The organism is Metabacillus rhizolycopersici, from assembly GCF_020075705.1.
Window position 1 is genome coordinate 115,343 of sequence record NZ_JAIQUM010000003.1, and the last position, 43,204, is coordinate 158,546.

The 43,204-nt window shown below is 39.5% G+C and carries 37 protein-coding genes (1 of these 37 only partly in view); 5 read left to right on the forward strand and 32 right to left on the reverse strand.

What is annotated here, in order from left to right; all coding sequences use genetic code 11:
- From K9V48_RS02465 to prfA, 5 genes are all read right to left on the reverse strand, one after another.
- Nucleotides 1-673: the 5' portion of an L-threonylcarbamoyladenylate synthase gene (locus K9V48_RS02465; protein WP_224136611.1), read on the reverse strand. The gene continues 377 nt to the left of window position 1, outside the view; 673 of the gene's 1,050 nt are visible here — the first part of the coding sequence; its start codon is at nt 671-673; the stop codon falls past the left edge of the window.
- 164 nt (nt 674-837) lie between these two features.
- Nucleotides 838-1,281, reverse strand: coding sequence for a GNAT family N-acetyltransferase (locus K9V48_RS02470; RefSeq protein WP_224136613.1), 444 nt, complete (start codon nt 1,279-1,281; stop codon nt 838-840).
- Between the two features lie 85 nt (nt 1,282-1,366).
- Nucleotides 1,367-2,026, reverse strand: coding sequence for a stage II sporulation protein R (gene spoIIR / locus K9V48_RS02475; protein ID WP_224136615.1), 660 nt, complete (start codon nt 2,024-2,026; stop codon nt 1,367-1,369).
- Nucleotides 2,027-2,122: 96 nt separating this feature from the next.
- Nucleotides 2,123-2,998, reverse strand: a complete 876-nt coding sequence (gene prmC / locus K9V48_RS02480; RefSeq protein WP_224136617.1) for a peptide chain release factor N(5)-glutamine methyltransferase — start codon at nt 2,996-2,998, stop codon at nt 2,123-2,125.
- Between the two features lie 5 nt (nt 2,999-3,003).
- A complete protein-coding gene (gene prfA / locus K9V48_RS02485) occupies nt 3,004-4,074 on the reverse strand; it encodes a peptide chain release factor 1 (protein WP_224136619.1) in 1,071 nt (356 codons plus the stop codon).
- Between the two features lie 380 nt (nt 4,075-4,454).
- On the opposite strand from prfA, the gene K9V48_RS02490 reads away from it, so the two are divergent.
- Nucleotides 4,455-4,982 (forward strand): MerR family transcriptional regulator, encoded by a 528-nt coding sequence (locus K9V48_RS02490; RefSeq protein ID WP_224136620.1) that lies wholly within the window; start codon nt 4,455-4,457, stop codon nt 4,980-4,982.
- Between the two features lie 27 nt (nt 4,983-5,009).
- Here K9V48_RS02490 and K9V48_RS02495 read toward each other — a convergent pair whose 3' ends face one another.
- The 9 genes from K9V48_RS02495 to K9V48_RS02535 all read right to left on the reverse strand — a co-directional run bounded on the left by K9V48_RS02495 (nt 5,010) and on the right by K9V48_RS02535 (nt 14,210).
- A complete protein-coding gene (locus K9V48_RS02495; protein WP_224136622.1) occupies nt 5,010-5,192 on the reverse strand; it encodes a hypothetical protein in 183 nt (60 codons plus the stop codon).
- Between the two features lie 189 nt (nt 5,193-5,381).
- Complete coding sequence (locus K9V48_RS02500) at nt 5,382-5,558, reverse strand: hypothetical protein (RefSeq protein ID WP_224136624.1); 177 nt, start codon at nt 5,556-5,558, stop codon at nt 5,382-5,384.
- 57 nt (nt 5,559-5,615) lie between these two features.
- On the reverse strand, nt 5,616-6,236 hold the full coding sequence (locus K9V48_RS02505) for a thymidine kinase (protein ID WP_224136669.1): 621 nt from the start codon (nt 6,234-6,236) through the stop codon (nt 5,616-5,618).
- Between the two features lie 420 nt (nt 6,237-6,656).
- A complete protein-coding gene (gene rpmE / locus K9V48_RS02510; protein WP_224136626.1) occupies nt 6,657-6,869 on the reverse strand; it encodes a 50S ribosomal protein L31 in 213 nt (70 codons plus the stop codon).
- 791 nt (nt 6,870-7,660) lie between these two features.
- On the reverse strand, nt 7,661-8,932 hold the full coding sequence (gene rho / locus K9V48_RS02515; protein ID WP_224136628.1) for a transcription termination factor Rho: 1,272 nt from the start codon (nt 8,930-8,932) through the stop codon (nt 7,661-7,663).
- Nucleotides 8,933-9,567: 635 nt separating this feature from the next.
- On the reverse strand, nt 9,568-10,530 hold the full coding sequence (gene glpX / locus K9V48_RS02520) for a class II fructose-bisphosphatase (protein ID WP_224136629.1): 963 nt from the start codon (nt 10,528-10,530) through the stop codon (nt 9,568-9,570).
- Between the two features lie 164 nt (nt 10,531-10,694).
- Entirely contained in the window at nt 10,695-11,984 is a 1,290-nt protein-coding gene (gene murA / locus K9V48_RS02525; protein ID WP_224136631.1) for a UDP-N-acetylglucosamine 1-carboxyvinyltransferase, read from the reverse strand.
- Nucleotides 11,985-12,797: 813 nt separating this feature from the next.
- Nucleotides 12,798-13,655: a class II fructose-bisphosphate aldolase gene (locus K9V48_RS02530; protein ID WP_224136633.1), complete on the reverse strand. Its 858-nt coding sequence runs from the start codon at nt 13,653-13,655 to the stop codon at nt 12,798-12,800.
- Nucleotides 13,656-13,835: 180 nt separating this feature from the next.
- Nucleotides 13,836-14,210 (reverse strand): response regulator, encoded by a 375-nt coding sequence (locus K9V48_RS02535; protein ID WP_224136634.1) that lies wholly within the window; start codon nt 14,208-14,210, stop codon nt 13,836-13,838.
- A 509-nt stretch (nt 14,211-14,719) separates the two neighbouring features.
- Here K9V48_RS02535 and K9V48_RS02540 point away from each other — a divergent pair.
- Entirely contained in the window at nt 14,720-15,262 is a 543-nt protein-coding gene (locus K9V48_RS02540) for a DUF2529 family protein (protein WP_224136635.1), read from the forward strand.
- Between the two features lie 401 nt (nt 15,263-15,663).
- Here the strand turns inward: K9V48_RS02540 and pyrG are convergent, their stop codons facing one another.
- The 8 genes from pyrG to K9V48_RS02580 form a co-directional block, all read right to left on the reverse strand.
- Complete coding sequence (pyrG, locus tag K9V48_RS02545; RefSeq protein WP_224136636.1) at nt 15,664-17,271, reverse strand: CTP synthase; 1,608 nt, start codon at nt 17,269-17,271, stop codon at nt 15,664-15,666.
- A 464-nt stretch (nt 17,272-17,735) separates the two neighbouring features.
- Nucleotides 17,736-18,275, reverse strand: coding sequence for a DNA-directed RNA polymerase subunit delta (gene rpoE / locus K9V48_RS02550; RefSeq protein WP_224136637.1), 540 nt, complete (start codon nt 18,273-18,275; stop codon nt 17,736-17,738).
- Nucleotides 18,276-18,803: 528 nt separating this feature from the next.
- Nucleotides 18,804-19,427, reverse strand: coding sequence for a TetR/AcrR family transcriptional regulator (locus K9V48_RS02555; protein ID WP_224136638.1), 624 nt, complete (start codon nt 19,425-19,427; stop codon nt 18,804-18,806).
- 268 nt (nt 19,428-19,695) lie between these two features.
- Complete coding sequence (locus K9V48_RS02560) at nt 19,696-20,835, reverse strand: acyl-CoA dehydrogenase (protein WP_224136639.1); 1,140 nt, start codon at nt 20,833-20,835, stop codon at nt 19,696-19,698.
- An 18-nt stretch (nt 20,836-20,853) separates the two neighbouring features.
- Nucleotides 20,854-21,984 (reverse strand): acyl-CoA dehydrogenase, encoded by a 1,131-nt coding sequence (locus K9V48_RS02565; RefSeq protein ID WP_224136640.1) that lies wholly within the window; start codon nt 21,982-21,984, stop codon nt 20,854-20,856.
- A 451-nt stretch (nt 21,985-22,435) separates the two neighbouring features.
- Nucleotides 22,436-23,284 (reverse strand): 3-hydroxybutyryl-CoA dehydrogenase, encoded by an 849-nt coding sequence (locus K9V48_RS02570; protein WP_224136642.1) that lies wholly within the window; start codon nt 23,282-23,284, stop codon nt 22,436-22,438.
- Between the two features lie 27 nt (nt 23,285-23,311).
- On the reverse strand, nt 23,312-24,490 hold the full coding sequence (locus K9V48_RS02575) for an acetyl-CoA C-acetyltransferase (protein WP_224136643.1): 1,179 nt from the start codon (nt 24,488-24,490) through the stop codon (nt 23,312-23,314).
- A gap of 438 nt (nt 24,491-24,928) precedes the next feature.
- Entirely contained in the window at nt 24,929-27,037 is a 2,109-nt protein-coding gene (locus K9V48_RS02580; protein ID WP_224136645.1) for a (Fe-S)-binding protein, read from the reverse strand.
- A 407-nt stretch (nt 27,038-27,444) separates the two neighbouring features.
- Between K9V48_RS02580 and cls the strand changes: the two genes are divergently transcribed.
- Nucleotides 27,445-28,647: a cardiolipin synthase gene (cls, locus tag K9V48_RS02585; RefSeq protein WP_224136647.1), complete on the forward strand. Its 1,203-nt coding sequence runs from the start codon at nt 27,445-27,447 to the stop codon at nt 28,645-28,647.
- Between the two features lie 223 nt (nt 28,648-28,870).
- Here cls and K9V48_RS02590 read toward each other — a convergent pair whose 3' ends face one another.
- Nucleotides 28,871-29,074 (reverse strand): ATPase, encoded by a 204-nt coding sequence (locus K9V48_RS02590; protein WP_224136649.1) that lies wholly within the window; start codon nt 29,072-29,074, stop codon nt 28,871-28,873.
- A 699-nt stretch (nt 29,075-29,773) separates the two neighbouring features.
- Nucleotides 29,774-30,898, reverse strand: coding sequence for a 5-methyltetrahydropteroyltriglutamate--homocysteine S-methyltransferase (locus K9V48_RS02595; protein ID WP_224136650.1), 1,125 nt, complete (start codon nt 30,896-30,898; stop codon nt 29,774-29,776).
- Between the two features lie 253 nt (nt 30,899-31,151).
- Here K9V48_RS02595 and K9V48_RS02600 point away from each other — a divergent pair, with 253 nt between their 5' ends.
- Nucleotides 31,152-32,495 carry an MFS transporter gene (locus tag K9V48_RS02600; RefSeq protein ID WP_224136651.1) on the forward strand — a complete coding sequence of 448 codons (1,344 nt, stop codon included), beginning with the start codon at nt 31,152-31,154 and terminating at the stop codon, nt 32,493-32,495.
- 299 nt (nt 32,496-32,794) lie between these two features.
- On the opposite strand, the gene argS is transcribed toward K9V48_RS02600, so the two are convergent.
- From argS to speE, 7 genes are all read right to left on the reverse strand, one after another.
- On the reverse strand, nt 32,795-34,465 hold the full coding sequence (gene argS, locus K9V48_RS02605) for an arginine--tRNA ligase (RefSeq protein WP_224136652.1): 1,671 nt from the start codon (nt 34,463-34,465) through the stop codon (nt 32,795-32,797).
- Nucleotides 34,462-34,893 carry a YwiB family protein gene (locus K9V48_RS02610; RefSeq protein ID WP_224136653.1) on the reverse strand — a complete coding sequence of 144 codons (432 nt, stop codon included), beginning with the start codon at nt 34,891-34,893 and terminating at the stop codon, nt 34,462-34,464. Before K9V48_RS02610 ends, argS begins: the two co-directional genes overlap by 4 nt.
- Nucleotides 34,894-35,269: 376 nt before the next feature.
- Nucleotides 35,270-35,674, reverse strand: coding sequence for a hypothetical protein (locus K9V48_RS02615; protein ID WP_224136654.1), 405 nt, complete (start codon nt 35,672-35,674; stop codon nt 35,270-35,272).
- A complete protein-coding gene (locus tag K9V48_RS02620; protein ID WP_224136655.1) occupies nt 35,644-36,651 on the reverse strand; it encodes a hypothetical protein in 1,008 nt (335 codons plus the stop codon). Before K9V48_RS02620 ends, K9V48_RS02615 begins: the two co-directional genes overlap by 31 nt.
- A 413-nt stretch (nt 36,652-37,064) precedes the next feature.
- Nucleotides 37,065-37,826 carry a CAP domain-containing protein gene (locus K9V48_RS02625; protein WP_224136656.1) on the reverse strand — a complete coding sequence of 254 codons (762 nt, stop codon included), beginning with the start codon at nt 37,824-37,826 and terminating at the stop codon, nt 37,065-37,067.
- Between the two features lie 562 nt (nt 37,827-38,388).
- Complete coding sequence (gene speB, locus K9V48_RS02630) at nt 38,389-39,270, reverse strand: agmatinase (RefSeq protein ID WP_224136657.1); 882 nt, start codon at nt 39,268-39,270, stop codon at nt 38,389-38,391.
- A 472-nt stretch (nt 39,271-39,742) separates the two neighbouring features.
- A complete protein-coding gene (speE, locus tag K9V48_RS02635; RefSeq protein ID WP_224136658.1) occupies nt 39,743-40,573 on the reverse strand; it encodes a spermidine synthase in 831 nt (276 codons plus the stop codon).
- A gap of 369 nt (nt 40,574-40,942) precedes the next feature.
- On the opposite strand from speE, the gene K9V48_RS02640 reads away from it, so the two are divergent.
- Nucleotides 40,943-43,006 (forward strand): transglycosylase domain-containing protein, encoded by a 2,064-nt coding sequence (locus tag K9V48_RS02640; RefSeq protein ID WP_224136659.1) that lies wholly within the window; start codon nt 40,943-40,945, stop codon nt 43,004-43,006.
- A 102-nt stretch (nt 43,007-43,108) separates the two neighbouring features.
- On the opposite strand, the gene K9V48_RS02645 is transcribed toward K9V48_RS02640, so the two are convergent.
- On the reverse strand, nt 43,109-43,204 hold a 96-nt coding region (locus tag K9V48_RS02645), incomplete at its 5' end, for an IS3 family transposase (RefSeq protein WP_224136671.1).

A 43,204-nucleotide genomic window follows, 5' to 3' on the forward strand; every position in this document is an offset into this window, starting at 1 on the left:
CGATCAACGCTTGGTCGATCGTCACTTCTCCGATTACAGCTTCTAACTGTCCTTTCGTTACACCACCAGGACGCAGAATCGTTGGAACAGCTGATGTGCAATCTAGTACGGTTGATTCTACACCGACACCGGTAGCGCCACCATCTAAAATACCACTAATTTTCCCGTGCAAATCATGGTATACATGTGAGGCATGAGTAGGACTAGGCTTCCCCGACTTATTCGCACTCGGTGCAGCAACTGGTACATCTGCTTCTCGTATCAGAGCGAGTGCGAGTGGGTGATCCGGCATCCTAACACCAACGGTATCAAGCCCTGCTGTCACAAGTGTGGATAACTCATCGCCTTTTTTCGGTAAAATAAGTGTCAAAGGACCTGGCCAAAATTCGCTTATTAATTTGTAGGCATACTCCGGAACATCCTTCACAATCTTATCCAGCGTGCTAACTGAAGCGATGTGGACAATGAGTGGATTATCACTCGGTCTTCCTTTTGCCTCATATATTTTTTGAACCGCCTCATCTGAACAAGCATTCGCTCCAAGGCCGTAAACTGTTTCTGTAGGAAAAGCAACGACTTCGTTTTCCCTTAATAAATTCGCTGCCTGTGTAAAGTGTGAATAACTAGTGGATAAATCAGTTAAATCATCCACAGTCCAAAGCTTTGTGTCCATTTGTCTTAACTCCCTTGTTTACCGTTCATTTCTACTGTAATTCTTACCTTAAGTAGATGTTTACTTAAGAAAATATATAAGATTGCGCCCAATTAAACAAGTCTTATCCACAATTTGTGGATAAGACTGTGGTTTTTGTGGATAACATTATGTACATATCCACATTATGAAGACTTTGCCATGATCTTTGCATCTGTCTTTTCTAGAGAGACCCGCATATGCTCCAACGTTAACAAATGTTCGGGAATCGAGGCCCGAGCAATCTCTTTAAAGCCCATTAATGTGAGGAACTGCACAGACGCTTCTTTATTTGTAACCAAAAATAGCTGTTTCATTCCTTTTTGCTCTGCTACTGTTTGAATACTTTGAAAAAGCGTTAAAATATGTGCCTGTTTTAGCTTGTCCGACACGACGAGTGACCGCAATAAACCATGCTCATCCATCGGCTCGATACCTATACAAGCGACAACCTCATGCTCACCATTTTCCATGATGACAAAATAATCTATAAGATCTTCAAAGCCTTCTGAATTGACCCCAGCTTTTTCAACAAAGGCGGTTAGTTTACTGAGATCTTTACTTTCCGCTACTTTTAATTGATAAAACATGCTCTCACCCCATTTATTTTTCCTACTTCAACACTATGAGGTGAAAACTAGTTTTATGCGTCATTGTTGTGGGACTGTCCCCACTTTACGAAAACAACCCTTGGAACCAGTCTACTAAAAAGAATTTTACTTCTACTTCTTCTTTTTCTTCCTCTTCATCAATCACAAGTGAGGAAAGCTTTTCATTTGTTTTCTCACTGTCATTCATTGTTCCATCTTCAGGATTTTCCTCTGCCTGTACAGCAACACTATTTGAGAAATCGAGGAAACACAGCGGTGGGAATAAGACGCACCACCAATTGGCACCCTTTGCTTCACCAAGACTGATTAAAATCGCCTCATAATTACCAGCTGGGTAAATGAAATCACCGTAAAGCTTTGTTGGAAAGCTTACATTCCCAAAATTAACGGAGTAGGTTTGCGGTTTATTTTCTCTCTCTAAAACCGTTTCAACAATTTTTTCGATGTCAGCAAGTCTTGATTGAATTAATTGTCTTGCCTCCTCAACTGAAGTTAACTCTGCAACCCATTCGGTAATTTCTTTGTTTACTTCATCCCGAACCATTCTTTTCAGCTCTTGATCTTCCTCAGAATCACTATTAGCCAAAATTCGTAATCGAATAGCTTCATCTGGAATCATCACTTGCTCCTGTGCACTCGCATCCACCGGTTCCTTATAAACACTAGCAATAGCTCCTACCAATAATAAGAATATATATATAATTGCGATTAATTGTTTTTTCATTATCTCACGCCTCCCTTGGTAGACATTATGGTCAGCGTGAGAGATTCTTAAACTATCTTTTTAAAAAATAGTTTAGTATTTTTTGTGGTGCTTGTTTTAGCGAGGACTATCCCCTACCAACGCATACACCATTCGATCTTTCCCGTTTATATCAAATACAATTTCAACCTTTGCGAGGGGTAGTGCCTGTTCAAGTAAGCTTTTCACATCTTGACCTTGACCTGCACCAATTTCAAAAGCAATCAATGCAGTCGGGTTTAATAAAGCCTGCATATCATGAATGAGCCTTCTATAGAAATCTAACCCGTCTTTTCCTCCCGCTAACGCTCGCATCGGCTCATGATCTTTTACGACCGGCGAGAGTGTTTCAATTTCCTCATCAGGGATATAGGGTGGGTTCGAGACTAAAATATCAATTTTCTTCATTTCGGAATCCATTGCAATTGGCGCAAGGAGATCACCGTGTAGCCACCTAACTCGTGCTCCTAATTCTTCGCCATTCTGTTTGGCAATTCGGAGAGATTCCTCTGCAATATCAATTGCTGCGACATCGAACCTTGAGTTTTCCAATGCGAGTGTAATCGCAATTGCGCCACTCCCTGTTCCAACGTCTACTACTTGTAGCTTTTCACTTCCATGAAAGTGATGAACAGTTCGCTGTAAGATTCCTTCGACTAATTCTTCCGTTTCAGGGCGTGGAATGAGTACTTCTTCATTCACGTTGAATTTTCTACCATAAAACTCTTCATAGCCAATTAGGTATTGAACAGGAATCCCTTCCGCATGTTTTAAGACATGAGACTTAAATGCTTGCTGTTGCTCATCTGAGAGGACCAATCTCAAATTTGAAAGCAATGTTGCTCTTCCCATCTTTAGGTGGTGACGCAACAAAAGCTCTCCAGCATTTTCATCCCTACCTGCTTCTCTTAAAAAAGAAGAAGCCCAGTTGAGGGCTTCGTAGACATGTTTCATTTGTTTTATTCTTCCGCTGCTTGAAGTCGGCTTGATTGATCTTCAACGATTAGTGTTTCAATCACTTCATCAAGCTTTCCTTCGAGAATTTGATCGAGCTTTTGAATTGTTAATCCAATTCTATGGTCCGTTACTCGGTTTTGCGGGAAGTTATATGTTCGGATACGCTCTGAACGGTCACCTGTACCAACTGCAAGCTTACGGTTTTGATCATACTCAGCCTGTACTTCGCGTTGGAACTTATCATATACACGTGCACGTAATACTTTCATCGCTTTGTCTTTGTTTTTTATTTGAGATTTTTCATCCTGACAAGAAACAACTGTTCCTGTAGGTAAATGCGTTAACCGTACAGCTGACATTGTCGTGTTAACACTTTGTCCTCCTGGACCACTTGATGCAAAGGTATCTACACGGATATCCTTGTCATGAATTTCTACCTCTACCTCTTCAGCCTCAGGTAAAACAGCGACTGTTGCAGTAGACGTATGAATACGACCACCTGATTCTGTTTCAGGAACACGTTGTACACGATGTGCACCATTTTCAAATTTTAATTTTGAATATGCCCCTCTACCATTGATCATAAAGATGATTTCTTTATAACCACCAGAACCTGTAACGTTCGCTTCCATCACTTCTGTTTTCCAACCTTGCGCCTCGGCAAAACGGCTATACATACGGTATAAATCAGATGCGAATAAAGCAGCCTCATCTCCACCAGCAGCTCCACGGATTTCCACAATAACGTTTTTATCATCGTTCGGGTCTTTTGGTACAAGGAGAATTTTAAGACGTCCAGTTAATTCTTCTTCACGGTCCTCTAATTCAGAAAGCTCTTCCTTAGCCATTTCACGCATATCAGCATCAAGCTTCTCGTCAAGCAATGACTTTGTATCAGAAATTTGCCCGCGAACTTCTTTATATTCACGATATACTTCAACTGTTTCTTGTAAATCAGATTGTTCTTTTGAATATTCACGCAGCTTTTTCGTATCACTAATAATATCAGGATCCATCAAAAGCTGATTTAATTTTTCATAACGGTCTTCTACCGATTGTAGACGATCTAACACACTCGTTCACCTCAATTTTCCTGCATAACAGTATAATTATAGTATAGGTCACGGAAGCCGTCAAAAGCAAATTGACAAAGTTTAGCTTATTATTCCGCTATGTTGGTTATTTTAGACTTCCGATTAATGGAGGAGCTTATTTTCTTGACGTTTAACTGCCTGGATGAAGGCGGATTATGATTTTTCACTCTATGAGTCCGAATCAAGTATCGACAAAGCAATTTTGTAATATGTAAAACCCCCACTTTCTTTGCCGAATCAAAACTTGTTTTGTCTAACGTGAAGGTATCTAGAATCCAGTGGTCGAAAAGGTACAAATGAAGTCTACAAGTCGGTCTGCTTCTGGAATTTTCTAAATCACGAATAGGAGGAGATAAGATATGAATGCAGCAGCTGTTGCAAAGCTACTTGGGGTTTCGAGAAGAACAGTGATGAGATGGGTTACTCAATTGGACCTGCAGTTGGATAAAAATGAACTCGGTCATTATCAATTTTCTGACGTTGACGTGGATCGCTTAAAACAATTACAAAACGAAACAAACCAGCAGTTACTCAAACAGGATATACAAACAGAGAATAACAGTCGAAAAGGTGTGATCAAAAATAACGCGTCACTAGATGCTAACATAATTGAAACTCTAAATGAACGGATAAATGAGCTTGAGCGGACTATTCGCAGCAAAGCGGATGATGTTGTATCCTACCAGCTTTTACAGCATCGTCAAGAAACAGAAGAATTAATTAACAGGATTACTACTTTGGAGGCCAGAGTAGTAGAATTAGAGAACGCTCAGCCGAAACGCGAAGCAAGGAAGGAAAAGGCTTTAGTCTTTGATCAAGCTGAACCGTCTGCGACTTCGAAAAGGTCACGGAGAAAAAATTTAATCAGCTCAATTTTTAGTTTGTAGTGGGTATAGAGGGGATTGTCCCCTCTATTATATTCCATCTAAATCTACGTCAATTTGATAGGTTGGCAGTGCACTTATCATTTTCTGGTGGATTTCTCTCAATCTTTCTTGCCTTTCATTTTCAGTTAACTCCTCCGTTGTGTATACTGTGACATTAATGTGATGCCCATTAATGGTCATCGGCCCCAAGGATAACCCTTCATTATTCATGATTGCTTACCTCCACAAATCAAGTTGCCCAAATTTCTTTCGTAAAGTGAGATTTATTAAGATTTTACTGGCAGTTTACCCTATATTTGCCTCTTTGATTCATTAAAAGAGCGGCGGGGGGGTTTAGCTGTCTTTGTGGGATAACGTTTTTTGTTAGGGGGAGTTGTTTTTGATTGTAGATTTCTCTTTTTAGGTTGCTTGCGGATTGGAATTTTTGATTAACTTTGGATTTATTGGTCCTACAGGTGAGCTTTTTTCGCGGTTCTTACTGATTGTTACCATTGATGGGGATTTATCCTCCATTGGGTGAATTTTATCGACCATTATTGGGATTTTTCCAACCATTATCGAACTTTTATCCGCCATTTCATTTTTCTCAAACCAAAAACACCATGCCAACATTAGTTAGCACGGTGTTTCACTTTAATGATTCGTCTTGCTGTTTTCTTTTACAAAATCCTTCACAGGAAAACCTGGTACCTCGTGATGATGGCGACATCTTGACTCATATGATTCTGCTGCTCCGACGAGAATAATCGGATCGTGATATGATGCTGGGTTGCCATTAATTAGTCTTTGTGTTCGACTGGCAGGTGATCCGCATACAGAGCATACCGCTTGTAGCTTTGTGACTAATTCAGCAATTGCCATTATTTTTGGAACGACACTAAATGGCTCGCCTCTAAAGTCTTGATCCAGGCCTGCTACAATCACTCGATATCCTTGATTTGCTAAAAGTGTTAACACATCACAGATGTCATCGTCAAAGAACTGTACTTCGTCAATTGCGATGACATCGGTTTTCTCTGAAATATGCTCTAGTATTTCAACTGAAGATGCAATTGGTTTACAGATAATTGATGTACCATTATGTGACACAACTTCTTCTTCACTATAGCGGTTATCAATTACTGGTTTAAAAACCTTTACTTCCTGTTTTGCAAATTGTGCACGGCGAACTCTACGAATGAGTTCTTCTGATTTGCCCGAAAACATGCTGCCACAGATCATTTCGAGCCATCCACTTTGCTTCATTACATACATTAAAACGGTCCCCTTCCCTTCGTCGTCAATGCTCCCAGAGTCGATTGACCGTACCCGTTTCATTGGTACCTTTTCATCCTAAATATCTATATAAACATGTGTCTTCATGGTGATGACAATAAGAAAAGCGCAAGCGCCTTGTTCAGCTCCGACAAGCATAAGACGAGCAGGAATAGAAGGTGTTCTTTACCTTCAATTCCTGCTTGGCTTATGACTCGAGGAGCTAGGCGCTGCAGCTAGACAATCAGAAAAGCGCAAGCGCCTTGTTCAGCCTCAGGCAAATAAGACGCTTTTGAATAGAAGGCGTAATTTGCTTTCAATTCAAAAGTGACTTAGACCCAAGAGAGGCCGATAAAAGTCAAAAGTTGGCGTGAAAAAACAGGCAAGATCAGTTTCGTCCTGCCTGTTGTAAATTCTTTATTACTGTTGCTGTTGCTTAATGCCGTATTTTTTGTTGAATTTATCTACACGTCCACCTGCATCTGCAAATTTTTGACGTCCTGTGTAGAATGGATGGCACTCAGAACAAACCTCAACTTTGATCTCTTTTACTACAGAGCCAGTTTCGAATTCGTTACCACAAGCGCATTTCACCATAACCTTATTAAAGTTTGGATGAATTCCTGTTTTCATTCGTTTCATCTCCTTCCGCCCTGAATCATATCCGAAACAGAGTTAAATATCTAGATTCAATTCGTCCGATTGACGAAATTACACTAGAAAAGCACATGAGGAAATTATAACAAGTGCTAGGTTCAAAAGCAAGCTGAAGTTAAATATTACTAATACCGAAAAGCGGAAGCGCCTTGCTCAGCCCCGACAGTCATAAGACGAGGCAGAATAGAAGGCGTTCTTTGCCTTCAATTCTGCCTCGTCTTATGACTCGAAGGGCTAGGCGCTGCAGCTAGACACCAAAACTAAATCAAAAAATTTATACTTTCTTATCCTACTAGAAATGCGGAAGCGCCTTGGTCAGCTCCGACAAGCATAAGACGAGCCATAATAGAAGGCGTTCTTTGCCTTCAATTATGGCTTGGCTTATGACTCGAGGAGCTAGGCGCTGCAGCTGGACACCAAAACTAAGTCAAAAAATTTATACTTTCTTATCCTACTAGAAAAGCGGAAGCGCCTTGTCCAGCCCCGACAAGCATAAGACGAGCCGGAATAGAAGGTGTTCTTTGCCTTCAATTCCGGATTGGCTTATGACTCGAGGGGCTAGGCGCTGCAGCTAGACAATCAGAAAAGCGGAAGCGCCTTGGTCAGCTCCGACAAGCATAAGGCGAGCCATAATAGAAGGCGTTCTTTGCCTTTAATTATGGCTTGGCTTATGACTCGAGGAGCTAGGACGCTTGCGCTAGAAACGGAATCTTGTTCTAAAACTTCATTTCCATGCCTTAGTTAGCCACAATATCTACGCACTTACCTTATCTATTTCTAGCAGTTTTCATTTCAGCATCGAGCATGCTAAAGAATTCTTCATTTGATTTGGTTTGACGTAGTTTTTTCAAGAACCTTTCGACGAAGTCTGGAGAATCGGTCATTGATTTGCGAATTGCCCATAGTTTATCGAGATGATCTTTTGGAATAAGTAGCTCTTCTTTTCTTGTTCCTGATCTGCGAATGTCGATCGCTGGGAAGATACGTTTTTCTGCGAGTGAGCGGTCGAGGTGTAACTCCAAGTTACCCGTACCTTTGAACTCCTCATAAATGACGTCATCCATTCGGGAGCCTGTATCAACTAATGCTGTCGCAAGAATCGTTAAGCTTCCACCTTCCTCAATGTTACGCGCAGCACCAAAGAAGCGTTTCGGGCGATGGAAGGCCGCTGGATCGATACCACCAGATAATGTACGTCCGCTTGGTGGAATAACTAAGTTATAGGCACGCGCTAGACGGGTAATGCTATCCATTAAAATAATGACATCTTTTTTATGTTCAACGAGACGCATCGCACGCTCAAGGACAAGCTCTGCAACTTTGATATGATTTTCAGGAACCTCATCAAACGTTGAGCTGACAACGTCTCCAGCTACCGAACGTTCGATATCCGTTACTTCCTCTGGGCGCTCATCTATTAATAAGACGATGAGTTCTGCATCGGGATTGTTTGCTGTTACGCTATTAGCAATTTCCTTTAAAAGCATTGTTTTCCCTGCTTTAGGAGGAGCAACAATTAATCCACGTTGGCCAAAACCAACAGGTGCAATGAGATCCATTATTCTCGTCGATAAATAATTTGGCTTAGTTTCTAGAAAAATTTGTCTATCTGGATAGAGAGGAGTTAATGCAGGAAAGTGAACACGTTCCTTAGCCGTTTCAGGATCTTCACCATTTACGGCTTCTACATGAAGCAAGCCATAATAGCGTTCATTTTCTTTTGGTGGACGTACTTTACCAGATACTTTGTCCCCATTTCGTAAATCAAAACGTCTAATTTGGGATGCAGAAATATAAATATCCTCTGAGCTCGGTGAATAGTTTATCGGTCTTAAAAAGCCGAAGCCTTCAGACTGAATGATTTCTAGGACACCTTCCATGAATAGTAAATCTTCTTGTTCTGCATTTGCTTTTAATATGGCAAAAATTAATTCTTTTTTCGTTAACTTGCTGTAATAAGATACTTTATAATGACGGGCAAGCTCGTACAATTCTTTTAGTTTCATATGTTCTAAAGAAGAGATTGAAACTTGATTCATAAAAAACACCACTCTTTTTATTTTCAATTTTATATTATTACTTTTCCATCTATCGATTTTCAAATTCATTTTTACTGGTAATGAAAACTAGTTTTGGTAGCAATATTTTCATTAGAAGATTTCGTGTCAATTGCACTTATGAAGAAAAAACTAGTACATTAAGGATAAAGAAGAAAAATGAAGGTGAGCTTGAAGTAGATTTTGCAGTAATTTATTCAACACAGCACTCTTTATTTTTACCCTATTTTATAAATTTAATCAATCACTTTTGGAAAACTTGCAGGAAATTGAGGGTATTAAAAGAAAGCGTAAGCATCTTTGCCAGCTCCAGACGTCACATATTTACTCATAAATAGAAGTTATTTCCTGCGAGGAGCTCGGCAAAGATGAAGCAGGATGTTGACCTGTCTTCTCTCTATTGTAGTTTACCTATTCTATCATGCATTAACAGGCAGTACTACCCCCACTTTTCGGCATTTGGTGAAGAAAAGCGCAAGCGCCTTGATCAGCCTCAGGCTTAGACCCAAGAGGGGCTAGGCCGCTTGCGCTAGACACCAAACTACGTACAAAAAACTTATACTTTCTTATCTTTCAAGTAAAGATGCATAGGGTGGGGATAATAACTAACTCTTACTTTATTTGATGACTAAATTTGGTTTTTTCTTCAAGCTATGGGTACCATCAATAAAGCGGACAGTTCCGGACTTTGCACGCATGACGATTGAATAGGTCTTGGCTGTCGTACCTTTAAATTGGACTCCTCTTAAAAGCTCACCATCTGTTACACCTGTCGCCGCAAAGATCGCGTCATCTCCTTTTACTAGGTCATCCATTAAGAGGATTTTATCAACATCAAGGCCCATTTTGATGCAACGCGCAAGCTCTTGTTCGTTTTGCGGAAGTAATTTCCCTTGGATTTCCCCACCTAAACATTTTAACGCCACTGCGGCTAAAACGCCTTCAGGTGCACCACCAGAACCGAATAAGATGTCAACGCCGGTATGATCGAAAGCTGTATTAATGGCTCCAGCTACATCACCGTCATTAATCACTTTAATTCTTGCTCCAGCTTCACGAAGTTGCTGGATAATATGCTCATGTTTTTTTCGATTTAATATCGTCGCAACAACATCTTCAATATCTTTGTTTTTTGCCTTTGCAACTGCCTTTAAATTATCAATTATCGGGGCTTCAATATCGATACACCCTACTGCTTCAGGCCCTACGGCAATTTTGTCCATATACATATCTGGAGCATGAAGCATATTTCCATGATCTCCGATGGCAATAACAGAAAGTGCATTCCAACCACCAGAAGCAACAATATTTGTCCCCTCTAATGGATCAACCGCTACATCAACCCGAGGTCCATACCCTGTGCCAAGCTTTTCGCCAATATAAAGCATTGGCGCTTCATCCATTTCCCCTTCTCCAATGACGACCGTGCCTTTCATTGGAATTGTATCAAACACATCACGCATTGCAGATGTTGCTGCCCCATCAGCCTCATCCTTCTTCCCTCTCCCCATCCAACGAGCTGAAGCTAACGCAGCGGCTTCGGTTACCCTTACCAATTCCATTGACAAACTTCTTTCCATGTCGCTTCTCCCCTTTGCATTTGCTCTCCCTTTGAAAAATGGTGGGTTACATTATCCTACTGAATTCATCATATATATATGAAAAATAATCATGCACTTTATCTTATCTTTTCTTCAAAAATGAGTGATTGAAGGTTAGAGGAAAGAGCATGATTATTTTCTATCTAAGAATTTTGCATTTGTTCAATTTCTTTTTCTGATAATTTTTCACGCCAAATCGTAGCACCAAGACCTGTTAGTTTTTCGACTAGTTGACTATATCCTCTGTCGATGTGCTCTAGACCAGTTATCTCAGTTATCCCATCTGCCATAAGGCCCGCACACACAAGTGCTGCTCCTGCTCGTAAATCACTCGCTTTCACTTTCGCCCCTTGGAGTTTTGTTGGACCAGACACAATTGCTGAACGACCTTCAACCTTTATGTTAGCGCCCATTCTTCTCAATTCATCTATATGCTTAAATCTAGCAGAATAAATGGTATCCGTGACTACACTTGTACCAGAAGCTTTTGTTAATAATGAGGTAAACGGCTGTTGAAGATCTGTTGGAAATCCTGGGTAAACTAACGTTTTAATATCAACTGACTTTAGTTCCTTTTGACCACCAACAATTAAGATTTGATCGTTGCTCGATTCAATATGAAGCCCCATCTCTCTTAATTTCGCGATGAGCGATTCCAGATGAAGTGGAATGACGTTATTAATCATCACTTCTTTTCCCATCGCTGCTCCGATAATGATATATGTTCCAGCTTCGATTCGGTCAGGAATGATTGAATGACGGCAGCCATGAAGTTTTTCAACACCATCAATTTTAATGACGTCTGTACCTGCCCCTTTAATTTTTGCTCCCATACTCGAAAGCAACGTTGCGACATCAATAATCTCTGGTTCCTTTGCAGCATTTTCAATGATTGTTCTACCCTCTGCTAATACAGCGGCAAGCATGATATTTATTGTTGCACCTACACTGACAACATCTAGGTAAATACGCGCGCCCTTCAATTTATCTGCACGCAAATAGATAGCACCTTGTTCATTCGTGACTTGAGCACCTAATGCTTCGAACCCTTTAATATGCTGATCAATCGGTCGAGGTCCTAGATAGCAACCACCTGGTAGTCCAATTACAGCTTTTTTAAATCTGCCTAACATTGCACCCATTAAATAATATGATGCACGCAGCTTTTTAACCTTTCCATTCGGTAAAGGCATTGAAATCATCGCTGAGGGGTCAACAATCATTTCGTTATTTTTCAATTCTACCTTACCACCAATTTCCTCCAATAAATCCCCAAGTATATTGACATCGGAAATGTTAGGTAATCCTTCGATTGTGACTGGTGATTCAGCTAATATTGTCGCAGGTATCAGTGCGACTGCACTATTTTTCGCACCGCTAATATTAACTGTACCTTTAAGTAAATCTCCACCAGCAACTTTTAATTTGTCCATGATAGTCTCCCTTCTTTGGAAGTTGACATTGCGGAAAGTAGATGGAGGATGAGCTTTTTAGCACATGTATGTATCTATCCCGATCCTAAAGTGCAAGCCCTCGGCAAATACGACGCTCATGAAATGAATAGAAGGCATTTACACCTTTCATTCATATGCCCCAGCGACGTCAATCACCACAAAACTGCACTTACACGGCCTATGCGAACTAAGGCAAAGACACTTGCGCTTAAGTGCTTATCCACATTTTTTACCATCATGTTTTCCGAAAAATAATATCTATGTCAACAAATCACTCCAATTACAAAATGAGAATACAAGCTGTTTATATCTTTTATTTCCTTATATGCTCTAGTAAATACATCAATACAATAAGTTACTTTTTCATTTTCCACTATACTAAGTGAAGCGCAAGAACCTTGGTTTGCCTCAGGTAACACTTAAAACGCACATGAATAGAAGATGTGGCTGTCTAACTACATTAGGTGAGGTCCCCCGCTGTCTTGTAGCTTTAAAAATAATCTCCCCTATTATTAAACCATCTATTAAACAGGACAACAATGTTTTACTACAAAAATTAATTGTTTCAGGGTGGAAGTATTGGGAAAAGTTATTCAAATCAGAGTAACAGTTTCTTTGTCATCATTCAGACCTGAATTTTTTTGTGGTAAGTCGAAACAGGCTAGCAAAATGCTGGCCCGTTTTCTATTATTTTATTACATGCAGTCAGCTAGGTTAGGAGGGAATGATAACGCTTTCTGTTTTAGTTGAAATATAACCGCCCGTAAAAAGGCGGCTAGATTTTAGCTTAAATTAAGCTTTGTTTGAAGAACCGAATTCGCGCATTTTGCCGATAACAGTTGCTTTAATAGCGTCACGAGCAGGTCCCATGTATTTACGTGGATCATATTCTTCTGGTTTTGCAGCTAACACTTCACGAACTGTTTTTGCAGATGCAATTTGGTTCTCAGTGTTAACGTTGATTTTCGCAGTTCCGAAAGAGATTGCTTTTTGGATATCTTTTGTAGGGATACCAGTACCACCGTGAAGTACTAATGGCATGTTTGTTAGGTTAGCGATTTCTTCCATTTCTTTGTATCCTAAGTTTGGCTCACCTTTGTATGGTCCGTGTACAGATCCAAGTGCTGGTGCTAAACAGTCGATACCAGTGCGATCTACAAGTACTTTACACTCTTGAGGATCTGCATAGATAACGCCTTCTGCAACTACATCATCTTCTTGTCCGCCAACAGTTCCTAGCTCAGCTTCAACAGAAACACCTTTTGAATGAGCATATTCAACAACTTTAGTTGTTTCTTCAATGTTCTCTTCAAATGGGTGGTGTGAAGCATCGATCATAACAGATGTAAATCCAGCATCGATCGCTTCTTTACATTTGTCATAGCTTGAACCATGGTCAAGGTGAATTGCTACTGGTACAGAAATTTTGTAGTCTTCGATTAGACCTTCAGTAATTTTCACTACAGTTTTGAATCCACCAACGTAGCGTGCAGCACCTTCAGAAACACCAAGAATTACTGGTGATTTTTCTTCTTCAGCAGCTTGTAGGATTGCTTGGAAAAACTCAAGGTTATTGATATTGAATTGACCTACTGCATATCCTTCGTCTTTTGCTTTTTTCAACATTTCTGTCATTGAAACTAATGCCATCGCAAAATTCCTCCTAAATAAACCTAATTTTCTGATACAGAAAAGTATATCATTCCTAGCTTGACCGGAATATTCAGAAATATGTAAAGTCCACATGATCACTTTTCACATTTTATAGCATACCAATATATGCGGGAAACGGCAACAATTCGACAAAAATTTGGACAATTCCTTGTCAATTTAATTTGCCTTAAGAGGTAAGTACTTTTTTACAGCTTCACGAATTTCATCGATATCAAAAGGTTTTGCAAAATGAATAAGCGCACCTAAATCCTTTGCTTCTTGGATCATATCTAATTCACCATATGCAGTCATGATGATCACACGGATATCTTGATCAATCACTTTCATTCTTTTTAAAATTTCGATTCCATCCATACCAGGAATTTTCATATCTAATAAGACTAAATCAGGAGAATGATTTTCAACAATTTCCAACGCTTGAAATCCACTAGCAGCTTGAAATGTTTGGTATCCCTCTTTTTGAAAAACTTCATTTAATAAAATGCGAATTCCGTACTGATCGTCCACTATTAATATTTTTTCCTTTAACATGACTACACCTCAGATTTATTTTTGTATTTAGGTAAGGAGACGCAATCCACTTACCCAATTTATCCTTACTTAGAAAAGCGCAAGCTCCTTGTTTAGCCTCAGGCAAATAAGACAATCAGGAATAGAAGGTGTTTTTTACCTTCAATTCCTGATTGGCTGTAGACCCTAGAGGGGCTAGGCACTGGAGCTAGACATCAAAACTAAGTACAAAAACTTATACTTTCTTATCTTTAAAAAAAGACTAGTTAAATGAAATGGATTGATTGTGCATGAAGGACATTTATACTATATATTCTATGTTATTCTGTCCTAAACCACAATTCCCTGCATCCATTTGCCAACAATTTTTTCTTTATTTTTACATATTTCTATCTATTATACAGTAAAACGCTTACTTATTTAATTAGATTTTGAAAATTAAGTGCAGAGACAGTGTTTCTTTCAGATTGTATTACTTTTCGTTATAATACCTTATAAATGTTAAATGTGGAAGGAGATCTATCTATTCAATGATGAAAATATTTACAACCCAATTAACCGGGCACTTTAATCGAATTTTAGATCAGGAAGAAATGAATATAGAGGACAGTGCAAGACTTCTAGCTCAGGCGTTAATTGGCGAAGGGTCCATTTACATATATGGCTTCAATGAGCTTAACGGTGTCGTTTTAGAGGCTTTATCAAGTTCTGAACCTTTAATGCGTGCTGTGCCGCTCCTCGATAGCGATGGACAAGTCAAAAAACTATCATCACGGGATCGCGCCCTACTTTTTACCTATCGTTCGACAGACGAGGAAGCAATTTCAATTGCCAAAGGTCTTTCAGAGCAAGGTATTCAAACCGTCGGCGTCTCAGCCTTGATTAAAAATACAGATGAAGGATTGGAAACAATAACAGATCTACACGTTGATGCCAAACTTCGTCAACCATTGATTCCAGATGATAAAGGTGAACGATACGGCTATCCAGCATTAATGACATCCCTCTACGTGTATTATGCGATTAGCTTCACAATTAAGGAAATTATGAATGAATATGAGGATGAAGATTAAGAAAAGCGCAAGCGCCTTGTTCAGCCTCAGGCATGGCATAAGACGCACATGAATAGAAGGCGTTCTTTGCCTTCAATTCATGTGTGGCTTATGACCCCGAGGGGCTAGTCCGCTTGCGCTAGACACCAAAACTACGATTAAAAAACTTATACTTTCTTATCTTGAAACTATGAGCAATTAGCGCTGACTAATTGCTTTTTTATTATGTCTTTTTAAGGGAAGCCCATCAATTTTTCGGATAATCTATCAACTTTCAGCAAAAATCTATCAACTTTCGGGAATAATCTATCAACTTTTCAACACAATCTATCATTCGACAAAATACAACTCCACCACAACTTCCTAAAAAGCACAAAAAAAGCTAACTTACCTTTTATCCAAAGATAAGCTAGCTTGTATGATTAATTATTTTCTGATGCTGTTAACGAAGCGCGCACAAAGTCACGGAATAATGGTTGTGGTCTAGTTGGTCTAGACGTGAATTCTGGGTGGAATTGTGATGCCACAAACCAAGGGTGCTCTTTAATTTCAATGATTTCAACTAGGCGTCCGTCAGGTGTAGTTCCAGAGAAGACAAAGCCTGCTTGTTCCATTGCTTGACGGTATTCATTGTTGAATTCATAACGATGACGGTGACGCTCATAAATTACTTCTTCCTTGTATGCTTCATATGCAAGTGATTCGTGTTGAAGCTTACTTGGAGACAAGCCTAAGCGTAATGTTCCACCTAGATCCTCAATGTCTTTTTGCTCAGGAAGTAAATCAATAATAGGATATTGCGTGCTTGGATCAATTTCAGAAGAATTAGCGCCTTTTAATCCTAACACATTTCGCGCAAACTCAATTGACGCAACTTGCATACCTAAACAAATTCCTAGGAATGGAACTTTGTTTTCACGAGCATATTGTGTCGCAAGGATTTTTCCTTCTACACCACGGTCACCGAAGCCTCCAGGTACAAGAATTCCATCAACACTTCCAAGCTCTTCCGTCAAGTTTTCAGCTGTTAATGTTTCTGCATTTACCCATTTGATGTCGATGTCTGAGTCGACAGCATAGCCTGCATGACGAAGTGCTTCAACAACAGAAATATATGCATCTTGTAGCTCAACATATTTACCAACAAGGGCGATTTTTGTTGTTTTTGAGAGATTTGTTACTCGTTCCACAAGCTGTTTCCACTCTGTCATATCTGCTGGATTGCAATCAAGTTTTAAATGCTTACATACAATTGAATCTAAGTTTTGATCTTGTAATGCTAAAGGAATAGAGTAAAGTGTATCAGCATCACGGCACTCGATGACAGAGTTGGTATCGATGTCACAGAACAACGCAATTTTATCTTTCATATCTTGAGAAATTGGCATTTCTGTACGAACAACGATTACGTTTGGTTGAATTCCTAAGCTACGAAGTTCCTTCACACTATGCTGTGTCGGCTTTGTTTTCATTTCACCAGCAGCTTTAATATAAGGAACAAGTGTACAGTGAATATACATGACATTATCACGGCCGATATCACTTTTGATTTGACGAATTGCTTCTAAGAATGGTAATGATTCGATATCCCCAACCGTTCCGCCAATCTCCGTAATCACGACGTCAGCACCTGTTTCTTTTCCTGCACGGTACACACGATCTTTAATTTCATTTGTGATATGAGGAATAACTTGTACAGTTCCTCCAAGATAATCACCGCGACGCTCTTTCTTTAAGACTGTTGAGTAAATTTTACCAGTCGTCACGTTGTTATATTTTGTTAGGTTGATGTCGATAAAACGCTCATAGTGACCTAAGTCTAGATCTGTCTCTGCGCCATCACCAGTTACATATACTTCACCATGTTGATATGGACTCATCGTTCCTGGATCCACGTTGATATACGGATCAAACTTTTGAATTGTCACACTCATGCCACGGTTTTTTAATAATCTACCGAGCGAAGCAGCTGTAATTCCCTTTCCTAATGAAGAAACAACTCCACCTGTTACGAATATATACTTTGTCATTGTCTGTCTTCCCCCTCAAGAAGCTTGTTTGTTTTTATTGTGTACAAAAGACGTATAGCGTATTACAACCACTATCTAAAATGAAGAAAAAGTGGAATAAAGAAAAGCGCAAGCGCCTTGCCAAAGCTAGACACTCAAACTCAGTCAGTCATTACCACTTTCTACACTAAGAAAAGCGCAAGCGCCTTGTTCAGCCTCAGGCATGGCATAAGACGCACATGAATAGAAGGCGTTCTTTGCCTTCAATTCATGTGTGACTTATGACCCCGAGGGGCTAGTCCGCTTGCGCTAGACACCAAAACTACGATCAAAAAACTTATCTTATCTTTTTTTAAAAAAAGAAAGCTCCCTTCCAAATAAGTTGAAAGGGAGCAGGAAATGTATAATATATACAAACGATTGCTTTTTTAGAGCCCAAAATAGATTCTACCTAGTTAAAAAAAGAAAGTCAAGACGATTTAATCTTATTTTTCTTCCTCTTCATCATCTAGATCGTCATCTTCATCGTCTTCCTCATCTAAATCGAATTCTTCATCGTCTTCGAGGAGATCATCATCATCGTCGTCATCAAAGTCGTCGTCTTCTAACTCATCGTCCACATCATCGAAGTCATCTTCTTCTAAATCGTCTTCTTCCTCAGCCTCATCGAAATCATCAAATTCATCGATTTCATCGAAATCATCATCTTTCGCTTTTTTCGCCTTTTTCTTCTTCGGCTTAACTGCTGGGACAATTTCTTCTTCGATTTGCTCATATGGGTACCAAGTACGTAACCCCCACATGTTTTCGCCAACACAAATGAAGCGGCCATCAATATTAATATCTGTATAAAATTGAGCAATTTTATCTTCTACTTGTTGTTTCGATAAACCAAGTAGAGTTGCTATTTCTTCTACTAATTCACTAAAAACATACGGCTTTTTGCCCTCTACGAAAAGTTCATAGGCAACTTCTACCATTGCCATTTCTTTGATTTGTTCTTCTGTTAATTGCTTTAAACTCAAGTTAAGGCACTTCCTTTCAAGGTCAATCATCTATTTAATCAAGTAACTAATTATAATCTTTCATGCTATGTATAAAAGCGTAAGTGCATTGGCCAATAAAGTGTTCTTTCCTCACAATTTTAGAAGGACTAAGCACTCGGCTTTCTGTCAAGCGCTCATCTACATGACAAGAATTTAATCATATAAAAACGATTCTAAATATGCTTGCAAATCATACCATTCATTATAAACAAATTCTAGCAGTTTATGCCACATATATTACATAAAATATACACAAAAGTACATTTGCACTTTTGCGGATGATATTCACAACTCTTTTCGTCTTGATTATACAGGTTGCTAGTGCTTCTAAAAGGTTGATTAATCGCTTGCTTTAAGTAAGTTCTTTGCATTCTCTTATTTCTCGAGGAATGAGATATCAATCGACTTGATGCCGTTACAAAACGAATGGAATGCTTTGGTTTATAATGACATCAAGCCACATTTCTAGATTTAGTGAATCACTAGCCTAAGGTTCTCAAGGTGCTTCTATTTTTTGTAGATGCCTTGTAAGATAATTTTGGTTTGAAGTTCAATATATTGATCATGCGTATAGATTTTTTGAAGTTCCCACCTCCTGAACGCCCACATTTGTCCTTGAACAACGATGTTATGGGCAATTAACTCACACTCTTGCTCTGATAATGTTAATTCTCCACTTTCAACACAGCTTTCAATAATCTCCTTAAAAATAGTTGCCAAATTTGTCTCTTTTTTCAGCACATACGGAAGGGCTTCTTTTGATAAGGATTTCGTTTCTTGATACATGATTAGGACTTCATCTTGCATATCGCACATGACTTTGAAATAGCTTTTGATCGCTTGCTTTAAGCTTTCGATTGTCCCTAGCTTTATATCGATATCTTGTTCGAGCCTCATATGAACTTGGTCATAAATTGTATCGCAGACCAAGTACAGCACATCCTCCTTTTGACGAATGTATTCATATAATGTCCCGATGCTAAAGCCTGCTGCGCGGGCAATTTCCCTTGTCGTTGTCTGATGAAAACCTTTCTCTTTAAAAAGGGTTACCGCTCCTTTTACCATCTGACCTCTTCGCTTTTCGATTAATCTCTCATCTTTTACAGATGCAAGCACCTTACTCTTTTTCATCTACTCCCCACCTATCTTGTAGGTAAGGGGACAGAACCCGCTTCCCCTTTATTCAAAACTAGATTCGTTGCATTACCTACGTATATAGTTTGCTAATTCCCTCCCTAACTTGAAGTGAGGCTTGTAGGCATACACTCTATTTCGTCCCTCTTTCAAAGGATAGGTATAAATTTTTGACTTAGTTTTCATGTCCAACGCAAGCGTCTTATTTGCCCGAGGCTGATCAAGGTGCTTGCGCTTTTCTTAACGTGATCTGAATTCGCCATCTTCATTTTGTGAGCATCCGCGCTAGTACCAGGCGTTGAATTTCCTGTGTACCTTCATAGATTTGCGTGATTTTTGCATCTCTCATATAACGTTCTACTGGATAATCCTTTGTGTAGCCATAACCGCCAAATACTTGAACAGCTTCCGTCGTCACTTTCATCGCAGTATCACCAGCGAATAACTTAGACATAGCTGATGCCTTCCCGTATGGTAGGCCTTCAGATTCGAGCCATGCCGCTTGATAGGTTAACAGGCGGGCTGCTTCGATGCTTGTTGCCATATTAGCAAGTTTAAAACTAATCCCTTGTTGGGCGGCAATTGGTTTCCCGAACTGTTCACGCGCTTTCGCATAAGCAACTGCCGCATCTAGTGCTCCTTGCGCAATACCGACAGCTTGTGCGGCAATACCATTTCTCCCACCATCTAATGTCATCATTGCAATTTTAAAGCCTTCACCAATTTTACCTAGGACATTTTCTTGTGGCACTTTACAATCTTGAAACACGATCTCTGTTGTAGGCGAAGAACGTATGCCTAGTTTCCTTTCCTTTTTCCCAATTGAAAATCCCTCGAAATCTTTTTCGATAATAAAAGCGGTTGTTCCTAAATGCTTACTTGATGGATCAGTCTTCGCAAAGACAATGTAAATATCAGCTATTCCACCGTTTGTGATAAATAGTTTCGATCCATTAAGGTGATAGTTTTCCCCTACTAATGTAGCCGTTGTTTTCATCGCTGCTGCATCAGATCCAGAGCCTGACTCGGTTAATCCATATGCACCGATCTTCTCTCCTAATGCCATTGGTTTTAAGTATTTTTGCTTTTGTTCTTCTGTTCCGAACTTGTGTAATGGCCATCCCGCTAAAGATGTATGAGCAGAAAGGGTAACACCTGTTGCTGCACATACTCTTGAAAGTTCTTCAATCGCTAAACAATAGGATAGATAATCGCTGCCGATCCCACCATATTCTTCGCCCCAAGGGATGCCCGTTAATCCTAAATCGGCCATTTTTTCAAAGATACTAAGGTCAAATCGTTCTTGATCATCGCGCTCAGCTGCTGTTGGTTCTACCTCCTTTTTAGCAAAGTCGCGTACGGTCTTTCTGATCATTTCATGCTCCTCAGATAGCTTGAAGTCCATGTTGTCGTCCCCCGATTTTTACTTTTCTTTTAGTAAGTGCTTGCTGATGACAATTCGCTGTATTTCACTTGTGCCTTCGTAAATTTCACAAACCTTTGCATCGCGAAAATATCTTTCTACGGGGAAATCCTTTGTAAACCCTAAGCCTCCGAATATTTGAACAGCTTCTGTCGTTACCTCCATCGCTATTTTTGATGCAAATAGCTTTGCCATTGCCGCTTGCTTGCCACAAGGAAGATTATGTTCTTTTCGGTAAGCTGCTTGATAGACTAATAGTTCTGCTACGTTCACATTTGTCGCCATATCTGCAAGCTTTAACTGCATGACTTGCCCGCTCGCTGTCGGCTTTTCAACCTGACGCTCCGCTTTTATAAAGGATGTCGCCTGTTCTAATGCTGCTTCTGCAATTCCTAACGCCTGGGCCGCGATCCCGATTCTCCCACCATCGAGATTTGCCATTGCAATTTTAAAGCCTTTCCCTTCTTCACCTAAAAGATTTTCAATCGGTACTTTCGCATCCTCAAATAAGAGCTGTACTGTTCTAGAACCATTTAGACCCATTTTGCGTTCATCTTTTCCAATAATCAATCCAGGTGTATTGTTATCAACAATAAACGCCGATATCTCAGTGCTCCCTGTTTTCGCAAACACGATATACGTATCCGCTTCCCCGCCATTTGTTATAAATATCTTTGAACCATTTAAAAGATAGTAATCATCCTTCTTCACTGCACGTGTTTTCATACTAGCAGCATCTGAGCCAGAGCTTGGTTCTGTTAAGCAAAATGCCCCCAGCTTCTCACCCTTGGCGAGCTTCGTTACATATTTTTTCTTTTGTGGTTCTGTACCAAACGTTAAAATTGGTAAGGTTCCAACCGATGTATGAACAGATAAAATAACGCCAAGCGTCGCGCTTATTTTCGATATCTCGTGGATTGCTATGATATAGGAGGTAAAGTCCTTACCAGCCCCTTCATATCGTTCAGGAATAGGGATGCCCATCAGACCAAGCGCACCCATTTTTTGCAGAAGCACTCTTGGAAATATTCCCTTTTCCATTTTTTCAACAAACGGCTCCACTTCTGACTTTGCAAATTCCCGAACTTTCTTAAGCATCATTCGTTGTTCTTCCGTAAAATGTAAATTCACCAGATGCCACTCCTTTTTTAGAAAAGCGCAAGCGCCTTGTTCAGCCCCGACAAGCATAAGACGCTCAGGAATAGAAGGTGCTCTTTGCCTTCAATTCCTGAGTGGCTTATGACCTCGAGGGGCTAGGCGCTGGAGCTAGACACGAAAACTAAGTCAAAAATTTATACTCTTATCTTTTTAGAAAAGCGCAAGGCGCCCGCTTATCGGCGACAAGCACAAGACGAGCCGGCTGAAAGGTTGCTCTTTAACCTTTTGAGCGGATTGGCTTGTGACCTCGAGCCGATGGCGCCTTGCGCTGGACAATTCTCGAGGCCAAAACTTATAAATTCTGATATTTTTTAAAAGCACGAGGCGGCCGGAACATCGTTTTTTCACTTCTAGACAGATTCCCAGAGGCTAATGTTGTCTCGCGCTACATCCAAGTCTTATACCCTCTCTCCTTTTCACCATTCTAATAGCTGTAAAATCCTCTACCCGTTTTTCTTCCTAGCCATCCAGCCTTTACGTATTTACGAAGCAATGGACATGGACGATATTTGTCATCCCCGAAGCCTGCTTGAAGTGTTTCCATAATCAATAGGCACGTATCTAGGCCAATAAAGTCAGCTAACGCCAGCGGCCCCATTGGATGGTTCATTCCTAGCTTCATGACTTCATCAATTGCCTCTGGTGAAGCAACCCCTTCGTAAACGGTATAGATTGCTTCATTGATCATCGGCATTAAAATTCGGTTTGAGACGAAGCCTGGAAAATCATTTACTTCGACAGGTACTTTTTTTAACCTTTTTGCGAGATCTCGTGTTTGCTCATAGACCTCATCAGCAGTTGCTAATCCCCGAATAATTTCGACTAATGCCATAACGGGAACAGGATTCATAAAGTGCATCCCGATAACTCTTTCTGGCTGTTTCGTGGCGGCAGCAATTTCCGTGATTGGTAAGGAAGATGTGTTCGTTGCTAAAATGGCCTGTTCGTTTGCTAATCGATCAAGCTCCTGAAATAACGCTGTTTTCACGTCCATTTTTTCAACTACTGCTTCAATGACCATGTCACTTGAACTTGCGTTTGAAAGATCTAATGAGGTGGTAATTCTTTGAAGTGTTTCGTCCTTTTCTTGTCGTGATATTCGACCCTTTTCAAGTTGCTTTTGCAATTGTTTTTCAATAGATTGGTAACCTCTATTTAAAAATTCTTCTTTTAAATCGTGGAGAATGACAGTGAAATTAGCTTGTGCACACACTTGGGCAATTCCTGCACCCATTTGCCCAGAACCGATGACCATAATCTTTTGAATATCCATCCTCATCCCCCCTTGTCATTTCGACGGTTACACTTCGATCATAATCGCGTCACCTTGGCCCCCACCACTACAAATGGCTGCAATCCCAATTCCTCCACCTCTTCGTTTTAATTCATGAAGTAATGTAATAATAATTCTTGCTCCGCTCGCGCCAATCGGATGACCTAACGCAATTGCGCCTCCATTTACATTCACTTTTTCTGGGGAAAGATTTGCAATTTGGTTCGTTGCTAATGCGACTGTTGCGAACGCTTCATTAATCTCGAACAAATCAATGTCGTTGATAGTTTTGCCTGTTTTTTGTAGAAGCTCATTAATGACGAGGCCAGGTGTTTTCGGGAAATCCTTTGCTTCTAGCGCAACAGCTGTATGACCGATGATTGTCGCTAATGGTTTTCTTCCTTCCTTCTGTGCACGGTCAAGCCTCATGAGCACAAGTGCGCAAGCCCCATCATTAACGCCAGGTGCATTGCCTGCTGTCACTGTTCCATCGTGGTCAAATATAGGGGTTAATTTTGAAAGTTGTTCAAGTGAGGTATCTTTACGTGGTGCTTCGTCCCTTTCGATAAGGATTGGATCACCTTTCTTTTGCGGAACAGCTACTGGAACAATTTCTTCACGCAGTAAGCCAGTTTCTTGCGCTTTGACGGCAAGCTGGTGGCTTCTTAATGCCCATTCATCTTGTTGTGCACGAGTGATCTTTAATTCAGCTGATGCCTGGTTGCCATATATGCCCATGTGTACCCCCGTGAAACTACACGTGAGCCCATCATGGATCATTAAGTCTTTGATAGTATCATTATTCATGTTCAATCCGAAACGTACCTTTGGTAAGAGGTATGGTGCATGACTCATCGATTCCATCCCACCTGCTACGATCACTTCCTCATCACCTGCACGAATAATTTGATCGGCGAGCGTGACACTTCTTAACCCTGATGCACAGACTTTATTTATCGTCTCTGTTTTCACCTCCCAGGGAAGACCTGCATGACGCGCAGCTTGGCGTGAAGGGATTTGTCCTTGCCCACCTTGGAGGACATTACCTAAAATAACCTCCTGAACTTGTTCACTATCGACATTTGCGCGAAACAAAGCTTCTTTTATCGCCACTCCACCGAGCTCTGCTGCTGTTAATTGTGATAATGCTCCTAACAATTTGCCAACCGGTGTTCTTACCCCGCTTAATATCGCCGTTTTGATCATTCTTCTTCTCCCCTTTTTTTGAAATAGTATTTCAAAACAATTAAGATAGCGCTTACATTATAATTGAACGCTCACTCAATTTGAAGAGAATGCAAAGAGGAATCATCCCCTCTATGCATCCTATGATTTGAAAATCACGTAAGTGCCTATCCTTAGTTAGGATGCAAACTCTTTTTTGTTGGCTGTTTTCTAAATGATTGTTGTTTTTGATGGGTTAGAAGCCCGATTCAAGAAAAAAGAACCAAAGTGGTTACGTGTCCAAATCCAGACTAATGGAGCCTAATCGGTCACTATTGATGGCACTCTATATGTCAATAGCAACAAAGTTTGCGAAAACAGCCTTTTTGTTTGAAGATAACGGGGACAGACTTATGTTAACTTTTTTTAAAAATCATCCCCATTCTAAATTAGATGATTTTAGCTACTAGTAGAAGCACTTCATATGTGATTCACATTGCCCAAAATTGATTTTTCAAGCAGTTCTGCTACATCGTATGTGCTTACTTGGTCCTCAACTTCCTTCGCTTTCGTACCATCGCTAAGCATCGTTAAGCAGTATGGACAGCCTGAGCTAATGACAGAAGGACGGACAGCTAGCGCTTGTTCTGTTCTTGTTACATTAATCCGGCTACCAGTGTCTTCTTCCATCCACATTAAACCGCCTCCTGCCCCACAGCACATCCCTGTTTCACGATTTCGTTCCATCTCAACAAGCCTCGTACCAGGAATCGCCTTTAAAATCATCCGAGGTGCATCATATACTTCATTGTACCTTCCTAGATAACAGGAATCGTGGAAGGTAATGGTTTCATTTACTGGATGCTGTGGCGTTAATCTGCCTTCCTCAACTAACTTTGCAAGCAGCTCTGTATGGTGATACACTTCAGCTTCTAAACCGAAATCAGGGTATTCATTTTTAAAGATGTTATACGCATGTGGATCAATGGTGACAATCTTTTTCACACCACTTTTCACGAACTCATCGATATTCTTCGTTGCAAGGTCTTGGAATAAAAATTCATTTCCGAGACGGCGTGGTGTATCACCTGAGTTCTTTTCCTTGTTACCTAAAATCGCAAAGGTAACTTCCGCTTCATTTAAAAGCTTGGCAAAGGAGAGAGCGATTTTTTGACTGCGGTTGTCATATGAGCCCATTGAGCCAACCCAGAATAAGTATTCAAACTCCTCTAAAGCCTTGCTCATCTCCCTTACTGTAGGCACAACAACATCTGTGCCCGCTTCACGCCATGCTTCACGCTCTTTCCGATTTAGTCCCCACGGATTTCCTTGCCGTTCAATATTCGTCATCGCACGCTGCGCATCTGTGTCCAATTTCCCTTCAGTTAGCACAAGATAGCGGCGCAGATCAATAATTTTATCAACATGCTCATTCATCACCGGACATTGATCTTCACAGTTACGACAGGTTGTACATGCCCAGATTTCTTCTTCTGTGATGATTTCTCCAATTAAAGATGGATTGTAATCAATAGCAGTTGCTGCCGACTCCTTTGTCCCAGCACCCGCTGACATCATGGCAATTTTATTTCCTTTTGTATTGCTAAATGCGACAGCTGGTACCCAAGGCTGTTTCGCTGTTACGGCAGCACCTGTATTCGTTAAATGATCACGTAGTTTTAAAATTAGGTCCATTGGAGAGAGGATTTTTCCTGTCCCAGTAGCAGGACACATATTTGTACATCGCCCACATTCTACACATGCATACAGATCAATTAATTGCGGCTGCGTGAAATCTTCTATTTTCCCTACACCAAATGTTTCTTGTGTTTCGTCTTCAAAATCAATTTTTTCAAGCTTTCCTGGATTCGAAAGACGGTTAAAATACACATTTGCTGGTCCTGCAATTAAATGGGCGTGCTTCGACTGTGGCACATACACTAAAAATGTTAATAAACATAATAAATGAATCCACCATGCTACATAGAAGATGGCAATCGAACCTGTTTCTCCTACAAAACGAAGGATGTATGCCAGGGAGGATGCGATTGGCTCAGACCAGGTTAACTCATGACCGTGCCAGATGATTCCCGCTCCGTTGCCAAGAAGGACTGATAGCATAAGGCCTCCGATAAAAATCAAGACTAATCCTGATTTAACCCCTCGTTTTAGGCGGACAAGCTTTTCAACATAACGGCGATGGAACGCCCAAACGACTGCTACTAAAATCATAAACGTAACAATTTCTTGAAAAAGGGTAAATACTGGATATAATAAACCGAGGGGTAAATGAGCACCGGGTACGAGTCCTTTTATAATAAAATCAATCGCACCAAATTGAACAAGAATAAAGCCATAGAAAAACATGACATGGATTATGCCGCTTTTTTTATCCTTTAAAAGCTTCTTCTGTCCAAAAACATTTACCCAAATTTTACGAAGTCTTTCCTTTACTTCGCTATCAAACTGAACCTTTTTTCCGAGCTTAATGTACGCCATTCTCGTTCGAATTAAATAGACAAATAAATGAATTGAGTAAGCGGTCACAGTCGAAAAGGCAAGCAAATTCAGCCATAATAAGGCATTCATTTCTCTCCCTCCAATTTCTCATTTGTAAAAGGCACTTACTAATTCATACGTCTATCTTTTCATTTTTATTAAAATTTGAATTTTCTGAATTTAAATTATATTTCTATGATAGTAATGAATGGTCATTCAGTCAACAGTTTTTAGACTTGAATGTTCACGGATCATTTTGTGAATTTTTGTGAGGCTAACCTTAACTTTTACGCACGTAATGCGGGATAAAGCGAGACTTATCGGGCTTTTACTGGCAGTTATTCCACACCTCCACTGCTTCGATTCATCAGTAGCTTTAGAGGTAGGGAATTACTGCCAGTTAATGCGGGATAAAAATAACTTTAATTGTCAAAACTACGAAAAATAGTAACTGTACCCCTTACCATCTCTTTAACATGCTGCTAGGAGGATTAGTTATGACTATATTCATGATCATCGGCATTATCATAGTGGCACTTATTTGCTGGTTTACAATTGACTATCATTTAGGGAGAAAAAATCATCTTTCAACATCAAATTATACGCCATTTCTTCCTAAGAAAAGTGATATTGAACTTTTTACAGACGGGGAAAATCTTTTTCAAGATTTATTTGAAAGTATTAGAAATAGTACACAGAGCATTCATGTGCTGTTTTACATCGTCCAAAATGATCAGATAAGCAATGAATTTCTTTCTTTACTAGGCGAAAAGGCAAGTCAGGGGATAAAGGTTCGCCTTTTGCTCGATTATATTGGGAGTATTGAGTTAGATAAACAAAAGATTAAAAAGTTAAGGGAAAAGGGAGTCAAATTTGCGCGTGCACACTCACCACGCTTTCCATATCTTTTTTATACACTTCAAGCGAGAAATCATCGGAAGATCACCGTGATTGATGGTGAGATTGGTTACTTAGGTGGCTTTAATATTGGAAAGGAATACATCGGTCATGATCCCAAATTCGGTTTTTGGCGAGATTATCATTTAAAAATAACTGGTGAAGGTGTTTCGGATTTGCAGCAGCAATTTTTAAAGGATTGGTATGAGGCAACAGCAGAAAATCATCTTGAGGATCGACAATTCTTTCCGGAACAACAGGCAGGAAAAAGTACTCAAATGTTTATTTCCACGTATGGGGAGCACTTAGACAATCACTTTAAGGAACTTATTAGAGACGCAAAACAGGAAATCATCATCTGCTCCCCCTATTTTATCCCAGGTAAAGAGATTTTATATGAGTTATTAGATGCTTTAGCAAAGGGAGTAATGGTAAAAATTATGGTTCCAATGAAAGCAGATCATCCATTAGTAAAGCAAGCAGCATTTCCTTACTTTGGAAAATTACTGTTAGCTGGTTGTGAGATCTATCGTTATTATCACGGATTTTATCACGCTAAGGTCATTGTCATTGATGACCATGCATGTGATATTGGGACGGCAAATTTTGATAAACGAAGCTTATATGTAAACGATGAAATGACTTGCTTAATTTATGATCAGAATTTTGTTCGGTATGTAAAGGAACAAATTGCTGAGGATTTTCATACGTCTGAATTGCTAACCTATGATTTTTATCGAAAGCGCTCCTTTTTACACCGCTGTAAAGAGGCTGTGGCATCACTTGTATCACACTTTTTGTAGAGGATTTGATTGATCCAGATTAGGGGTGTGCTATTCTGTCCAATCATTTTTATATGAAATGCTCAGAAAAAAAGAAGGGTCACTCATTTGGTAAGTAATTCAGATAACGTGGAGAAAATGTTAAATTTCATATCAAAACGCTTGGACTCAAAAATCCAAGCGTTTTATTGTTTCGTTTTTGCCTTCTTCAAGCACCCGTTTGCACAATAGGAATGTAGTCATCCTATTGTTGAGGCTTCAATTTGAGAATCCACTCACTAATAAACCCCACTAATATCCCAACTACAATTGGTAGTAGAGAAATCTCAGTATACGAGAGTGAAACTTTAAATATAAGAACATCGATATTAGCTATAAAACCTATTATATATAGCAATATCATCATTCCAAATGATGCACATAACGGAATCCAAAAGGATTTACTCACTGCATCACCTCCATCTCAAGAATAGTAACTACTCCTTAAAATTGATTGTTTTTTCATCTATGTCACTATTTTTGTTTAACTCTACTGCGTGATTAGTGTAAGAACATTTCTACATAAACTCTTATATTCAATATAACATATTTTACCAAAACCCTGAATTACCTTTCAATTTACAGAAGAATGAACATACCCAATAGCAAACCTTTTAGCAGCGTGATATTGGGTATTGATTTAAGTTTAGGCTCTTTTCTAAAAGATTGTTGTTTTTAAACATAAAAAGATTAACAGCAGTTATAGAGCGGGACGAAAAATATGTCGAAAATTGAAGGTTGGTCGATACCTTGGTTATTTCGGACAATAAAATTCAAAACCAGACAATAAAACCTTGAGCTTGGACAAAAAATCTCAAGTTCTGACAATAAATCATGATTATGGACGATACATCATTTCGAAAAGTTAAATTAGAAATCAAGTAAGTTTAAAAACAACAAAGTTTACTAAAACAGCCTAAGTTTAAAATGCTTATAAACACTGATACGACAAAAAAATAGAGTGCTAAAACCTATGCGATTCAGCACTCTATTTGTTATGTTATTTCTGATTTCCTTCACAAAAACTGAACTACTTACTCATTTGAGAGCCCCTCTTATTAAGACAATGGTAAGTAATCTAAGTCGTGAAGTTCATAAAGACGATTGATTATTCTCCCCAAACCTTTTCTGAGATTTTTTTAATCAATTCTAGCTTTTTCCATTGGTCTTCCTCGGTTAATTCATTTCCCTCTTCTGTTGAAGAGAATCCACATTGCGGGCTTAAGCAAAGACGGTCTAGTGGTACATATTGAGCTGCCTCTTTAATACGTGCAATCACAGCCTCTTCATTTTCTAACTCTGGACTTTTGGAGGTAACAAGACCTAAGACAACCTGCTTGTCTCCGGAAAGATATTGAAGTGGTTCAAAACCACCTGCTCGCTCAGAATCAAATTCAAGGTAATAAGCATCTACATTTTCATTTCGGAATAATTCCTCTGAAACAGGATCATATCCACCAGAATAATGCCATGTCGAACGATAATTGCCTCGACAAACATGTGTTGTGACAATTAAATCTTCTGGTTTATCAGCAAGAATACGATTATTTAATTCGACATATTCTTTTGCCAATACATCTAAATCAATCTCTTCTTTTGCTGCGTTTTCACGATAGTTTTTATCACAAAGCACGGCCCAAACAACCTCATCCATTTGAATGTTACGGCAGCCTGCCCCGTAAAATGCATTGAATGCCTTTTTATATGCATGAACAATATCATTATATAAATCTCCTTTGTTTGGATAATGTTTTTTTGTATAGTCAATATTATGCGGTTTTGTAATTTCGTATAGAAATTGTACCGCTGAAGGTAATGTTTGTCTTGCAATCACGCCTTCAGGAACTAATGATTTCAAATATTTGTAATCCTCTAAAAAAGGATGTGTTGAAAAATCGATTTTACCTGTGACACGTGCTGTTTCCTTGCGTGTCTCAATTCCCTGAAAAGCAAGTCCAACTTCAGTAGCTGCTTTTTCTACACCATCTAATCCCCACATAAAATCAAGATGCCACCAACTACGGCGAAATTCACCGTCCGTTACAGACTGCAGTCCAACCTCAATTTGTTTATCAACAATGCGTTTAATTTCTTGATTTTCCACTTCCCGCAATTGTTCAGCTGTTATACTACCTTCTTGAAAGTCTCTTTTTGCTTTTTTAATACTTTCAGAGCGAAGTAAGCTCCCTACATGATCAGCTCTAAATGGAGCTTTAACTAAAGTTTTTTCCATAAACATTTTCCTTCTTTCTGAAAAGGCGATTCTCTTCTACATTTAATGTAAGATAAGTATATAATAGGGAATCACTTATAACCTAAGATATAAATTCTATCTCTTGCTATAGCTTTAAACTATATCGAGCTACAGATTATATATGTTACACTCTATGATTTTCTCCGTGCTACACTTACTCTCATAAACAAACGGTTATACCAATGAGTCATTATACATCGTAATTTTATTCAACATTTTATGGAGGTGCGCTATGAATCCTATTTCTTTCTTTGAGCAAAGCAAATTAAAACCGTTCCACATTCTGCTAGTTTTTTGGTTATTTATCATCCTGATGTTTGAAGGATATGATGTCGTGATCTATGGGGCTACAATTCCCTTCTTAAAAGAATCATGGGGGATTTCAGATATGATAGCCGGTTCCATCGGTAGCTATACAACCATTGGTACAGCTACTGGTGCAGTACTGTTCGGTCTATATTCGGATCGTTTTGGTCGTAAGAATATTATTATTTTAACGACACTGATGTTTAGTCTTTTTACAATGCTTTCAGGTTTTGCACCGAATGCAATCATCTTTACTATCTGTCGCGTAATTGCCGGCTTTGGGTTTGGTGGGGTTATGCCGAATATCGCTTCACTTATTTCTGAATATGCACCATTAAAATATCGTGCTGCTATCATTTCATTTATTTTTTGTGGATATTCAGTTGGGGCGATGGGTGCTTCCTTCATCGGTCAAGCGTTACTGCCTGATTTCGGATGGCAACCAGTTTACTGGATTGGCGGTATTTCTTTACTTTTTATTCCATTCATGTTAAAAGCGATTCCAGAATCACTTGATTACTTGCTTACTCACAAACAACACGACCAGATTGTGATGATTGTTAATAAAGTTCAACCAAGCGCTGCTACAACACTTGATTTTACTTATAAAAAGAAAGCACAAGCACAAAAATCACCCGTTAGTGCTCTTTTCACAAAAAAATTCGCTGTTACAACGATGATGTTTTGGTTAGCATGCTTCTGTACATTCATTTTAATGTATTCACTTAATACTTGGTTACCTACATTGATGCTACAGGCTGGTTATACCTTATCTTCAAGCTTAATGTTTGTTGCCGTGTTACAAATCGGTTCGATTGTTGGCACAGTCATACTTAGTAATATCATTCAAAAAGTAGGATTTAAAAATGTGTTAATTCCACTTTATTTAGTTGGTGCTATTTCTTTAACACTCATTGGCTTTTCTACGAATCTCTATTTAGCGTACTTTTTCATTTTTCTCATCGGTGCTGCAACAGTTGGTCTACAAAATATGTCAAATGCATTTGTTGCTGCGTATTATCCTGTCGAGATTCGATCGGCAGCACTTGGAAGTACAATGGCCTTTGGTCGCCTCGGCTCCATTGTGGCTCCGACTTATGTGGCGATGTTACTGACAATGAACCTACAACCACAATTTAACTTTATCGCCATTGGAATTGCCGCTGTATTCGGTATGATCGCATTGTTCTTCGTTAATGATAAACACGCCGATTATCAACCTGCCCATGAATCAGAGGCAAACAACACTGAAACAGCCCAGGCATTATAAAGTGAGACTTCCATCAGTGGGGGTTCTCCTCATCCCCCACTGATGGTTAGCGAAACTTATCGGATCTTTACGGGCAGTTATCTCCCTCTTATCTTCTTTGCTTCTCCTGAATCTTGAAGTGGGAGTTTTACTGCCCGTTAAGGTGGGATAAAGCGAAGGGATGTCTGAAAAAATTCGGACCTCCCTTCAGCATTATGGCTAGCATTTTTAACAACTTTATTGTAAATTAAACGGCTTTATTTGTAATTAAACAAATATACAAAAAAACTCAGATGAAGCTCTCATCTGAGTTTTTTCCTTTACATTTTTTCAGGTGCTGAAACACCGATTAATGTCAATGCGTTTTGCAATGTTGTTTGTGTTGCTTTCATTAAGCCAAGTCTTGCACGGCTTTTTTCTGTATTTTCAGGATCTAGCACCTTTTCAGCGTTGTAGAAGCTGTGTAGTGCTGCTGCTAAATCGTAGATATAGTTTGTAATACGATGTGGAATTCGCTTTTGGGCAGCTTCTGAAACTGCTTGTGGGAATTCGCCTAGTTTTTTCAATAGATCAAATTCTTTTTCAGAAACAATTTCATCTAGTTTTAAGTTTTCTTCATATGTGATTCCTTGCTCTTCACCTTGACGAAGCATACTACAAATACGTGCGTGTGCATATTGAGCATAGTAAACAGGGTTTTCATTTGATGTCGATACAGCAAGATCAAGATCAAAATCCATATGTGTATCCGCACTTCTCATCGCAAAGAAATAGCGAACCGCATCAAGACCAACCTCTTCGATTAAGTCTCTCATTGTGACAGCTTTTCCAGTACGCTTACTCATTTTCATCTTTTCACCATTTTTATACAGGTGAACAAGTTGAATGATTTCGACTTCTAGTGTTTCCTTACCATAGCCAAGCGCTTCAATCGCTGCTTTCATACGTGGAATGTAGCCATGATGATCAGCTCCCCACACATTGATCAGCTTCGTAAATCCACGGTCAAGCTTGTCCTTGTGGTAAGCAATATCAGGAGTTAAATACGTATAAGAGCCATCATTTTTGATCAATACACGGTCTTTGTCATCACCAAACGTTGTTGAGCGGAACCAAGTTGCTCCTTCTTCTTCGTAGATATGACCTTTTTCCGTTAATTTCGCAAGCGCCTCATCAATTTTCCCATTATGGTAAAGTGATGTCTCAGAGTACCATACATCAAAAGAAACGCGGAACTCTTCAAGGTCAGCTTTCAACTTGCCCATTTCGTACTTCAAGCCATATTCTCTAAAGAAGCTTAAACGCTCGTCACGATTTTGCTCAACGAATTTGTCACCATACTCTTCAGCAAGTTTTTTCCCAATTCCAACGATATCCTCACCGTGATAACCATCTTCAGGCATTTCAGCATCTTTACCTAGAGCTTGTAGATAACGAGCTTCAATTGAGTTCGCTAAGTTGTTAATTTGATTTCCAGCGTCATTGATGTAATATTCACGTGACACATCATAGCCTGCTTTTGCTAAAACTTTGCATAAGGAATCGCCTACTGCTGCACCACGAGCATGACCTAAATGAAGGTCGCCTGTTGGATTTGCTGAAACAAATTCAACTTGCACCTTTTCGTTGTTACCGATGGTTGATTCACCGTAGCTAGATCCAGCTTTAATAATAGACGGGATTAGCTCCGCTAGATAGCTATTGTTCATGTAAAAATTAATAAAGCCTGGGCCAGCGATTTCGATTTTATCGATTGATCCTTTTTCTTTATCAATGTTGGCAACAATCTCATCAGCGATCATACGAGGTGCCTTTTTTGCCACACGCGCAAGCTGCATCGCCATATTCGTCGAATAATCTCCGTGTGCTTTTTCTTTTGGAAGTTCTAAAAGAACGTCGGGAATTTGCGTTTCTTCTGCAAGACCTGCTTTGACGACAGCGGCTTTGATTTCATCTTTTAACTGTTCTTTCACTTGTTGGACGATATTCATTTTTGCTCCTCCTTATATGTAATCATTAGTTTATGTACATGCGTTTCATTTTCATCTATTTTCAAATCATATAAAATAATGAGCTTACCTTCAAGCTCATGTTGATCAAATGATAACGATTCTGTATGTGTTTCTAACTGAAGTTTTCCAAAAGGGGTCGAGTAATCTGTTAGGGTTAGCGTTCCGAGCCTAAAACGTTGCTTCATTGTCACAGCTCCTGAGCGCATAACAACGACGTCATTTTCAGCTATTTTGACAGTTGTTTTGACAAAGCCAAGCTCATGCTTTTCTTCATAGCGTACGTAAATCGTCTTCCCTTTTAGAAAATATTCTCCGGTTGTCGTTACTTCAATGGTTTCTATTTCTTTGTCATGCTGACTTTGGATTTCCGATAAAACGTGGATTTTAATAGGTGTGCTTTTTGACATATAGACACTCCCTTTTCATCTACCTACTTAACTTTAATAGTATAAGGAACGATTTGCAACTTCGCAAGGGGGAATATGGGGTTGTTTGTTCCTCAGCTTACCAACATTCACTTTAAAATAAAAAACAGCAAACACAGGCAAATTAATTATTTATGATCTCTCTAAAACAAAAGGCTACAAAGAGACTCACTCAAATGCGATTGTATAACAGCTAATTTGACTGAGCCTCTTTTATCAGTGTTTATTTACATTCATGTTCATCCAAAAAGCAAAACTTATACACTCTGTTTTTCAACCTATTTCTTTTCTTTAAGAATATTATGAGGAAAAGTCTAGAATTTCTACTCTAATAATAAGATGAATCGACTAAAACCATCTATAAAATACATTTTACGGTTAATGAGGATTCTAAATATTCTGGGCAACCGTTGCTTTCTATCGCTCTAATACTAATTACATCTCCTTCACTTACATGGCTTTGAACTATTTTTCCTATTGTTAGAGTGACTGTCGTTATCTTACCAACACTAGCTTGGAACCTAGAACCTGAAATAAAATTATCTCCATTGTAAATTCCGAAAATGACTGATTCGTTCCCCGGACTTAGTCTAACGGTAACATTTGCTGTTATTTCATATACACCAGCGGTTAATAACGTAATAGAATTTGCGGTAATATCTAGAGCAGCGCCTACCGCTGGTCCCATGGAGTCGAATTCAAGATTTTCCCCTTCAATAATAGGATGTAATTTTACATCTGTGTACAAAGATCCGAATGCCAAAATACCTCCTGAAGGTCCTCGCTTCCCCTGAGGTCCTCTGTCTCCTTTTGGACCTTGTGACCCTGGTTCTCCCTTTGGACCTTGTGATCCGGGTTCTCCTTTTGGACCTCGTGACCCTGGTTCTCCCTTTGGACCTTGTGATCCGGGTTCTCCTTTTGGACCTTGTGACCCTGGTTCTCCCTTTGGACCTTGTGATCCGGGTTCTCCTTTTGGACCTTGTGACCCTGGTTCTCCCTTTGGACCTTGTGATCCGGGTTCTCCTTTTGGACCTTGTAATCCGGGTTCTCCTTTTGGACCTTGTAATCCGGGTTCTCCCTTTGGACCTTGTGATCCCGCTTCTCCTTTTGGACCTTGTGATCCGGGTTCTCCTTTTGGACCTTGTGATCCGGGTTCTCCTTTTGGTCCTTGTGATCCGGGTTCTCCCTTTGGACCTTGTGATCCGGGTTCTCCCTTTGGACCTTTTGACCCTGGTTCTCCTTTTGGACCTTTTGATCCGGGTTCTCCCTTTGGACCTTTTGATCCCGCTTCTCCCTTTGGACCTTGTGATCCGGGTTCTCCTTTTGGACCTTGTGATCCCGCTTCTCCTTTTGGACCTTGTGACCCTGGTTCTCCTTTTGGACCTTGTGACCCTGGTTCTCCCTGTGGTCCTTGTGACCCCGCTTCTCCCTGTGGTCCTTGTGATCCGGGTTCTCCCTGTGGTCCTTGTGACCCTGCTGGTCCCTGTGGTCCTTGTGACCCTGGTTCTCCCTGTGGTCCTTGTGATCCTGCTGGTCCCCGTGGTCCCTGTGACCCTGGTTCTCCCTTTGGACCTCGGGATCCTGCTGGTCCCTGTGGTCCTGGTCGTCCTTGAAATCCACGCGGTCCTCTTGGACCTTTCTCACAAATGCATTTATGTTTCTCGCATTTATGTTTCTCGCATTTATGTTCAATTTCTTGGTTTTTATTTTTCCTACACCGAGGACAATTACAATTTTCACTGTTCACAGAAAATCCTCCTTTTTTCTACTCCTCAATAAAGTATGATAATTGACCTAATTGTTGAATTTTCCCAAAGAAATAATGATACGTTTTTTAAAACAACATTTATCAGAGGGTATACTTTTCAAAAGGCTGTTTTCTAAATGATTGTTGTTTTTTGATGGGCTAGAAGCCCGAAGCAATGGAAAAGGAGCCAAAGTGCTCACTAATAAAGGGGGTTCCAGAAAAAGGTTAGCTTTCGATAAATAGCCAATCTCTTAAGGATTCTCAATACGCTTACCATCAAATTTTACAATTTCATTGACCAGTAGAATCTAAACACAAGTACAAAAGGACGAAACCTATGTGGTTTCGTCCTCAAATATATACAGTATGTTTTTTCCTCGAAGTGGAATCTAGTTGATGCTAGTCGTTATTTCCCGATAAATTGTTGAGTCCAGTAGTTTCCATTTGCTACATGACCAACACCAATATGAGTAAAGCTTGAACTTAAAATATTCTGACGATGACCAGCACTATTCATCCAAGCGTTAACGACCTCTTCTGGTGAACGTTGACCTTTTGCAATGTTTTCTCCTGCTGTTTTATATGTGATGCCAAATTTCTTCATCATATCAAATGGAGATCCATAACTTGGACTAGTATGTGAGAAATAATTGTTTTTTTGCATGTCCGATGATTTCTCACGAGCAACCTTACTTAATGAAAGATCAACTTTAAGTGCTGGTAGTCCATTTTTTACTCGTTGCTGATTTGTTAAATCTACTACTTTTTGTTCGTATGCACTTAGTTTATATGCAGACTGGTTTGTTTGATTCGGTTGTTGAGAAGCTTGAGGTTGCTTGACAGCTGGTTGTTGGGATGTTACTGGTGTTGCTTTTTTAACTACCTTCGCTTGAACTGGTTGACTTTTTTGTTGCTGGGATGCTACCGGTGTTGCCTTTTTAACTATCTTAATTTGAACTGGCTGACTTGTTGATTGCTTTACTTGGTAGTTTTGTAGATTTATCTTTACTAGTTGATTAATTTGATCTGAATTACTATTCCCTGAATAATAATATACTTTTGCCTCTGTTTTCGTATTATTTGAAGCTGCGTCTGCTTGATTTGCGATCGGATTTGCCATTAATAGAGCGATTCCCGCAACTACTGACACTATCACTTTTTTCTTCATTTGCTTCCATCCTCCTTGATTGTTCACTTAATTCGCATCTATCGTAACATGCATTTTTTTGTAATATTACAGGCAAGATTTAGCAATTTATTTTTCCATTCTTGGTAATAGGAGAATTGACTTATCCACTACTCCTTTATTAACTCCCTCTATTAATCTTTTAGTAGAACATGATAAACCTATCTAAAAATAGTAAAATAATCACTACCATTGTAATAATTTGGTTACCAATGCGAAAACATATTCTTTTTCTCCTATTGACACCTTTCTACAAACCCAAGCTTTGTTACAGATATAACTAGGATGTTACAAAATTTAAGGTTAAGCTCCGTTCACAGAACAAAAGCGGAAGCGCCTTGATCAGCCTCAGGCATAGCATAAGACGCTTTTGAATAGAAGGCGTACTTTGCCTTCAATTCAAAAGTGGCTTATGACCTCGAGGGGCTAGGCGCTTACGCTTGCTGTCGTGCACTTATCCACAGTACAAGAATTTTATAATTTCCTAAACAACAAAAAAGAGCCTGACACCTTTATATTGTCAGACTCCTCACTGTTACGATTATTACCCTTTCTTCTGTACCCAGCCTAAGATCATTTCTCTTAAAATCTTACTAGCTGTGTTAGCTGTTTGCTCAGAAGAATCATAAATTGGTGCAACCTCTACTAAATCAGAACCGACTACGCGGACATCCGATTTTGCAATTTCATGAATCGATGCTAGAAGCTCTTTAGATGTAATTCCTCCTGCATCAACTGTTCCTGTACCTGGTGCATGTGCTGGATCTAGAACGTCGATATCAATCGTTACGTAAACAGGACGACCCGCAAGCTTTGGTAAAACTTCCTTTAATGGTTCAAGGACATCAAATTTAGCGATGTGCATGCCAACTTCTTTTGCCCATTGGAACTCTTCTTTCATTCCAGAACGAATGCCAAATGAGTAGACATTTGTTGGTCCGATTAAATCAGCAATTTTTTTAATCGGAGTTGAATGTGATAATGGTTCACCTTCATATTCATCACGTAAATCTGTGTGTGCATCCATATGGATAATAGCTAAGTCAGGGTATTTTTTGTACATAGCTTTCATAACCGGCCATGATACTAAATGTTCGCCACCCATTCCTAGAGGATATTTATCATCAGCTAGTAATTGGTCAATGTATTCCTCAATCATATCAATGCTTCTTTGCGGATTACCGAATGGCAATGGAATATCACCAGCATCGTAATACTTTACTTCATCTAGTTCACGATCTAAATATGCGCTGTATTCCTCAAGTCCAATTGATACTTCACGAATCCGCGCTGGGCCAAAGCGTGAGCCTGGTCTGTAGCTAACTGTCCAGTCCATTGGCATCCCGTAAATGACCGCTTCACTTTCTTCATAATTAGGGTGACTTTTGATAAATACATTTCCTGAATAGGCTTCATCAAATTTCATGATCGTTTCCTCCTAAAAAAAAGTGAGAGGCATATCCCCTCACTTTGAACAGTATTTTTTGATTTACTAGAAATTATGTGGTTTTGAATTAGTTTTCGTGTCTAGCTTCAGCACCTAGCTCCTCGAGTCATAAGTCAATCCGTAATTGAAGGCAAAGTACGCCTTCTATTACGGCTCGTCTTATGCTTGTCGGGTCTGAGCAAGGCGCTTCCGCTTTTCGTTGTGTCTAGCTTCAGCGCCTAGACCCTCGAGTCATAAGTCAATCCGTAATTGAAGGCAAAGTACGCCTTCTATTACGGCTCGTCTTATGCTTGTCGGGTCTGAGCAAGGCGCTTCCGCTTTTCGTTGTGTCTAGCTTCAGCACCTAGACCCTCGAGTCATAAGTCAATCCGTAATTGAAGGCAAAGTGCGCCTTCTATTACGGCTCGCCTTATGCTTGTCGGGTCTGAGCAAGGCGCTTCCGCTTTTCGTATTATTTAATTAAATCACTAACAAACTTCGGTAAAACAAAGCTAGCTTTGTGCAATTCTTTCGTGTAATATTTCGTTTCAATTTCATGGAAGCGGTCTTCGCTAACTTCAATTGGATCATATCTTTTTGATCCGATTGTGAATGTCCATAAGCCACTTGGGTATGTTGGAATGTTCGCAGTGTAAAGACGTGTGATTGGGAAGATTTCTTTTACATCACGTTGAACATTTGTGATTAGCTCTGGTGTGAACCATGGGTTATCTGTTTGAGCTACGAAAATACCGTCTTCTTTAAGCGCTTTTGAAATACCAGCATAGAAGCCTTTTGTGAATAGGTTAACAGCAGGTCCCATTGGTTCAGTAGAATCTACCATAATAACGTCATATTCATTTTCGCTTTCTGCAATGTGCATGAAGCCGTCCCCAACTTTTACTTCAACGCGTGGATCGTCAAGCTTTCCTGCAATTTCAGGAAGGAATTTTTTTGAATACTCGATAACCTTGCCATCGATATCAACAAGTGTTGCTTTCTTCACTTGAGGATGCTTCAACACTTCACGGATAACACCGCCATCTCCACCACCTACAACAAGAACGTTTTCAGGGTTAGGATGAGTAAATAAAGGAACGTGAGCTACCATTTCATGATAAACAAATTCATCCTTTTGAGAAGTCATCACCATTCCATCAAGGAAAAGCATATTACCGAATTCTTCTGTTTCAACCATTTCTAAATATTGAAAATCTGTTTGCTCTGTATGTAACGTTTGTTTAATTTTTAACGTAATCCCAAAATTCTTTGTTTGTTTTTCTGTGTACCATAATTCACTCATGATTATCATCCTTTCAGCGTATCGCTCTCTACTTTCTATTTATCCCAATTACTTACAGGTAAAAACCTAAAAGCGAAGAATTTGTGTATGTAACTTGTTTTCTTATTTTAACCGGCGAGTCCTTTGAACATCCGGAAAATGAAATAATAAATTCTTAAGACTTTGGGTAAGCACCTTATGTATCTTTTAGGCTGACCTGAGCGATTTTGCTTTCATATTAAGAAACCTAAAAAAAGTATAGATGAATCTAGACAAATTGCAAGATGAATTTCAAGACTTTTTATCAAAATGTTTAAAAAGCTTAAAAATAACTTATAATGGCTAACAGTGTCCATGTACAGATTCTTATCTAGAACGGAGGTGCGCAGGATGGATATTATTACACCTAAACGAATTCGGATAACGTTAAAAACAATACGTGCTATCACGTTTATTAGTCTACTATTATTAATCCTTTTTTCGAGCATCGTTCTTAGTATTGTTTTGTATGCAAAATGGCAAGGGCCTCCTTCTTTAACAGTGCCACAATCAACGATTATTTATGCAAGTGATGGGGCAAAGATAGGAGAATTACACAATGGTCAAAAACGCTATTGGGTAAGCCTTGATGATATTTCTGACTCTGTCCTGCAAGCAACGATCGCCATTGAGGACCGTAGTTTCTATGACCATCATGGTTTTGATTATAAAAGGATTGCAGGAGCCGCTTTAGCTGATTTAAAGGCGATGTCAAAGGTACAGGGAGCTAGTACGATTACCCAGCAATATGCTCGTAATCTATTTTTACAGCATGAAAAAACATGGCAACGGAAAGCAACGGAAGCTCTCTATACGATACGATTAGAACAGAATTATAGTAAGGATGAAATTCTAGAGGGTTATTTAAATACGATTTATTATGGACATGGCGTTTATGGAATCGAGGCTGCGGCTAACTATTACTTTGGAAAGAGCGCGAGGCAGCTCTCATTAGCAGAAGCGGCGATGCTTGCAGGCATTCCGAAAGGTCCTACCCTTTATTCTCCCTATGCCAATCAAGAAAAGGCAAAAGAAAGACAAAAACTCATTTTGAAAACAATGGAAGAGAATGGGTATATCACCACGAAGCAGCTAAATCAGGCCGTTCATGAAAACCTTGTTTATCTCACAAGGGCTGAAGAAGCCCAAAAGAGTATAGCACCTTATTTTCAAGATGCTATGATGAGTTCTTTAGTTGATAAATTACAGATCGATGAGCAAACAATTCAAACTAAAGGGTTAAAAATTTATACGACATTGGATGCAAGCATGCAAAAGATTGCAGAGGACATTGTCGAGAATTCAATCGAGGACAAATCGGAAATTCAAGCTGGTTTTGTAGCAATTGATCCAAAAACAGGGTATGTTAAGGCATTGATTGGTGGGCGAGATTACGGAAAAAGTCCCTTCAATCGCGCAACACAAGCGAAAAGGCAGCCAGGTTCAACGATAAAGCCTTTATTATATTATGAGGCAATCAACAATGGATTTACCCCATCAACTGAAATGATGAGTGAACCAACGTCCTTTGCATATGATGATGGGATGGCAACCTATAAACCTAGCAACTATAACGATTATTATGCGAATGACTTTATTACAATGCTCCAGGCCATCGCTCTGTCTGATAACATCTACGCTGTGAAAACTCATATCTTTCTCGGAATGGAGATGTTGGTGAAAGCTGGTGAGCAATTTGGTCTTCAAACGAAAATCAAAGAAGTCCCTTCAGCAGCATTAGGTACATCACCCGTCCGATTAATTGATATTGTCAATGCATACGGAATGCTTGAAAATAATGGAAATAAAATCGAACCTACCTTTGTAACGAAGGTTGAGGATCGAAACGGGGAAGTCATTTATCAAGCAGACAAGAATAATAAACAAGTCTTAAATGAGCAAGCTGCTTTTGTGACAACTCATATGATGACAGGTATGTTTGATACAAAGTTAAATGATTACACATCTGTTACAGGTCATTCCATTGCTGACTCCTTAACAAGAGACTATGCTGGAAAGTCAGGGACAACATCTACTGACAGCTGGATGATTGGTTTTTCTCCACAACTAGTTGCTGGTGTATGGACGGGATATGATAAAGGGAAAAAAATTGAACTCGTTCAAGAGAAAAGCTATGCAAAAACAATTTGGGCTCAGTTCATGGAAAAGGCATTGGAGGATCAATCTGTAAAATCATTTCGACCTCCAGACGGAGTCACAGGTGTGTATATTAATCCTGCTAGTGGAAAGCTGGCTACTGAGGAGTGTCCAACCAAAAGACTCACTTATTATATCGAGGGCACTGAGCCAACAGAATATTGTTCAGAACACGTACCAGACGTAAATGAGGATGGAGCCAATGTTCACAAGGAGAAGAAAGAAGGCTGGCTCAAGTTCTTTAAATGGTGGGATTAATTGAATGTGAGAGCGCCCTTTTCTTGTTTTCGCTCGGCGCCTAAGGAAGTGAAAAACCCCGAACAGAGTTGTGAGGTGACCCCTAAAAGTTAGAGTTTTATATTAAGCAGCTAATTGGCTGGTATGAATCCGATATTGAACAGGACTCATGCCTGCCAACTTTTGCTTTATACGCTTGGTATTATAATACTCTATATA

Bases quoted from the DNA above. Each gene is read 5' to 3' on its own strand.
- K9V48_RS02470 (WP_224136613.1), bottom strand. From the start codon at position 1,281: ATGTTTTATCAATTAAAAGTAGCGGAAAGTAAAGATCTCAGTAAACTA.
- spoIIR (WP_224136615.1), bottom strand. From the start codon at position 2,026: ATGAAAAAACAATTAATCGCAATTATATATATATTCTTATTATTGGTA.
- prmC (WP_224136617.1), bottom strand. From the start codon at position 2,998: ATGAAACATGTCTACGAAGCCCTCAACTGGGCTTCTTCTTTTTTAAGA.
- K9V48_RS02490 (WP_224136620.1), top strand. From the start codon at position 4,455: ATGAATGCAGCAGCTGTTGCAAAGCTACTTGGGGTTTCGAGAAGAACA.
- K9V48_RS02495 (WP_224136622.1), bottom strand. From the start codon at position 5,192: ATGAATAATGAAGGGTTATCCTTGGGGCCGATGACCATTAATGGGCAT.
- K9V48_RS02500 (WP_224136624.1), bottom strand. From the start codon at position 5,558: ATGGCGGATAAAAGTTCGATAATGGTTGGAAAAATCCCAATAATGGTC.
- K9V48_RS02505 (WP_224136669.1), bottom strand. From the start codon at position 6,236: ATGTATGTAATGAAGCAAAGTGGATGGCTCGAAATGATCTGTGGCAGC.
- rpmE (WP_224136626.1), bottom strand. From the start codon at position 6,869: ATGAAAACAGGAATTCATCCAAACTTTAATAAGGTTATGGTGAAATGC.
- rho (WP_224136628.1), bottom strand. From the start codon at position 8,932: ATGAATCAAGTTTCAATCTCTTCTTTAGAACATATGAAACTAAAAGAA.
- glpX (WP_224136629.1), bottom strand. From the start codon at position 10,530: ATGGAAAGAAGTTTGTCAATGGAATTGGTAAGGGTAACCGAAGCCGCT.
- murA (WP_224136631.1), bottom strand. From the start codon at position 11,984: ATGGACAAATTAAAAGTTGCTGGTGGAGATTTACTTAAAGGTACAGTT.
- K9V48_RS02530 (WP_224136633.1), bottom strand. From the start codon at position 13,655: ATGGCATTAGTTTCAATGACAGAAATGTTGAAAAAAGCAAAAGACGAA.
- K9V48_RS02535 (WP_224136634.1), bottom strand. From the start codon at position 14,210: ATGTTAAAGGAAAAAATATTAATAGTGGACGATCAGTACGGAATTCGC.
- K9V48_RS02540 (WP_224136635.1), top strand. From the start codon at position 14,720: ATGATGAAAATATTTACAACCCAATTAACCGGGCACTTTAATCGAATT.
- pyrG (WP_224136636.1), bottom strand. From the start codon at position 17,271: ATGACAAAGTATATATTCGTAACAGGTGGAGTTGTTTCTTCATTAGGA.
- K9V48_RS02555 (WP_224136638.1), bottom strand. From the start codon at position 19,427: ATGAAAAAGAGTAAGGTGCTTGCATCTGTAAAAGATGAGAGATTAATC.
- K9V48_RS02560 (WP_224136639.1), bottom strand. From the start codon at position 20,835: ATGGACTTCAAGCTATCTGAGGAGCATGAAATGATCAGAAAGACCGTA.
- K9V48_RS02570 (WP_224136642.1), bottom strand. From the start codon at position 23,284: ATGGATATTCAAAAGATTATGGTCATCGGTTCTGGGCAAATGGGTGCA.
- K9V48_RS02575 (WP_224136643.1), bottom strand. From the start codon at position 24,490: ATGATCAAAACGGCGATATTAAGCGGGGTAAGAACACCGGTTGGCAAA.
- K9V48_RS02580 (WP_224136645.1), bottom strand. From the start codon at position 27,037: ATGAATGCCTTATTATGGCTGAATTTGCTTGCCTTTTCGACTGTGACC.
- cls (WP_224136647.1), top strand. From the start codon at position 27,445: ATGACTATATTCATGATCATCGGCATTATCATAGTGGCACTTATTTGC.
- K9V48_RS02595 (WP_224136650.1), bottom strand. From the start codon at position 30,898: ATGGAAAAAACTTTAGTTAAAGCTCCATTTAGAGCTGATCATGTAGGG.
- K9V48_RS02600 (WP_224136651.1), top strand. From the start codon at position 31,152: ATGAATCCTATTTCTTTCTTTGAGCAAAGCAAATTAAAACCGTTCCAC.
- argS (WP_224136652.1), bottom strand. From the start codon at position 34,465: ATGAATATCGTCCAACAAGTGAAAGAACAGTTAAAAGATGAAATCAAA.
- K9V48_RS02610 (WP_224136653.1), bottom strand. From the start codon at position 34,893: ATGTCAAAAAGCACACCTATTAAAATCCACGTTTTATCGGAAATCCAA.
- K9V48_RS02625 (WP_224136656.1), bottom strand. From the start codon at position 37,826: ATGAAGAAAAAAGTGATAGTGTCAGTAGTTGCGGGAATCGCTCTATTA.
- speB (WP_224136657.1), bottom strand. From the start codon at position 39,270: ATGAAATTTGATGAAGCCTATTCAGGAAATGTATTTATCAAAAGTCAC.
- speE (WP_224136658.1), bottom strand. From the start codon at position 40,573: ATGAGTGAATTATGGTACACAGAAAAACAAACAAAGAATTTTGGGATT.
- K9V48_RS02640 (WP_224136659.1), top strand. From the start codon at position 40,943: ATGGATATTATTACACCTAAACGAATTCGGATAACGTTAAAAACAATA.